The sequence below is a fragment of the Streptomyces sp. NBC_00234 genome (assembly GCF_036195325.1).
In the GTDB taxonomy this organism is placed as follows: domain Bacteria; phylum Actinomycetota; class Actinomycetes; order Streptomycetales; family Streptomycetaceae; genus Streptomyces.
The window spans coordinates 3,489,774-3,547,444 of the sequence record NZ_CP108101.1; the positions used below are offsets into that span (position 1 = coordinate 3,489,774).

General features: G+C 71.3%; 46 protein-coding genes and 1 pseudogene (2 of these 47 cut by a window edge). 23 read left to right on the forward strand and 24 right to left on the reverse strand.

Annotated features, from left to right (window positions below):
• The 6 genes and pseudogenes from OG230_RS15080 to OG230_RS15105 form a co-directional block, all read left to right on the forward strand.
• Positions 1-81, forward strand: the 3' portion of a protein-coding gene (locus tag OG230_RS15080; RefSeq protein ID WP_328910729.1) for a UDP-glucuronic acid decarboxylase family protein. 936 nt of this gene lie to the left of the window's left edge; the window shows 81 of its 1,017 coding nt (coding positions 937-1,017); its start codon lies off the left edge, out of view; it ends in the stop codon at positions 79-81.
• Positions 78-1,724 carry a right-handed parallel beta-helix repeat-containing protein gene (locus OG230_RS15085; protein ID WP_328910730.1) on the forward strand — a complete coding sequence of 549 codons (1,647 nt, stop codon included), beginning with the start codon at positions 78-80 and terminating at the stop codon, positions 1,722-1,724. Before OG230_RS15080 ends, OG230_RS15085 begins: the two co-directional genes overlap by 4 nt.
• 156 nt (positions 1,725-1,880) lie before the next feature.
• The gene (locus tag OG230_RS15090) at positions 1,881-2,216 is read left to right on the forward strand and encodes an effector-associated constant component EACC1 (RefSeq protein ID WP_328910731.1); all 336 of its coding nucleotides are present in this window, start codon (positions 1,881-1,883) and stop codon (positions 2,214-2,216) included.
• Positions 2,209-2,940, forward strand: a pseudogene (locus OG230_RS15095) (caspase family protein); the annotation flags it as partial. The gene OG230_RS15090 and the pseudogene OG230_RS15095, both read left to right, overlap by 8 nt.
• 159 nt (positions 2,941-3,099) lie before the next feature.
• Positions 3,100-4,383, forward strand: coding sequence for a M16 family metallopeptidase (locus tag OG230_RS15100; RefSeq protein ID WP_328911404.1), 1,284 nt, complete (start codon positions 3,100-3,102; stop codon positions 4,381-4,383).
• 29 nt (positions 4,384-4,412) lie between these two features.
• Positions 4,413-5,210 carry a helix-turn-helix domain-containing protein gene (locus OG230_RS15105; RefSeq protein WP_328910732.1) on the forward strand — a complete coding sequence of 266 codons (798 nt, stop codon included), beginning with the start codon at positions 4,413-4,415 and terminating at the stop codon, positions 5,208-5,210.
• Here the strand turns inward: OG230_RS15105 and OG230_RS15110 are convergent.
• Positions 5,200-5,613 (reverse strand): hypothetical protein, encoded by a 414-nt coding sequence (locus tag OG230_RS15110; RefSeq protein ID WP_328910733.1) that lies wholly within the window; start codon positions 5,611-5,613, stop codon positions 5,200-5,202. The genes OG230_RS15105 and OG230_RS15110 overlap by 11 nt on opposite strands.
• A gap of 335 nt (positions 5,614-5,948) precedes the next feature.
• On the opposite strand from OG230_RS15110, the gene OG230_RS15115 reads away from it, so the two are divergent.
• On the forward strand, positions 5,949-7,583 hold the full coding sequence (locus OG230_RS15115) for a chitobiase/beta-hexosaminidase C-terminal domain-containing protein (protein WP_328910734.1): 1,635 nt from the start codon (positions 5,949-5,951) through the stop codon (positions 7,581-7,583).
• Positions 7,584-7,589: 6 nt separating this feature from the next.
• Here the strand turns inward: OG230_RS15115 and OG230_RS15120 are convergent, their stop codons facing one another.
• The 3 genes from OG230_RS15120 to OG230_RS15130 all read right to left on the reverse strand — a co-directional run bounded on the left by OG230_RS15120 (position 7,590) and on the right by OG230_RS15130 (position 13,298).
• Positions 7,590-8,534: an adhesin gene (locus tag OG230_RS15120; RefSeq protein ID WP_328910735.1), complete on the reverse strand. Its 945-nt coding sequence runs from the start codon at positions 8,532-8,534 to the stop codon at positions 7,590-7,592.
• 137 nt (positions 8,535-8,671) lie between these two features.
• Entirely contained in the window at positions 8,672-10,525 is a 1,854-nt protein-coding gene (locus tag OG230_RS15125; RefSeq protein ID WP_443051555.1) for an MFS transporter, read from the reverse strand.
• A gap of 172 nt (positions 10,526-10,697) precedes the next feature.
• The gene (locus OG230_RS15130; RefSeq protein ID WP_328910736.1) at positions 10,698-13,298 is read right to left on the reverse strand and encodes a D-alanyl-D-alanine carboxypeptidase family protein; all 2,601 of its coding nucleotides are present in this window, start codon (positions 13,296-13,298) and stop codon (positions 10,698-10,700) included.
• Positions 13,299-13,492: 194 nt separating this feature from the next.
• Here OG230_RS15130 and OG230_RS15135 point away from each other — a divergent pair, with 194 nt between their 5' ends.
• From OG230_RS15135 to OG230_RS15145, 3 genes are all read left to right on the forward strand, one after another.
• Positions 13,493-14,212 (forward strand): GOLPH3/VPS74 family protein, encoded by a 720-nt coding sequence (locus OG230_RS15135; protein WP_328910737.1) that lies wholly within the window; start codon positions 13,493-13,495, stop codon positions 14,210-14,212.
• A gap of 208 nt (positions 14,213-14,420) precedes the next feature.
• Positions 14,421-15,278, forward strand: a complete 858-nt coding sequence (locus OG230_RS15140; protein WP_328910738.1) for a helix-turn-helix domain-containing protein — start codon at positions 14,421-14,423, stop codon at positions 15,276-15,278.
• Positions 15,279-15,502: 224 nt separating this feature from the next.
• Positions 15,503-15,709, forward strand: a complete 207-nt coding sequence (locus OG230_RS15145) for a DUF397 domain-containing protein (protein WP_328910739.1) — start codon at positions 15,503-15,505, stop codon at positions 15,707-15,709.
• A 130-nt stretch (positions 15,710-15,839) separates the two neighbouring features.
• Here the strand turns inward: OG230_RS15145 and OG230_RS15150 are convergent, their stop codons facing one another.
• Positions 15,840-16,679, reverse strand: coding sequence for a hypothetical protein (locus tag OG230_RS15150; RefSeq protein ID WP_328910740.1), 840 nt, complete (start codon positions 16,677-16,679; stop codon positions 15,840-15,842).
• Positions 16,680-16,758: 79 nt separating this feature from the next.
• Here OG230_RS15150 and OG230_RS15155 point away from each other — a divergent pair, with 79 nt between their 5' ends.
• Both OG230_RS15155 and OG230_RS15160 read left to right on the forward strand, forming a co-directional pair.
• Positions 16,759-17,541, forward strand: coding sequence for an SDR family oxidoreductase (locus tag OG230_RS15155; protein WP_328910741.1), 783 nt, complete (start codon positions 16,759-16,761; stop codon positions 17,539-17,541).
• A 351-nt stretch (positions 17,542-17,892) separates the two neighbouring features.
• Entirely contained in the window at positions 17,893-19,467 is a 1,575-nt protein-coding gene (locus OG230_RS15160; protein ID WP_328910742.1) for a sodium:solute symporter family protein, read from the forward strand.
• Positions 19,468-19,585: 118 nt separating this feature from the next.
• On the opposite strand, the gene OG230_RS15165 is transcribed toward OG230_RS15160, so the two are convergent.
• The 3 genes from OG230_RS15165 to OG230_RS15175 form a co-directional block, all read right to left on the reverse strand.
• On the reverse strand, positions 19,586-20,701 hold the full coding sequence (locus tag OG230_RS15165; protein WP_328910743.1) for an ADP-ribosylglycohydrolase family protein: 1,116 nt from the start codon (positions 20,699-20,701) through the stop codon (positions 19,586-19,588).
• A gap of 229 nt (positions 20,702-20,930) precedes the next feature.
• Positions 20,931-21,404, reverse strand: coding sequence for a carboxymuconolactone decarboxylase family protein (locus tag OG230_RS15170; RefSeq protein ID WP_328910744.1), 474 nt, complete (start codon positions 21,402-21,404; stop codon positions 20,931-20,933).
• A gap of 102 nt (positions 21,405-21,506) precedes the next feature.
• Positions 21,507-22,610 carry an alkene reductase gene (locus tag OG230_RS15175; RefSeq protein WP_328910745.1) on the reverse strand — a complete coding sequence of 368 codons (1,104 nt, stop codon included), beginning with the start codon at positions 22,608-22,610 and terminating at the stop codon, positions 21,507-21,509.
• Between the two features lie 69 nt (positions 22,611-22,679).
• Between OG230_RS15175 and OG230_RS15180 the strand changes: the two genes are divergently transcribed.
• Entirely contained in the window at positions 22,680-23,054 is a 375-nt protein-coding gene (locus OG230_RS15180) for a MerR family transcriptional regulator (RefSeq protein ID WP_328910746.1), read from the forward strand.
• Between the two features lie 54 nt (positions 23,055-23,108).
• Here OG230_RS15180 and OG230_RS15185 read toward each other — a convergent pair whose 3' ends face one another.
• Positions 23,109-25,691: a bifunctional FO biosynthesis protein CofGH gene (locus tag OG230_RS15185; protein WP_328910747.1), complete on the reverse strand. Its 2,583-nt coding sequence runs from the start codon at positions 25,689-25,691 to the stop codon at positions 23,109-23,111.
• A gap of 119 nt (positions 25,692-25,810) precedes the next feature.
• On the opposite strand from OG230_RS15185, the gene OG230_RS15190 reads away from it, so the two are divergent.
• Complete coding sequence (locus tag OG230_RS15190; protein ID WP_328911406.1) at positions 25,811-26,500, forward strand: HAD family hydrolase; 690 nt, start codon at positions 25,811-25,813, stop codon at positions 26,498-26,500.
• A 49-nt stretch (positions 26,501-26,549) separates the two neighbouring features.
• Here OG230_RS15190 and OG230_RS15195 read toward each other — a convergent pair whose 3' ends face one another.
• Positions 26,550-27,278 (reverse strand): class I SAM-dependent methyltransferase, encoded by a 729-nt coding sequence (locus tag OG230_RS15195; RefSeq protein ID WP_328910748.1) that lies wholly within the window; start codon positions 27,276-27,278, stop codon positions 26,550-26,552.
• Positions 27,279-27,569: 291 nt separating this feature from the next.
• Here OG230_RS15195 and OG230_RS15200 point away from each other — a divergent pair, with 291 nt between their 5' ends.
• A complete protein-coding gene (locus tag OG230_RS15200; RefSeq protein ID WP_328910749.1) occupies positions 27,570-28,418 on the forward strand; it encodes a GNAT family N-acetyltransferase in 849 nt (282 codons plus the stop codon).
• A 4-nt stretch (positions 28,419-28,422) separates the two neighbouring features.
• On the opposite strand, the gene OG230_RS15205 is transcribed toward OG230_RS15200, so the two are convergent.
• Positions 28,423-29,016: a TetR/AcrR family transcriptional regulator gene (locus tag OG230_RS15205; RefSeq protein ID WP_328910750.1), complete on the reverse strand. Its 594-nt coding sequence runs from the start codon at positions 29,014-29,016 to the stop codon at positions 28,423-28,425.
• Positions 29,017-29,079: 63 nt separating this feature from the next.
• Between OG230_RS15205 and OG230_RS15210 the strand changes: the two genes are divergently transcribed.
• Entirely contained in the window at positions 29,080-30,975 is a 1,896-nt protein-coding gene (locus tag OG230_RS15210; RefSeq protein ID WP_328910751.1) for a protein kinase domain-containing protein, read from the forward strand.
• A 145-nt stretch (positions 30,976-31,120) separates the two neighbouring features.
• Here OG230_RS15210 and OG230_RS15215 read toward each other — a convergent pair whose 3' ends face one another.
• Positions 31,121-32,605 carry a peptidoglycan D,D-transpeptidase FtsI family protein gene (locus OG230_RS15215; RefSeq protein WP_328910752.1) on the reverse strand — a complete coding sequence of 495 codons (1,485 nt, stop codon included), beginning with the start codon at positions 32,603-32,605 and terminating at the stop codon, positions 31,121-31,123.
• Positions 32,606-32,903: 298 nt separating this feature from the next.
• On the opposite strand from OG230_RS15215, the gene OG230_RS15220 reads away from it, so the two are divergent.
• Complete coding sequence (locus tag OG230_RS15220; protein WP_328911407.1) at positions 32,904-34,415, forward strand: M4 family metallopeptidase; 1,512 nt, start codon at positions 32,904-32,906, stop codon at positions 34,413-34,415.
• 89 nt (positions 34,416-34,504) lie between these two features.
• Here the strand turns inward: OG230_RS15220 and OG230_RS15225 are convergent, their stop codons facing one another.
• Positions 34,505-35,350: an LLM class F420-dependent oxidoreductase gene (locus tag OG230_RS15225; protein WP_328910753.1), complete on the reverse strand. Its 846-nt coding sequence runs from the start codon at positions 35,348-35,350 to the stop codon at positions 34,505-34,507.
• Between the two features lie 191 nt (positions 35,351-35,541).
• On the opposite strand from OG230_RS15225, the gene OG230_RS15230 reads away from it, so the two are divergent.
• Positions 35,542-37,053, forward strand: coding sequence for a CehA/McbA family metallohydrolase (locus tag OG230_RS15230; protein WP_328910754.1), 1,512 nt, complete (start codon positions 35,542-35,544; stop codon positions 37,051-37,053).
• A 96-nt stretch (positions 37,054-37,149) separates the two neighbouring features.
• A complete protein-coding gene (locus OG230_RS15235; RefSeq protein WP_328910755.1) occupies positions 37,150-38,097 on the forward strand; it encodes a DUF4344 domain-containing metallopeptidase in 948 nt (315 codons plus the stop codon).
• Here OG230_RS15235 and OG230_RS15240 read toward each other — a convergent pair.
• Positions 38,085-40,847 (reverse strand): GNAT family N-acetyltransferase, encoded by a 2,763-nt coding sequence (locus tag OG230_RS15240; RefSeq protein ID WP_443051556.1) that lies wholly within the window; start codon positions 40,845-40,847, stop codon positions 38,085-38,087. The genes OG230_RS15235 and OG230_RS15240 overlap by 13 nt on opposite strands.
• 113 nt (positions 40,848-40,960) lie before the next feature.
• Between OG230_RS15240 and OG230_RS15245 the strand changes: the two genes are divergently transcribed.
• Positions 40,961-41,692: a siderophore-interacting protein gene (locus tag OG230_RS15245; RefSeq protein WP_328910757.1), complete on the forward strand. Its 732-nt coding sequence runs from the start codon at positions 40,961-40,963 to the stop codon at positions 41,690-41,692.
• A 43-nt stretch (positions 41,693-41,735) separates the two neighbouring features.
• Here the strand turns inward: OG230_RS15245 and OG230_RS15250 are convergent, their stop codons facing one another.
• From OG230_RS15250 to OG230_RS15290, 9 genes are all read right to left on the reverse strand, one after another.
• Positions 41,736-43,301 carry an APC family permease gene (locus OG230_RS15250; RefSeq protein WP_328910758.1) on the reverse strand — a complete coding sequence of 522 codons (1,566 nt, stop codon included), beginning with the start codon at positions 43,299-43,301 and terminating at the stop codon, positions 41,736-41,738.
• Between the two features lie 259 nt (positions 43,302-43,560).
• Entirely contained in the window at positions 43,561-45,027 is a 1,467-nt protein-coding gene (locus OG230_RS15255) for an aldehyde dehydrogenase family protein (RefSeq protein ID WP_328910759.1), read from the reverse strand.
• The gene (locus OG230_RS15260; protein WP_328910760.1) at positions 45,024-46,763 is read right to left on the reverse strand and encodes an N-acyl-D-amino-acid deacylase family protein; all 1,740 of its coding nucleotides are present in this window, start codon (positions 46,761-46,763) and stop codon (positions 45,024-45,026) included. Before OG230_RS15260 ends, OG230_RS15255 begins: the two co-directional genes overlap by 4 nt.
• Before the next feature lie 200 nt (positions 46,764-46,963).
• Positions 46,964-48,091, reverse strand: a complete 1,128-nt coding sequence (locus tag OG230_RS15265) for an LLM class flavin-dependent oxidoreductase (RefSeq protein WP_328910761.1) — start codon at positions 48,089-48,091, stop codon at positions 46,964-46,966.
• Between the two features lie 98 nt (positions 48,092-48,189).
• The gene (locus OG230_RS15270) at positions 48,190-48,975 is read right to left on the reverse strand and encodes an SDR family NAD(P)-dependent oxidoreductase (RefSeq protein WP_328910762.1); all 786 of its coding nucleotides are present in this window, start codon (positions 48,973-48,975) and stop codon (positions 48,190-48,192) included.
• A gap of 11 nt (positions 48,976-48,986) precedes the next feature.
• Positions 48,987-49,895 carry an LLM class F420-dependent oxidoreductase gene (locus tag OG230_RS15275; protein ID WP_443051589.1) on the reverse strand — a complete coding sequence of 303 codons (909 nt, stop codon included), beginning with the start codon at positions 49,893-49,895 and terminating at the stop codon, positions 48,987-48,989.
• Positions 49,896-50,157: 262 nt separating this feature from the next.
• Positions 50,158-51,000: a M23 family metallopeptidase gene (locus OG230_RS15280; protein ID WP_328910764.1), complete on the reverse strand. Its 843-nt coding sequence runs from the start codon at positions 50,998-51,000 to the stop codon at positions 50,158-50,160.
• Between the two features lie 149 nt (positions 51,001-51,149).
• Positions 51,150-53,063, reverse strand: a complete 1,914-nt coding sequence (locus tag OG230_RS15285) for an AMP-dependent synthetase/ligase (RefSeq protein ID WP_328910765.1) — start codon at positions 53,061-53,063, stop codon at positions 51,150-51,152.
• A 159-nt stretch (positions 53,064-53,222) separates the two neighbouring features.
• Entirely contained in the window at positions 53,223-54,500 is a 1,278-nt protein-coding gene (locus OG230_RS15290; RefSeq protein WP_328911408.1) for an acetyl-CoA C-acetyltransferase, read from the reverse strand.
• A gap of 99 nt (positions 54,501-54,599) precedes the next feature.
• On the opposite strand from OG230_RS15290, the gene OG230_RS15295 reads away from it, so the two are divergent.
• Together OG230_RS15295 and OG230_RS15300 are read left to right on the forward strand one after the other, a co-directional pair.
• Positions 54,600-55,925, forward strand: a complete 1,326-nt coding sequence (locus OG230_RS15295) for a 3-oxoacyl-ACP reductase (RefSeq protein WP_328910766.1) — start codon at positions 54,600-54,602, stop codon at positions 55,923-55,925.
• Positions 55,926-55,930: 5 nt separating this feature from the next.
• Positions 55,931-56,782, forward strand: coding sequence for a MaoC/PaaZ C-terminal domain-containing protein (locus OG230_RS15300; protein ID WP_328910767.1), 852 nt, complete (start codon positions 55,931-55,933; stop codon positions 56,780-56,782).
• On the opposite strand, the gene OG230_RS15305 is transcribed toward OG230_RS15300, so the two are convergent.
• Positions 56,773-57,390 (reverse strand): TetR/AcrR family transcriptional regulator, encoded by a 618-nt coding sequence (locus OG230_RS15305; RefSeq protein ID WP_328911409.1) that lies wholly within the window; start codon positions 57,388-57,390, stop codon positions 56,773-56,775. The two genes, OG230_RS15300 and OG230_RS15305, sit on opposite strands and share 10 nt — an antisense overlap.
• A 245-nt stretch (positions 57,391-57,635) precedes the next feature.
• Here OG230_RS15305 and OG230_RS15310 point away from each other — a divergent pair, with 245 nt between their 5' ends.
• On the forward strand, positions 57,636-57,671 hold the beginning of the coding sequence (locus tag OG230_RS15310) for an alpha/beta hydrolase family protein (RefSeq protein ID WP_328910768.1). It continues 1,176 nt past the right edge of the window; the window shows 36 of its 1,212 coding nt (coding positions 1-36); it begins with the start codon at positions 57,636-57,638; its stop codon lies off the right edge, out of view.

Consider the following 57,671-nt stretch of genomic DNA (forward strand, 5'->3'; position numbering starts at 1 on the left):
CTGCCCGAGCCCGAGCCGCACCACGCGGTGCGGGACCCGCTCACCTCACCCCCGGATCCCGTGGAGGCCCGAACATCATGAGCCGGACAGCCGCGACGCCCGCTCTCGCCGTCGCGACCCTTCTCGTCCTCGCCGCCGGCGGCTGCTCCGCCACCCCTCACTACACACCGCCGTCCAGCACGTACTACGTCAGCCCCAGCGGCGACGACGACAATGCCGGCACCTCACCGGACGAGGCATGGCGCTCCCTCGCCCACGCGGAACGCACAGGGCTCGACGCGGGCGACAAACTGCTGCTGCGGGGCGGGGCCGTGTTCAGCGGCCCCATCACCGTGGGCGAGGGAGAAGCGGGAAGCGCGGACGAGCCCGTCGTCATCGGGTCGTACGGCGGGGGGCGGGCAACGGTCGCGGTGACGGGCGGCCCCGGTGTCTCCGTCCACAACACGGCCGGCGTCGAGATCCACGATCTCGACGTGACCGGGAAGGGCGGTTCCTATCTCCGCGACGGAGGCATCAACCTCTACAGCGACCTGTCGGACGGCAGGAAACTCGACCGTGTCACCGTCTCCGACGTCGACATCTCCGGATTCCGGGCGGGCATCGCGGTCGGCGGCGGGGACGGGAGCACCGGATTCAAGGACGTGCAGGTCAGCGGGGCCAAGCTGCACGACAACAAGGATGTCGGACTGCTGGTCTACGGCCCCGACTTCGACGCCGGCCGCCCCACCTACGCACACCAGAACCTCCGCATCAAGGGGGTCGAGTCCCACCACAACGTCGGAGACCCCAAGACGACGAAGACCCACTCCGGGAACGGCATCGTGCTCGGCAGCGTTCGCGACGCGACGGTCCGCGACTCCATCGCCCACGACAACGGAAACCGCTCCTCGCCCGAGGCCCCGGCCGGCCCCGTGGGCATCTGGGCGTACGACTCCACCCAGGTCCTGCTGGAGCACAACACGGCCTTCCGCAACCACACCGGCACCGACGTCGACGGCGCGGGCTTCGGCCTCGACTCGAACGTCTCGTCCTCGACGATCCAGTACAACCTGGCGTTCGACAACGACGGGCCGGGCTACTACGTCTACACGAACAAGAAGAACGGCGCGCACCGGAACAACACCATCCGCTACAACATCGCGACCGACAACGGACGCAAACTCCCCGTCAGCGGCGCGCTGGCCATCCACGGCAAGGACATCCGGAATCTGGCCATCTACCAGAACACCCTGGTCATGACGGACTCCCCGAACGGCCCGGGCCCTGCCGTTCGACTGCGGGACGGGCAGACGGGCGTCAGCCTGCGCAACAACATCCTCGTCACCGAAGGAGCCCCGGTGGTCACCTCGGAGGCGGCACTCGAACCCGCCGACATCGTGCTCCAGGGCAACAACTACTTCACGCCCACCGGATCCCTCACCATCGACTGGGCGAACCGCTCGTACCCGGACCTGGCCGCCTGGCGTACGGCGACGGACCAGGAGCGCGTCGACGGACGGACCACCGGCCTGAGCGTCGACCCCTGCTTCGCCGGCGGCGACCTGCCGGACATCCGTTCCGCCGCCGACGCACCCCTGGTCGTCCCCGACTGCACCGCCCTCGCGGGCAAGGGACTCGACCTGCAAGCCCTCTTCGGCACCGACCCCGGCACCGTCGACTACTTCGGCCGGACCACCGGCACACCGCCGCCGGTCGGAGCCGCCGTCCCCTCGCCGCCGGAATGAAGTCATTCCGCGCGAGCTGCCGAAGCCACGCCAACTGGCCTGCCACGGTTGATAATTACTCCTCGTGGTGATCGAATCGGACGCGCAGACCCCGATGGGTGACGATCACCGCTCCACCGGGGATCGACGGGGGAACCACCGGGACGTGGGGGCATCATGGGCAGTGAGGGCACGCGCGGCGTGGAGCTGGCTCCGTCGCAGCAGGGGGAGCTCGGCTCTCTGCGGAAATGGCTCACCCTGGCGGCTCCCGGCGTGGAAGTCCGCCAGGTCGCCGGTACGCCTGGCCCCGGGGAGCAGGGCGCGTTCGACGTGCTGAGTGTGGTGGCCGCCAGTACCGGGCTGGTTGCCGCGATCAAGGTTCTGCCGCAGTTCCTGCGGGCGAAGCGCAGCGATCTCTCCGTCACCGTCACGGTGCGCGGGAAGAAGCTGACCGTCGACGCCCGCAACGTCGAGGAGGTCATGCCGATCCTGGAGCGGCTGCTCGATGACTGACCGGTTGGCTCTTCCCGACTACACGCGGTCGCGCGCCGTACTGATCGGCACCTCGGAGTACCGCCACCTCACCCCGGTCGGCGCCGCACGGCACAGTCTGGCCCGCATGTACCGCCTGCTCACCGGACCGTGGTGCGGCTGGCCGGAGGACCGGGTGACCGTGCTCGAGGACGAACCCGGTCCCGGCGAGCTGCCCGACCGTCTGCTCGACCTGTTCGAGGAGACCGCGGACGTGGCGCTCTTCTACTACGTCGGGCACGGCCAGATCGACGACGAGGACCAGCTGTGTCTGGGACTGGTCGGCTCCCGCACCGAGCCGCACCGCCGGGCGACCACCAGCCTGCCGTTCGCGGCCGTACGCCGGGCGATGCTCCTGAGCCCGGCCGCCACCAAGGTGGTCATGCTGGACTGCTGCTTCTCGGGACTGGCCACCCACCGCGAGCACGCGCTGGCCGGGCCCGCCGGTGACGTACTGCTGGAGCGGGCCTCCCGGACCGGCGCGTACACCATGACCGCCAGCAGCGCCGACACCACCGCGTGGTTCGAGAACGACCCGGAACTGGCGCAACCGCAGACCTACTTCACCAAGTACCTCGCCGACTTGGTCGAGACCGGGATTCCCGGCCAGCCGGCCGGGCTGAAACTGCACCCGTTGTTCAACCGGCTGCACGACAACCTCGCCCAGGACCGACGGCCCATCCCCCAGGAACGCAGCGTCGACGCGGCACGCGAGTTCGTGTTCGCCCGCAACGCCGCCCCGCCCGCGACGATCAGGTCGCCCGACGACGACCTCGCCCGGCTCCGCCGGGAGCTGGAGGAACTCCGCACGGCGCAGCGCCGGTTCAACGAGTCCACCGGACGGTACGGGCCGACCGCCGCGGACCTGCGGGGCATCGACATCACCGAACACCGGCTCGCCAACGGGCTGCGGGTGGTGCTCTCCGAGGACCACAACACCCCGGTCTCCGCCGTCAACATCTGGTACGACGTCGGCTCCCGGCGCGAGGCCCGGGGCAGCACCGGCCTCGCCCACCTCTTCTGCAAGCTGATGTTCTTCGGCTCCGCCTCGGTGGCCGGAAACGGTCACTTCGAACTGGTCCAGAACGCGGGCGGCTCCCTCAACGCCACCACCAGCTTCGAGCGCTCCAACTTCTTCCAGACGGTGCCCGCCCACCAGACGGAGCTCGTGCTCTGGCTGGAGGCCGACCGGATGGGCTCCCTGCTCGTCGCGGTCGACGAGGAGGCGATGGACAACGCGCGCGACATCACGAAGAACGAACGCAGCCATCGCTACGACAACGCTCCCTACGGCACGGCCTTCGAGAAACTGACCGCCCTGTGCTATCCGGCGGGTCACCCCTACCACCACACCCCCATCGGCTCGAACGCCGACCGGGCCTCCGTCACGGTGGAGCAGGCCCGCGACTTCTTCCGTACCTACTACACCCCCGACAACGCCGTGCTCTCCGTGGTCGGCGACATCGATCCCGACCAGACCCTCGCCTGGATCGAGAAGTACTTCGGATCCATCCCGCCGAGCGGCGGCAGACAGCCCCTGCGGGACGGCTCGCTGCCCGACATCATCGGCCGGGAGCTGCGCGAGGTGATCGTGGAGGACGTGCCGGTGCGCGCCGTGATGGCCGCCTACCGGCTCCCGCGCGACGGCATGCGCGCGTGCGACGCGGCCGATCTGGCCCTGGCCATCCTCGGCGGCGGTGAGTCGTCACGGCTCTACAACCGCCTGGTCCGCCACGACCGCACCGCCGCCGCCGCCGGATTCGGCCTGTTGCGGCTCACCGGCGCGCCCTGCCTGGGATGGCTGGACGTCAAGGCTCTCGGCGACGCCTCCGCCGAGGCCATCGAGGCGGCCGTAGACGACGAGCTGGCGCGCTTCGCCGCCGAGGGCCCCACACCCGAGGAACTGGACCGCGCCCAGGCGCAGATCGAGCGCGAGTGGCTGGACCGGATCGCCACCGCGGCGGGACGGGCCGACGAACTCTGCCGCTTCGCCGTCCTCCACGGCGACGCCCAGCTCGTCAGGAGCGCCCTGGGCAACATGCTCGCCATCACGGCCGACGAGGTCCGCGCCGTCGCCAGACGGTTCCTGCGCCGGGAGAACCGCGCGGTGCTCGTCTACGAGCCGATCAGGGACCACTGGAGCCGCTGAGGGACCCCGGCCGGGGTTACCGTGAGCCCATGACCACAACTGTCGCAGCCGATACGGGAGTAGGGCCCCTGCTGCGCGGCTGGCGCGAGCGCCGCCGCATCAGCCAACTGGAGCTCGCCCTGCGCGCGGACTCCTCGGCCCGGCACATCAGCTTCGTCGAGACGGGTCGCTCGCGCCCCAGCCAGGACATGATCCTGCGGCTGGCCGAGCACCTCGACGTCCCCGTACGGGAGCGCAACTCGCTTCTCCTGGCCGCCGGTTACGCGCCCCTGTACCCGGAAACGCCGCTCGACGACCCGGCGCTGGAGACCCTGCGCACGGGTCTGCTGCAACTGCTCGCCGGATACGAGCCGTATCCCGCGTTCGTGGTCGACGCGACCTACAACGTGGTCGCCGCCAACAACGGCATGACGATGATCCTGGAGGGCGTACCGGAGCGACTGCTCGCTCCGCCGCTCAACGCGATGCGCCTGACCCTCCACCCGGAGGGCCTGGCGCCGAGGATTCGCAATCTGCGGGAGTGGCGGGGGCACCTCCTCGCCCAGATGGAGCGTCAGATCGCGCTGGTCCGCTCGGACGCGCTGCGCGAGCTGTACGAGGAGGTATCGGCGTATCCGGTGGGGGACGCGGGCGAGGAACCGCAGGAACCGGTCCCGTACTTCGCTCTGCCGCTCCGGATCGAGCACGACGGCCGGGTGCTGTCGTTCATCTCGTCGATCTCGACCTTCAACACGCCCATGGACGTGACGGTGGCGGAGCTGGCCATCGAGACACTGCTTCCGGCGGACCAGGAGACGGCCCTGTACCTCCGCTCGCTCAGCGGCTGAGCCGCAGCGCGCCGAACTGCAGGGCCGCGAAGCCGCCCACGGTGGCGGCCTGCATCAGCCCCCACACCGCCCCGGCGGTCGTCGGCGTGAGCCAGAGGGCCAGCCCGGCGACACTGGCCACCGCCCAGGCGAGGTTCGCCTCGATCACCACACGGGTGAGGAAGCCGGAGGGCTCGCGCCGGGAGGCGAGCCGGCCGACGGCCGCGGCGAACACCACGAGGAAGACGCCGAGCCCGAGGAGCAGGGCCGGGTCGACGCCCAGCAGCCGCCCGAGCGGCCCGGACGCGGCCACGTAGGCGAGGCCGTTGACTCCGGTGACCACCGCGTCGAGGGCGAGGAACCGGCGGAGCATGGTGAGCGGCTCGGTGGTGCGGGCGAGGCCGGAGAGAGTGGTCACGGACATCGGGAATCAGCCTCCATCGGGGACGTACACGCTGGTCAGGGGCCGAATCCCGAGGCGGGGCAAGCCGCCTCGGAACCCGGTGGAACCACCATGCCGGTCGCCGGGAACGGGGTCGATTACCCCGGAGGTAATGCACCGCCGGCCCGCGTCCCCCGCGCCGGCCTCCCCGGCGGCCCCTTCCTTCTCGTGCCCGGGCGGCGGCGCACCCGACATTCATGACCCCTTCACCGGGGCGTACACCGGACCGCACCGACGGCTCGCGCGGGCTGCCTAGCGTGTTGGTTCAGACCGGTTACCTCTTCGTTATGGTGACCGCATCAGAGAACAGGCACCCCGTGAGATTCACCCCGCTCGTGATCGCCGCGACCTCCGTCGCGCTCGTCTCGCCGATCGTCGCCCACGCCGACTCCAACTCCGCCGCCCCTGCCGCATCTGCCGCCCCTGCCGCCCCCGGCGTCAGCGTGCCCGGCGGCCGGTACGAGCACCCCGTCGCGCTGACGTTCCGGACCGAGCCCGGCACCACCGTCCGCTACACGCTCGACGGCACCACACCGACCCGCCACAGCCGCGTCCACTCCCCCGGCCGCCCGCTGCGGATCACCGAGGACACCAACGTCACGGCCGTCGCCTTCCACGGCGACAGGGCCAGCACCCCGGTGTCGTACGGCTACCTCGTCAGGACCCGCGAGAAGCCGGTCGCGCGCCTCGTCGTGATGTCCGACGTACACGTCGGCAGCCACGAGAGCAGCGACCGGAAGTACGAGAGCTTCTTCGACACCATCGGCTCCATCTTCCCCAGGCCGGACGCGATCCTGTCCAACGGCGACATGATCAACGACAACGGCGACGGCCGAGGCCCGGACCACCGCATCGTCTCGGAGATCTTCCGGGCCAACCTCGCCCGCAAGGGCATGACCGACACCCAGCTGCTGATCTCCAACGGCAACCACGACGCGAGCCTCACCGCGATCCGGGACGGCTACCCCGCGTCCTGGTTCCCCGACTCCGGCGGTGGCTACTACGAGTCCACCGTCAACGGCATCCACCTCCTCACGGTGAACACCGAGACGTACAACTCCAGCACCGCCCAGCGCACCTGGCTCAAGAACCGGCTGACCGAGCTCACCTCGGACCCCGCCCGTGCCCACACGCCCGTCCTCGTGCAGGGCCACCGCCCCACCACCGGGACCACCATGGACGGCCAGCAGGCGTCGAACCCCCGGCTCGCCGAGGACCTCGGGGCCTTCCCGCAGGCGATCCTGTTCTCGGGCCACTCCCATCTGAACCTCAACGACGACCGCTCGATCCACCAGCGCGACTTCACGTCCGTCAACGACGGTTCGATGTCGTACGTCGAGGTCGACCACGGCTACCAGGCGGTCACCGAGACCGGGCTCGCCAACCGCTTCGAGACACCGACCGCGCAGGCACTCTTCGTCGAGGTCTACAAGGACCGCACCGAGATCGCGCGCGTCAACATGGCAGCGGACAAGCACGACATCTACACCGACGGGAAGTGGTCGGCGAGCTGGCAGCCCCCGTACGCCAGCGCGGGCACGCTCAGCGGCGCGACCTGGACGGTACGGCTGAAGGGCTCGACCGACCAGGAGATCAAGGACAACTTCCGCTACACCGCGGCCCGTCGCAACACCGTGGCACCGCGGTTCACCTCCCGCACGCCCCTGACCGTGGTGCCGGGCGCCACCGAGGGCTCCACCGCCCTGCGGATCGCCCAGGCCGAGGACGACCAGATGGTGCACCACTACGACGTCGCCGTCACCGACGCGGCGACCGGCGCCGCGGTCGTGTCGTCCAAGGTCCTCGCGGACTACACGTTCATGCCCCGGCCGAACACGCTCGACATCCCGGTCCCGGACGCGGCCCCGGCCGGCCGGTACGCGGCACGGGTCGTCGCCGTCGACGCGTACGGCAACGCCTCCCCGGCCGTCACGCTGGCCTTCGACAAGTAGCACCGCTCAGCGGCAGGCGACCTTCAGCTGGGCCGCCGCATGATGGGCGCCGACCAGTTCCTCGTCGCCCCAGTCGCGGCCCCGGTCGATCAACTGCACCGCGAAGGTGTCCCCCTTGACCGGGAAGCTCCTCACCGCGACCGGGGTGCCGCGGTGCTCCGGCTGGCGCACCGCGAAGCCCGTGTAGGCGGAGTCCGCGTCGCCGGGATCGGAGAGCACCCGGTAGAACGTGGGATCGCCCGCCACATCACGCTCCCGGACACTTCTCGGGACGAAGACGGTGAGCGCGCACTCCCGGAAGCCCTTGCCGAGGCGCCAGGACCACACGGCGGTGTTGCCCCGGTCCTCGGTGGGGCTGCCGGACATCGGGACGGCGCTGAACCGCCCGTCGCACGCATCGCCCCCGAATCCTCCGGAGTCGACGGTGTACCAGCCCGCGTCACCGTTCTCGAAGCGCCCGTGCTCGCGGTACTCGCCCGTCGAACAGCCCGGACCCGCCCACGCCGCATAGCGGTAGCGGGGCTCTTCGGGTGGCGGCTCCGCCGTACGGGACGGCGTCGCCCGGCCCGGCTTCCCCGACGGGCTCGCAGACCCGCTCGGCGTCCGCGGGCCCTCGGTGCCGTCCGGGCCGATCAGGCTCGGGGCCCCGCCGACGGGGTCGGGCAGGGCATCGGCGCGGCCCGCCGTGTCCGGGCGGCCCCGGCCGGCCCCGCCGCCGTCCGCCGACGCGAGGAACGAGGCGACGGTCACCAGGCTGCCGGCCGCCACCACGACCCCCGCGGCCAGCAGCGCCTTGCGCCGCACCGGAAGGGTGGATATCCGGCCGGCCATCGTCTCCCGGGCGATCCACGAACCGTCCCCGCCCGCCGAACGGGCCACGGAGCCGCAGCCGGGGCAGACCATGCCCGGCAACGCGCCCCGCCGTTGACCGCCGCAGTGTTGGCACCTCATGGCAGCACACCTTGCCAGGGGCGCGCCCCCGGAGGGAGAGATCGTGCACGATTTACTTGCCCGATCCGCATCGCGCCGGCCCGGCAGCCGACCTCACCGCACCCGGGCGGCAGCCCTCGGCGCAGTCCCGGGCTCCCTCAGTGCAGTTCCTCGGGGCACGGGGTGCCCGGCTGGAACTGGTACGGGGCGGCGAGCCGGTACACACCCGGCCGGGGGGCGAGCAGTTCGGTCCACTCGTCGCCCTCCGGGTCCTCCTCCACCTTGATCAGGCAGCCGTGCAGGTTGTCGAAGGACTTCTCGGCGTCCCCGTCCGCCTCGGAACGGCGCTTGGACTCCTCGGTCTCCTGCGGGCGCTCCACGCTCCGGCCCTCCTCGTCGACGACGGCCAGCCACCGCGAGTAAGGAACCCGGATCAGCACCCGGCCCGCCTTCTCCACGCGGATCGTCAGCTCGTCGGCCTCCGCCCGCTCCACCGTCGCGGGCGGATCGGCCATCGGGGCCGGGTCGACAACCCGGTACAGCCTCCAGTTGGCGTCGCCCCAGATCTCCTTGAGATACGGCAGGCCCTTCCCGACCAGCGCCGCTTCCTGCACCGCTCCGCTGGAGTCGGGCGAGCCCTCGGGCAGCACGACGTAGTGCACGGCCCAGCGGTCCAGCCAGTTCCGGTAGTTCACGGCGTTCAGCGTGTCGTCGTAGAAGAGCGGATTGCGCTTCATGTCGGCCTGCCGGTTCCAGCCGCGGGCCAGATTGACGTACGACGGGAACGCGGACGCCTCCCGGTGACTGCTCGGGGGCACCACTTCCACCCGGCCGCGCTCGGCCCCGACCCGCTGGAGCTGATGGACCAGCGGGGCCAGCTCCCGGGTCCAGGAGGCGTCGGGGGCAGTACGGACGATGTCGTCGACGCCCTTGAAGCCGATCCAGAAGTTCATGCCGACGAAGGCCAGGACCAGGGCGTACCAGCGGCGGCTGCGCGGCGCCGTGTAGGGCAGCGCGGCAAGCAGCACCACTCCGGCGAAGAGCATCGCCATGCGCGAGACGTTCGAGCCGATCTGCGAGTCGACCACGTACGTCAGCAGGGTTCCCACGCCGTACACGGCGGCGGCGGTGCGGACCGTGCGCCAGTCCCAGGGCACCAGCACGAACACGAGGATCGCGAAGACGAAAGGCAGCGACAGCGTCCCGAGCGACATCGGCTGCGTGCCGGAGAACGGGAACAGCCACGAGGACAGCGCCACCACGGCGACCGGGGCGAGCCCCAGGGCGTACGCGCCGGGGCGCCGCTTGTTCAGGAACAGGGCCGCCGCCACCACCCCGAGGAACAGTCCGGCGACGGGGCTGCCCGCCGTCGCGAGTCCGGCCAGGGGCGCGGCGACGGCCGCCTTCGCCCAGCGCCGGTACCGCCACCGGTGCGGCCAGCAGAAGACGGCGGCGACCGCTCCCAGCGCGAACATCATGCCGAGACCGAACGTCACCCGCCCCGAGAGGGCGTTGCACAGATACGCGAAGACTCCGGCCATCGAGCACGCGAGAGGGTTACGGACCGCCCGCACCCGCACGAGGATCAGCGCGGTGAGCGCCGCCGACACCGTGCCGACGATCATCATCGTCGTACGGACGCCGAGTACGGACATCAGATAGGGCGACACCACGCTGTACGAGACCGGGTGCATGCCCCCGTACCAGGCGAGGTTGTACGCCGTTCCCGGATGCCGGCCGACGAACTCGGCCCAGGCGTCCTGCGCGGCGATGTCCCCGCCACTGTTCGCGAAGAAGAAGAACCACAGGATGTGGGTGACCGCCGCGGCGATCGTCGCCAGGGTCACGGGGTGGCCCAGGAGGCGCCGCCAGCGGTTCGGCGGGGTGGTCACGGGTTCCGGGGTGCGCGGGGACGGCAGCACTATGCGCGTACCCCCGCCGCTTCCACCGGCACCGTTCTTTCCGGCGCCTCGGTCCGTCGCACGGCCGGGTCTCGGCTCCGCGGTGGTCACTACGGCTCTCTCCCCGTCCTCCGCCGGCCCGTACTTCCTCAAGGACGCCGTCCCGGGGCCCCAAGTTGCCTGGGGACGCTAGCACGTGCCCCATCAGGAAGGAGGCGCCGACGAGGGCGCCTCCTCCGCCGGTCCCGGTGCTCCGTACCGGGACCGGACCGTCCGCTGTGGATCAGCCGATGCGCGTCAGCTTGTCGCCGAAGGCCGGCTCCGTCAGATCGCCCTGGAGCGCGACGGGGGCACTGACCTTCCCGCTGCCGGTGCCGACGGTCACCACTCCGACCTCCGTACCGGCGGGCGTGGTGTGGGAGATCTCCTTGCCGCTGTCCGTGACGGACAGCTCGACCTTGAGGCCCGACCAGCCGACGGCCTTCAGGTTCTTGGTGGCGACCACGGGCGTGCTGCGGCCGAAGCCGTCGTCCACGTACCCGACGACGTCGCCCTTCTTCACGACGGTGGCGGAGGTGACGGCCTCCTGGGAGTCCTGGATCAACTTGAGGCCGTTGGTCAGCGAGAGCGTGAGGCTGTCGTAGAGGCGGCCCGTACCGGCCTGCTGGCCCATGACCACGCCGTAGATCCGGTGCGTCTTGCCGTCCACGACCGTGTTCGCGGACCAGAGCAGGCACCCGCCGGCAGGGGTGGAGGAACCCGTCTTGATACCGCTCACGCCGGGCTCCAGAAGGAGCGTGTTGTTGTTGTAGATCTTGGTGTCGATGCCCTCGATGTCGATCTCGGGCATGTCCACGATCTGGCGGAACACCTCGTTCTGCATGACCGCCTGGGCCAGCTTCAGCTGGTCCGCAGCGGTGGAGACTGTGGTCTTCTCCAGTCCGCTCGGGTCCGTGTACGTCGTCCCGGTCATCCCGAGGTCCTTGGCCGCGTCGTTCATCTTGTCGACGAACTCCGCCTCGGTCGGGGAGTCCCAGCGGGCGAACAGCCGGGCGGCGTTGTTCCCGGACGGGATCATGAGGAGCTGGAGCAGGTCGCGCTGGCTGAGCTGCTGCCCCTTCGTCAGCGGGGCCGTCGACTCGTCGGGCCGCTTGGACTCGTCCTCGGCACGCTGGTCCACCGTGATCGTCTCGCCGGGCTCGTCACCCTTGAGCGGGTGCTCGCGCAGGACGACGTACGCCGTCATGACCTTGGCGACACTGGCGATCGGTGCGGGCTTCTGCGCCCCTTCGGAGCCCAGCGAACCCACGCCGTCCACGATCACGGCGGACTGGCCCTGACCGGGCCAGGCGAGGTCCAGCGGGTCGCCCTGGAAGGTGTACGTCGGCTCGGCCGTCAGCCTGAGCTCGGGCGCAGGCAGCGGACGCACCATCTGCGCGATCGCAAAGATGATCACCGCGAGCAGGAGCAGCGGGGTCCAGATCTTGACCCGGCGGACCGCCGTGCGGACCGGGGTCTCCTCCGGCGGAGGCGTGTTCGTGAGCTCGGCCAGCAGGTCGAGCGGCGGCTTGGGCGGCAACGGCTGCTGCCGGGTCCGCTCGGCCCCGCTGAGCGCGGGGGCGGGCGTGCCGGCGGACTCCGACGCCGCCCAGCTGGGAGCCGCGGAACGCCCGGCCCGGGTGTCCCGGTCCGGGGCGACGTCCGGGGTGACCGTGGGCCCGATCACGGGCGCGGCGGGCGGCCGTACGTCGTCGGAGCGCAGCGGCACGAACGTGCTGGTCCGCTCGACGGGCGTCTCGGGCTTGGACGCCTCGGGCTTGGACGTCGCAGGCTTGGACGCCTCCGGCTTCGTCTGCTTCGGCGTCGCCGGGGGGATCTTCAGCGCGGTCGTCGGCTGGTCGACCCGGGCGGGCTTGACGGTCTTGAAGACGGCGGTGGGCTGATCGATTCCGCCCTTGTCCGCCACGGGTCCGGCGGAGCTCTCGGCCGGCTCGGCCGTTGCGGCGACCCCGGCCGGCTCGGCCGACTCGCTCGACCGTGCCGGCTTGGGCAGCTCGGCCGACTCGGCGGGTTCGGCGGCCTCGGCGGCTTCGGGAGCCTCGGGAGCCTCGGCGTCCTGAGCGGACTCGGGCAGCTCGTCGGCGTCGGCCGGCTCGGCGGACTCCGCGGGCTCCGCGACGTCTGCGGGCTCGGCGGACTCCGCGGGCTCGGCGGCACCGGCCGGCTCGGCCGGCTCGGCGTCCTCCGCCGGCTCCGCGGGCTCGGGCTCCTCGGCGGACGTGGCCGACGGCGTCGGCTCCTCACGGGTCTTCGGGACCCGGGGCCCGCCCGCCGCATCGCCTTCGTCGGCGCCGGGGGTGTCGTCCCCCGGGGCCTCGTCGGCGTCCGCAGCCGGGTTCGCTCCGGCATCACCGGCCCCGGAAGCCGTGTCGGCACCATCCGCGTCGCCCGCGTCGTCGCCGCCGCTCGCGACCCACGCCGCGACCGCAGCACGCAGCCTCGCGTCGCCCGGCTCGACATCGTCGGCCGGTTCCGCATCGGCCGGTTCCGCATCCTCGGCCGGTTCCGCGTCCGCGCCCGGCTCCGCATCCGCATCAGCCGTCACGGCAGCCTCAGCGGCCCCGGAGGCGTCGGCGGGCTCCCCGGCCTCACCGGACGGCGTGGAGGCCGTCTCCGGGCCGTCCACGGCGTCTGCCGAAGGCGCGTCACCGTCCGCGGGGGCCTCGTCGGCCGCGCCGTCGGAGGCCGGAACGCGGAAGACCGCTGTCGCACTGTCCGTCGCAGCGGCCGGTTCTCGGAACACGGCGAGCCGCGGATCACGCTCCTCCGCAGCCGTCCCCGACGACTTCCGCTGCTCCGACTTGTCGGGGGACTCGCCCGCCACCGATGCCTCCTCCATGCGCTGCGGGGGCAACCCCGCGCTGTCCGAACCATCTACCAGTGTCCTGTGTGAACCCCTGCCCAGGCTGCTAGACGAGAACGACATACCTACTGGTTCCCATACAAAGCACCCAGGCGCTCTCGACAGACCAATGTGAGAGGGGTCACCCTGTCATTCATCCACGCGGGGAGGCATGGATGGGCAGGAGCCGCAGAACAATTCCGGAGGAGCTTCTGCTGCTCGCTCTGGACCCGACCACGGGTACCACAGCGCAGCCGCAGTCGCTCGACCTCGGCCTCGCCGGAGCACAGCTAGTGGAGCTGGCTCTGGCAGGACGGATAGCCCCTGACGGGGATCGTATCGCCGTGGTGATGCCACGGCCGACAGGAGATCCGACTCTGGACTCCGCACTGGAACTGCTGCGGCGACGCGGCAGCCCGGTCCGGGCCGTCCACTGGATTGGCGGGCCCCGGCTGGGGCTGCGCCAGATCTACCTCGCTCATCTGGAGCGGTGCGGCATGGTGCATGCCGTGGCGGGCCAGATGTGCGGAGTGCTGCCGACGACTCGCTACCAAGCGACGGACACGGCGATCAGCCGGGACATCCGAGCCCGGCTGGACAGTGCGATCCGCACCGGCGTACCGCCGGACCCGCGGACCGCGGCGCTCGCCGCACTGGCCCACGCGGTCGGACTCGGCAAGCACCTGTACCCCGGGAACGAGGGGCGCTCGTCGCGCTCCCGGCTCCGGGACCTGATCAGACACGACCCGATGGGCGGACTCGTGGCACATGCCGTGATGGACGTCCAGAACGGGGTGGCCGTACAGCCACGCCGTAATCAGCAGGCGGCAGGCGTGCCGTTGCAGCCCGGGGCGCAAGCGCGCCGCGGCAGCATGGCGCACACCTCCGTCCACTGACCGCGCAGACCACCGCGCGGAGAACCGAATACCGCCGCACCGACGTCCCCAAGACCCGGTTCGGGAGCCGCACCACGCGCGGGGCAGCCGGATCCACCGGCTGCCCCGCGCGCCTGCGTGTGGCCATTTCCCAGCGCGCCCATGGTCATGGGTGGCAATCTGCTGAGCAGTAGATACGCACAGCTACATAGCCGGAGGTGCCGTTTCCGTGCCGTCCAACGTCAATCCCACCGTCAGGCGACGCCGGTTGGGCCAGGAATTGCGCCGCCTGCGCGAGATCAAGGGCATGACGGCCGAGGAGGTGGCGGAGCGCCTGCTGGTCTCGCAGTCGAAGATCAGCCGCCTGGAGAACGGCCGCCGCTCCATCAGCCAGCGGGACGTCCGCGATCTCTGCGGGGTGTACGAGGTCGAGGACCACCGCGTCGTCGACTCGCTCATGCAGATGGCCAAGGACTCCCGCCAGCAGGGCTGGTGGCACGCCTTCGGCGACATCCCGTACAGCGTCTACATCGGCCTGGAGACCGATGCGGAGTCCTTGCGGGTGTACGAGCCCCAGGTCGTACCGGGGCTGCTGCAGACCCGGCAGTACGCCGAGTCGCTGATCAACGGCGCGCTTCCGGAATCCGCCCCCTCCGACATCGAGAAGCGGGTCAGCGTCCGGGCCCGCCGGCAGGACCGGATCAACGCGCCGGAGCATCCACTGCGCCTCTGGGCCGTCATCGACGAATCCGCGCTGCGCCGGATGGTCGGCGGCAAGCAGGTGATGACGGACCAGCTGGAGCACCTCATCGAGCAGTCGAATCTGCCCCATGTGACCATTCAGGTACTGCCGTTCGAAATGGGTGCACATCCCGGCATCAACGGGCAGTACGCCATTCTCGAATTCCCGGATGCCGCGGACTCCAGCGTGGTCTACATCGAGGGCGTCACCAGTGACCTGTACCTGGAGAAAGCCAATGATGTGCAGCGATACAGCGTCATGTACGAGCACTTGCGGGCACAGGCTCTGAATGTGGAACAGACCCGGGAGTTCATCAGCGACATCACCAAGGGTTACACCCGCTGATTCCAGTCACACCGCGAAGTCTGTTTTGCGAGAAATGCAGTGATGTCAGGTGAGGGGTGGCGGCAGAGTACACCGCCGCCACCTCGCGGCGGAAGACTCGCAGGGGATATCCCATCCGGTCGAGTGAATGGCCGCGTCACGCAGGGAAGTTGGCGAGTAGCGTCGATCACGCCAACAGGAACGCAGTCGGTTCCGCTCGCACAACTCTCTGAACCGGAGTGAAAATGCCTATTCTTCAGGGCGCTACGGACATGTGGACGAAGTCCTCGTACTCGGGCGGCAACGGCGCCTGCGTCGAAGTCAAGTCCCCTGTCACGCAGGCCATTGCCGTGCGCGACTCGAAGGCTCCCGAGGGCCCCTCGATCACCTTCGTGCCCGGTGCGTGGAATGCCTTCGTGCGGGATGTCGCAGCAGGCACTGTCGACGCCTGACCGGTGCCGTCCGCAGGACACCGAAGCACAAAAGACTGGAGCCCTCTCGACTGGCCCGCCGTCCTGGCCGAGGGGGCCCGGCTCCGAGGCGGGCGGCCTTCAGCACACCTGAAGGCCGACCCGACCGAAGTCAGCGCAACTGATCGACGTACCGGTCCGTTCCGGGCACGGTAGGAATGAACGGCGCCACCAGCTCGACCCGCCCCAGGCCCGATGCGGCGACCGCCTCGTCGAGCCCCGTGAAGTGCTTCGCCCAGCAGGCACGCGGGTCCTCCTGGAGAAACCACAGCAGCGTCAGCCGGGTGTCCACTCCCTCGACCTGCTTCACATACGTCATCCGGTCGCCGGGCAGCGGCGTGGGCCGGAAGACCGTGACCATCGCCGCCGGTGACCCGGCGAGCCGCTTCGGCAGATGCCGGGAGCGCAGCCACTCCAGCAGTTCCGCCCGCCGCTCCGGCCCGTCGGCGTCGATGACCTGGAGCACGAGTCCCGCGTACGGATGGTCGAGCGCGTGGAAGTCACGCGGACCGGCGGCCCCGTCGCGGTAGACGGTCGCCTCGTGGTCCTGGAAGGCCGTGAAGACGTGGGTCCGGTCCTGGTAGACCCGGCCGTCCCGGTTGAGCCGCTTGTTGATCCCGACGGTCCACTTCATATGGTCGTCGTAGCGCCCGTCCGTCACCCAGTACGTGGACAGATAGCACCCGGCCGCCACGGGCTGGGCGACCGCGGACTTCTCCGGGTAGCGCAGCTCCTGGAGCTCACGGGTGGCGACCCAGCGCCGGCCCGCGAACATCCAGGGCATCGCCATCGCGCCCGCGTAGTAGTGATCGTCTTCGTACCAGCGGTTGTACGCGTACTCATGGCCCGGATGCGGCTCGACCATGGTGATCAGCGCGTGCCCGGGGTGGACACCGTACGGTCCGACCGCCGCCAGTTCCGCGTACAGGTCGCTACGTGTCTCCTCGCTCATGCCGTTCCCCTTCCGTGCTTCGCCACGGCGTCCTACTCTGACGCTCCGTCAGAAGAACTGCCAGAGCCGGGAGGCACCGATGTTGCTCGCGGGGAAGACCGTCATCGTGTCGGGCGTCGGCGCCGGTCTCGGACATCAGGTCGCGGCGGCGGTCGTGCGGGACGGGGGCCACGCGGTCCTCGGTGCGCGTACCGCGGCGAACCTCGCCAGGACCGCCTCCGCAATCGATCCGGAGGGCCGGCACACAGCCTGCCTGGCGACCGACATCACCGACGAGACCCGGTGCGAGGCGCTCGCCGAGCTCGCGCTCGCGCGGTTCGGCCGGATCGACGCGGTGGTGCATGTGGCCGCCCTGGACACCCACTTCGGCGGCCTCGAGGATGCCGACTTCGACGCCTGGCAGTCGGTGCTCGACGTCAATCTGCTCGGGACGCTCCGGATGACGAGGGCCTGCCTGCCGGCCCTGAAGGAGCACGGCGGCTCGGTGGTCATCATCGGTACGCAGTCCTCGGTGGCCGCCCCGTCCCAGGTGCGCCAGGCGGCGTACGCGGCCTCGAAGGGCGCGCTCACCTCCGCGATGTACTCACTGGCGCAGGAACTGGGGCCGCACCGGATACGGGTGAACACGGTGTTGCCCGGCTGGATGTGGGGGCCGCCGGTGCAGGCGTACGTGAAGTTCGCCGCGCACACCGACGGCGTGCCCGAGGAGGAGGTGCTGGCCGGACTCACCTCGCGGATGGCGCTGCCGGAGCCGGCGACGGACGGGGACGTGGCGGAGGCCGCGGTGTTCCTGGCCTCCGACCGGGCCCGGTCGATCACCGGACAGTCGCTTCTGGTCAACGCCGGCGAGCTGATGCGCTGACGGCAGGGACAGGTCTCCTCCTCGCTCGGCCGCACGGGACCCGCATCCCGTGCGGTCTTGTCGTACCCACGTAGCCCAGGACGGGCTTCCGTTGTCTGCACAGCCTGACGAAGTGCCCGCCCATCGTGTGGCCGCTGTCACGTTCGCGACAACGCCCCACAGGGTCAAGAACAAGCAAAATCGTTCGACTTGCTGATTCGCGTTCACATTTCTGATCGCGGGAAACCTTGACCAGGAACCCGAACAGACGGTTCAATCCCCGAAGCCCCCGCTCCCGCACGGGGTCACCGCTGAGCGGCCGTACCGACGAAGTGCGTACCCGTTCACAAGGCGGACCCCTGGAGGGGGCACATGAACAGTCTCGACTGGGCCGTGCTCATCGGATACTTCGGTGTGATGGTCGCGATCGGACTCTGGTCGCACAAGCGCGTGGACGACGTCAGCGACTTCTTCACGGCCGGCGGCAAGATGCCGTGGTGGCTCTCGGGCATCTCGCACCACATGTCCGGCTACAGCGCGGTGATGTTCACCGGTTACGCCGGCATCGCCTATCAGTACGGCGTCACGTCCTTCGTGACCTGGTCACTGCCGATCGCCATCGGCATCGGCATCGGCGCCAAGCTCTTCGCGCCCCGGCTCAACCGGCTGCGCTCGCGGCTGCACGTCGCGTCGCCGCTCGAATACCTCAAGAACCGCTACAACATCCAGACCCAGCAGGCCCTGGCCTGGTCCGGACTGCTCCTGAAGATCGTGGACGTCGGTGCGAAGTGGGCGGCCATCGCGACGCTGCTCTCCGTCTTCACCGGGATCACCCTCACCCAGGGCATCTTCATCACCGGCGCCATCACGGCCGTCTACTGCACGGTCGGCGGCCTGTGGGCCGACGCGCTCACCGAGCTGGGCCAGTTCGTCATCCAGCTCTTCGCCGGACTCGCGATGCTGGTCATCGCCCTGCGCGAGCTGGGCGGCTTCAGCTCGCTGTGGACGGTCTGGGACAAGCTGCCCGAGGGCCACACGGACCCGACGGCGGGCCCGTACACGGTGACGTTCCTGCTGGCGTACCTGTTCATCAAGACCTTCGAGTACAACGGCGGCATGTGGAACCAGGCCCAGCGCTACATGGCCACGGACTCCCCGCGCTCGGCGACCCGTTCGGCCCGGCTCTCCGCGATCCTGTGGCTGGTCTGGCCGGTCGTCCTGTTCTTCCCGATGTGGGTCGCCCCGCTGCTCGTCGAGGCCAAGAAGCCGGACGCCTCGGACTCGTACGCCCTGATGACCGAACAGCTGCTGCCGCACGGTCTGCTGGGCCTGGTGGTCGTCGGGTTCTTCTCGCACACGATGGCCATGTGCTCCTCCGACGCCAACGCCATCTCGGCGGTCTTCACCCGCGACATCGCGCCGGTCTTCTCCAAGGCCGCGCGCACCTGGAGCAACCGCAGCGGCCTGCTGGCGGCCCGGCTCTCGACGCTCGCCTTCCTCGGCCTGTCGATGGCGCTGGCGACGCAGATCAACTCGCCCACGTTCAAGGACATCATCTCGGTCGTCATCAAGTGGGTGGCCGGCCTGATGGGCCCGATCGCGATCCCGTTCATGCTGGGTCTGCTGCGCAGGTTCCGGAAGTCGGGGCCGACGGCGGCGCTCACCAGCTGGGCGGCGGGGCTGCTCGCGTTCTTCTTCACCAACTACAACCTCGACGGTTCGGTCAAGACGGACGTGGCGCTCCAGTACCAGGTGGCGCTGCCGCTGGCGATCTCGCTGGTGCTCTACATCGTCATCGGCTTCATCAAGCCGGAGGACACCCCGGAGCGTGACGCGATCATCGAGCAGATCAACACGGACGGCGACGGGGGCGCGGCGGGCGGTGCGGGGATTCCCGCGCAGGCCGGTCCCGGGGGCCCGGTGGTCCGTGAGGGCGTGAAGGACTGACCTTCGTACGGCGGACGGGGGTGGCGGGCCAGGGGGTCTGCCACCCCCTTTCTCGACCCTGGGTTCTCAGCCTCGATTTCTGAACCCCGGGTTCAGCCCCGGGTTCAGCCCCGGGTTCTCAGCCCCGGGGGTAGCGGGCCAGCCAGCCGGGGGCGACGGCGGTCGGGCTGTGCAGGGCGGGGCCCTGGGTCATCTCCATCGCGAAGTCGTCGGCCAGTTCGAGGAGCGTGGACCGGCCCTCCAGTTCGGCGAGCCAGGCGGGCGGCAGGGCCGTCTCCCCGTGGAGCGTGCCGAGCAGGGCTCCGCAGACGGCCCCGGTGGCCGCGGACGGGCCTCCGTGGTTCACCGCGAGGCGCAGCCCGTGCCGGACGTCCTCGCCGACCAGGGCGCAGTACAGGGCGACGGCGAGGACCTCCTCGGCGGAGTCCGTGGCGCCGAGTGCCTCGATGAGGGCCGGTCCGGGGATGCCCTGGCGTACGGAGCCGAGGGCCTGCTTGAGGGCTTCGGCGACCGGTTCGTGGCCCGGACGTCCGGCGAGCTGTGCCAGGGCGTGCTGTACGGAGCCGTCCAGCGTCTCGCCGCGGGCGAGCCCGTGCACCATGACGGCGAGGGCTCCGGCGGCGAGCTGGGCGGTGGCGTGGCCGTGGGTCTGGGCGGCGCACTCGACGGCGAGCTGGAGGACGAGCTGCGGTTCCCAGCCGACCAGGAGGCCGAAGGGTGCGGAGCGGGTGAGGGCGGCCGAGTCCCGCGCGGCGGGGTTCTTCGGCTGGTCGAGGGTGCCCATCACGGTGTCGCCGAAGCCGGTGAGGCATTCCCGGGCGGGGGCGCGGCGGGTGTACAGCCACTCCTCGCGGGCGAGCCAGCCGTCGTCCGTACGGCGTTCGTCGGGGCCCCAGTCGCGCTGGGTCGCGGCCCAGCGGAGGTGGGCGCGGTGGACGTCGGTGGGCGGGTGCCAGGCGCCGGTGTCGCGGCGGACCTGGGCGCGGATGAGCCCGTCGACGGTGAACAGGGTGAGCTGGGTGACGGCGGTGACGGCGCCGCGCCTGCCGTGCGCGGGTACGAAGTCGGTGACCGCTTCGGCGCCGTGGGCCTCACGGATCTGTTCCAGCGTGAGTCCGGTGACGGCCGCGCCGAGCGCGTCTCCGATGGCGCCGCCGAGCAGCGCGCCACGTACCCGGCTGCGGAAGTCCTGCTGCTCGGCACGGCCCCAGACAGCTGTGGTCCCTGTGCTCACCGTGCCCCTTCCCTCCGCATACCGGCGTGCGACTGCGCAAGCACTGTAATCGAACGGGAAGGACCGGATCAGGGCTGGAACGGTATGTACGGAGTAGCTATTGAGAGCACTTTTGAACGGCATTCCTCACGGTTTTCCGGGGTGGGTTCCGGACCCGGCCGAAACGGCTGTGGTGGTCCCGGCCGGGCACTTCCCCGTTTTCCGGAGCGGCTGATTTCCGGACCGGCCGTTATCCGAACTGGCCGGGCTGGTAGTCGCCCGCGGGCTGCTGAATGATGACGTTCAGCCGGTTGTAGGCGTTGATGACGGCTATGAGGGACACCAGGGCGACGAGTTGGTCCTCGTCGTAGTACTTGGCGGCGTTCGCCCACACCTCGTCCGGGACACCACCGGCCGCGTCGGCGATGCGCGTGCCCTGTTCCGCGAGTTCCAGGGCGGCACGCTCGGCGTCGGTGAACACCGTGGCCTCCCGCCAGACCGCGATCAGGTGGAGGCGCGTCGTGGTCTCTCCCTGGTGCGCGGCGTCCTTGGTGTGCATGTCGGTGCAGAAACCGCAGCCATTGATCTGGCTGGCGCGAATCTTCACGAGTTCCTGTGTCGCGGCCGGTACCGACGAGTCCGTGAGCACCTTCCCCGCGGCGTTGAAGTGCTTCATGAGGGAGGTGGCGATCGGGCTGCCGAAGATGTTCAGACGAGCATTCACGGTGAACTCCTGTGTGCCGTAATCGGTGGTTGTACCTCTCCGACGGACCGGCTCGGCAGGATGTGACACCCTCGCGTACGGAACGGCGGAATGTGATGCGCGTCACTGGGTGGTGGGCAGGGCGGGGTAGTCCGTGTAGCCGGTCTCTCCGCCCACGTACATCAGATAGGCGTCCCGCACCTGGTTCACCGGGGCGCCGGTGCGGACGCGGTGGATCAGGTCGGGGTTGGCCAGGAAGGGGCGGCCGAGTGCGATCAGGTCGGCTCCCGCGGCCAGGAGCCGTTCGCCGTGGCCGATGCCGCCGTCGTCCGGGATGCGGTCGGCGGGCAGCACGGGGTTGGCGATGAGCGTGCCCCGCCAGTCCTTGCGGATCTGCTGGTAGACGGGGCTGTCCGGGTCCGCGTGCACCAGGTGGACGTAGGCGAGTCCGCTGTCGGCGAGGGCGGCGACGAGCGCCCGGTAGATCTCCTCGGTGTCGCCCTCCTCGATGCCGTTGACCGTGTTCCCGGGCGAGAGGCGCAGGCCGACCCGGTCGGGGCCGACGGCCTCGGAGACGGCCTCGACCACCTCGGTCACGAAGCGGATGCGGCCGGCCACGGAGCCGCCGTAGGCGTCGGTGCGCCGGTTGGTCCCCTGGGCCAGGAACTGGTGGAGGAGGTGGCCGTTGGCGCTGTGCACCTCGACCCCTTCGAAGCCCGCCTCGATGGCGTTGCGTGCGGCGGAGGCGAAGTCCGCCACGGTCTCCCCGATGTCCTCGACGGTCATTTCGCGGGGGACGACCGAGGGCACCCGCCCGGCCGGGGTGTGGATCGTCTCGGGGAGCGGGACGGGCGAGGGGGCGACGGGTGTGAGTCCGCTGGTGTCGGGGTGGCCGACGCGTCCGCCGTGCTGGATCTGGAGGAACATCCGGCCGCCCTCCGCCCGTACGGCGTCGGTGACCCGGCGCCAGCCGGCGACATGGGCCGGGCTGTGGATCGCGGTGATGTTCGGATAGGTCTGGCCCACGGCGTTGGGCGTCGACGCCTCGGCGATGATCAGTCCGGCGGAGGCGCGCTGGGCGTAGTACGTGGCCATGAGCGGGGTCGGGACGCCGTCGGCCGTGGCGCGGTTCCGGGTCAGCGGAGCCATCACGAGGCGGTGGGACAGGGTGAGGGGGCCGAGTTCGGCCGGTTCGAAGATCTTCGTGGAAGCGGCTGCGTTCGTCATGCCGTCACGGTAAGAATTGACACTGGTGTCAGGTTCAAGTGCGGCACGTACGAGAGGCGGGGAATTCCCATGCGGATCGGTGAGCTGGCCCGGCGTACGGGAGTGAGTGAGCGTTCCCTGCGCTACTACGAGACCCAGGGGCTGCTGGCGGCCGACCGCACGCCCGGCGGCCACCGGGACTATCCGGCCGGAGCGGTCGACCGCGTCATCCGTATCCAGGAGTTCTACGCGGCCGGGCTGTGCAGTTCGAAGATCGTCCAGCTGCTGCCCTGCGTACGGGACGTGGACGGCGGACCGTCCGAGATCGCCACCCCGAGGCTGGTCGACGACCTCACCGTGGAGCGCGAGCGCATCGACCGGATGATCGGTGAGCTGCTGCGCTCCCGGGAGGTGCTGGACGACGTGATCGCCACGGCGTCCGAAGAGGTCCCGGCCGAGCGCTGAACCGGCCGCGCACCCGCAGGGGGCGCCGTGCGGGCGCGCGGCCGGGCCCCGGCGTCAGCTCGGCAGGACCGGCAGCAGCTCCGGCAGGTGCCCGTCCGACGCGGCGGCTGCCGTGACGCGCTCCTCGGGCACTTCCCCGTACAGCGTCGTACGCGGCTTCGCCGGCCGGCCCGCGAGGTCGGCGATGGCGACGAGGTCCTGGACGGACCGGTACGAGCCGTAACCCGACCCGGCCATCCGGGAGATGGTCTCCTCCATGAGGGTGCCGCCGACGTCGTTGGCGCCCGAGCGCAGCATCTCCGCCGCGCCCTCCGCGCCCAGCTTCACCCAGCTGGTCTGGATGTTGGTGATGTGCGGGTGCAGGAGGAGCCGGGCCATCGCGGTGACCGCGCGGTTGTCGCGGTCCGTCGGACCGGGGCGGGCGATGCCCGCCAGGTAGACGGGCGCGTTGGTGTGGATGAACGGCAGCGTCACGAACTCGGTGAAGCCGCCCGTCTCCTGCTGGAGGCCGGCCAGGGTCCGCAGATGGCCGAGCCAGTGGCGGGGCTGGTCGACATGCCCGTACATCATGGTCGAGGAGGAGCGCAGACCCACCTCGTGGGCGGTTCTGACGACCTCCAGCCAGGTCGCCGTCGGCAGCTTGCCCTTGGTGAGGACCCAGCGGACCTCGTCGTCGAGGATCTCGGCCGCCGTGCCGGGGATCGAGTCGAGCCCGGCCTCCTTCGCCGCGGTCAGCCAGTCCCGGATGGACATGCCGGTGCGGGTGGCCCCGTTGACGACCTCCATCGGCGAGAAGGCGTGCACGTGCATGCCGGGGACGCGTTCCTTCACGGCCCGCGCGATGTCGAAGTAGGCCGTGCCCGGCAGGTCGGGGTGGATGCCGCCCTGCATGCAGACCTCGACCGCGCCGACGTCCCACGCCTGCGCGGCGCGGTCGGCGACCTGGTCCAGCGAGAGGGTGTACGCGTCGGCGTCCGTACGCCGCTGGGCGAAGGCGCAGAACCGGCAGCCGGTGTAGCAGACGTTGGTGAAGTTGATGTTCCGCGTGACGATGTACGTGATGTCGTCGCCGACCACGTCCCGGCGCAGCGCGTCCGCGATCCGGCACAGCTCGTCCAGCGCCTCGCCGTCCGCGTGCAGCAGGGTGAGCGCCTGGTCGTCGGTGAGTTTCGTCGGGTCGTCGGCGGCCTGGCTCAGGGCCTGGCGCACGTCGCCGTCGATACGGGACGGCACCATGCCGGGGGCCGCCGCCTCGCGGAGGGCTTCCCAGTCCCCGTAGACCTCGTCGAAGTCGTCGCGCCGGTCGCCGGTGCGGCCCTCGGTGTCGATCGTGCGGTGGAGGTCGGTGCGACCGGAGGCGCCGAAGCCCTCGTCGGGCTCCTGCCAGGGCAGACCGACCGGGATCGCCTCCTCCTTCGCGAGTCCCGTCTCCGGGTCGGCGAGGGCTCGCACGTGCGGGACGAGCCGGGGGTCGAGCCAGGGTTCGCCGCGCTGGATGAACTCCGGGTAGATGGTGAGCCGTTCGCGGAGAAGGAATCCCGACTCGGCGGTCTTCGCGGCCAGTTCGTCGATGTGCGGCCAGGGGCGCTCGGGGTTCACATGGTCGGGGGTGAGCGGCGAGACGCCGCCCCAGTCGTCGATCCCGGCGCCGATGAGGAGGGCGTACTCGGCGTCGACGAGGTTCGGCGGCGCCTGGATGCGGGCGGACGGGCCGAGGATGTGACGGGCGACGGCGATCGCCGCGGCCAGCTCCTCCAGCTCGGCGTCCGGCATACCGCGCATCGCCGTGTCCGGCTTCGCGCGGAAGTTCTGCACGATGACTTCCTGGATGCCGTGGTAGGCACGGGCCGTCCTGCGCAGCTCGAAGAGGGAGTCGGCGCGCTCCTCGTACGACTCGCCGATGCCGATCAGGATGCCGGTGGTGAAGGGCACGTTGGAACGGCCCGCGTCCTCCAGCACCCGCAGCCGCACCGCGGGCTCCTTGTCCGGGGAGCCGTGGTGCGGGCCGCCGGGCTCGGACCACAGGCGGGTCGCGGTCGTCTCCAGCATCATTCCCATGGACGGGGCGACGGGCTTGAGCCGCTGCAGATCGGTCCACGTCAGGACCCCGGGGTTGAGGTGCGGAAGGAGACCCGTCTCCTCCAGGACCCGGATCGCCATCGCCCGTACGTACGCGAGCGTGTCGTCGTACCCCTCGGCCTCCAGCCACTCCCGCGCCTCGGGCCAGCGGTCCTCGGGCCGGTCGCCGAGCGTGAACAGTGCTTCCTTGCAGCCCATTTCGGCGCCCTTGCGGGCGATGTCGAGGACCTCGTCGGGCGACAGGAACATCCCGTGGCCCTCGCGGCGCAGTTTCCCCGGCACGGTCACGAACGTGCAGTAGTGGCACGTGTCGCGGCACAGCCGCGTCAACGGGATGAAGACCTTGCGGGAGTACGTGATGACGCCCGGCCGGCCGGCCGCGTCGAGCCCGGCGTCCCGCACCCGGGCGGCGGACCCGGCGAGGTCCGTCAGGTCGTCGCCGCGCGCCTGGAGCAGCACGGCGGCCTCGGTCACATCGAGAGCGACGCCGTCCCGGGCTCGCTTGAGGGCGCGCCGCATGGCGTTGGTGGTCGGGCGTCCGCGCTGAGGATCGGTCATGAACCGAGCATACGAGCGAGGCCACCGCCGCCGACCAGCGCTCCGGGAGCTCGGACCTCCTCCGTACCCCTGGCGCCTGGACCGTTATGCCCCGCTTGCCCCGTAGGGTCGGCACGGTGATGAAAACGATCGTCCTCGGCATCGGCGAAACACTCATCCGCGACGACCGCTACTGGGCGTCCTGGGCCAACTGGCTGGGCATCCCGCCGCACACGCTCAGCGCGCTGGTCGGCGCCGCGGTCACCCAGGGCGGCGAGGGCGCCGACGCGCTGCGCCTGCTGCGCCCCGGCATGGACGTCGCCGAGGCCGCGCACGCCCGCGCGGCGGCCGGCCGGGGCGAGCACCTGGACGAGTCGGACCTCTACCCCGACGTCCGCCCCGCACTCGCCGAACTGCGCGCGCTGGGCCTCCGGGTCGTGATCGCGGGCAACCGGACCGCCCGCGCGGGCGAACTCCTGCGCGCCCTCGACCTGCCCGCGGACCTGGTCGTCACCTCGGAGGAGTGGGGCGTCGCCAAACCGGACCCGGACTTCTTCGCCCACGTACTGGACGCCGCGGAAGCCGACCCCCGGGCCACGCTGTACGTGGGCGACCACCCGGCCAACGACCTGTTCCCCGCGAAGTCCGCCGGCCTGCGCACGGCACACATCCGCCGCGGTCCCTACGGCCACTGGTGGGCGGAGCACCCGGACGTGACGGAGACGGCGGACTGGCACATCACGACGCTGACGGAACTCCCGGCACTCCTGGGCAGAACCGAAGCGGACCAGCCCCCGGCGGCTCCGGCACGGGCGCTCAGGTCGGTGTAGCGGGGCCTGCGGGCGTGCGCGCCGGGCCGGCGGTAGCGGGCCGCCGCCCCTATCCCCGCCGGAACAGGCCCGTCCACAGGAACGCCTCGCCGAACAGCGGGGACTCCGCTGGTTCGTCGTGCATGCGGCGCAGTTCGATCTCCGTCAGGCCGGAGAAGATCCCGCGCAATGCCTCCGGGGTGTACGCGAGTCCGCCCTGAAGGCCCGCCTCCCGGTAGAAGTCCGCGTCGGAGAGTTCCGAGCCCATGGCGCCCGCCGCGAAGCAGGTGAGGGCGAGGTGGCCGCCGGGGGCGAGGGCGCGGTCCAGGAGTGCGAGGTAGCTGATGCGGCGGTGCGGTGGCAGGTGGTGGAAGCAGCCGGAGTCGTAGATCAGGTCGTACGGTCCGGTGAGCTCGGCCGTCGTCGGCGCGAAGGCGTCGTCGCAGTGGAACCGGACGTCGGCGCCCGCCTCGTCCGCCCGCTCCTCGGCCCAGGCGATGGCCGTCGGGGACAGGTCGACGGCGTCCACGTCGAAGCCAAGGGAGGCCAGGTGGAGGGCGTTGCGGCCGGGGCCGCAGCCGAGGTCGAGGGCGCGGCCGGGGGTGATCAGGCCGCGGTCGACGTACGAGACCAGGTTCTCGTCCGGCTTCGCCACGAAGAAGGGGACCGCCTTCGAGCGGTCCGCGTAGAACCTGTCCCACCACGAGGCCCCGTCCGCCGTCCAGCGGTCGGACTCCGGCGCGAACAGGCCGTCCAGGAGTGTCAGTACGTCGTCCACCGTGCGTATGTTGCGGTCCATCAACTACCCCTTTCCTCTGGGGTAATTGTAGGTTCGGCAGCCACATGTTCCCAGCTCAGGAGGGGTTTGCGGGAGGCGTCCGCGGTTCGCTGAGCGCCTCGGCGGAGACCGGGGGCCGTGGGGTCCGTACGCGGGGCGGCGACGTCCGTCACGCACCGCCGAAGGTCGTTTCGGGGGCGTTCACGGGCCCGCGCGGGCATGTTTCGGAAGCAGTTCCGGTCAGCGCCGGTCCCGGTCGGGCCGGCCACCCCCGGGCACGGCCCGGTGCCGCGCCGTGATGGGATGCTTCGCATGATCGAGCCGTCGCTTCGCGCCCGCATAGCGCACTATTACGCCACCGTGCCGCTGGTGTTCGCCGAAGCCGAGGAGTTCGGTCCGTTGCGGCTGTTCGTACGGAGGGCGGCGGGCGCCCCGTACTACGGCGGCCCGAACCACGCCCAGCCCACCGCGGCGGGTGCGGCCGACGTCACCGGCGCCGACATCGCCCGCGTACGGGCCCGGCAGCGGGAGCTCGGTGTGCCGGGGGCGATCGAGTGGCTGGACGAGGTGGCACCCGCGATGCGCGGGCTGGTCGAGGCCGCGGGCCTGCCGGTGCTGGAGCGTCCGTTGATGGTCCTCGACCCGCACCTGCCCTTGGCGCCGCCGCCCCTGCCGGACGGTGTCACGCTCCGCGCCCTGGACGCCGACGACCCCGCCCTGCCCGCCGCACTCGCCCTCCCCCGCCTGGCCTTCGCCGACGTGGGCACGGCGGTGGGCCTTGCGGGGCGCACCGAACTGTCCGCGATCGCCGCAACGCTGACGGCGGACGGCACCCTGGAGACGGTCCGCCCGACCCTCCGCGCCGGCCACAAGGTGCTCGTGGCAGCCCTCGCCCCCGACGGCACCCCGCTCGCCGTGGGCCACTACCACCCGGCGGACGGCATCACCGAGATCGGCGGCATCGGGACCCTGCCCACGGCCCGTCGGCAGGGGCTGGGCGCGGCCGTCATGGCGGCCCTCGCCACCCATGCACGCGACCAGGGTGTGCACACCGTCTTCCTCGCCTACGCCGAGGAAGCCGTCGCCCGCATCTACGCCCGCCTGGGCTTCCGCCCGGCCGGCACCACCCTGCTGATCGCCGACCAGCCCGCCCGTTCCTGAGGGGTCACAGGGTCAGTGACCGCCAGATCCGGTCCGGGAGGATGCGGGCCGCCTCGTCCAGGTCGACGTCGTCGATGCCCGAGAGCCAGCGGCGGGCGACCGCGACGACCGGGCCGAGGACCAGGGACTCGATCAACGCGAGCGGCAGCGGGGCGAGTTCACCGGACTCGACGCGGGGTTTGAGCCATTCGGCGAAGGGCGAGAGCCGGGCCTCCTGGGCGTCGCGGAGCTCCTTGCCCTGGGCCATGCCCTGACGGTCGGCCATGGAGGAGTGCAGGAGCAGGGCGGCGGCCCGGTGCTCCCGGATGAACGCCAGATAGGCGCGTACGAGGCCCGCGATCGCGCCTCGGGTGGTGTCGGCGCCCTGCAGGCCCACCGCCAGCTCGCCCAGCAGCCGTCCCAGCCAGCGGTGCGTCAGCTCGGCGACGAGACCGTCGATGCTGCCGAAGTGGTGGTACAGGCTGCCGAGACTGACCCCGCTGGCCTCGGTGACCGCACCGACGGTGATGCCCCGCTCGCCCTCCTCGCCGTAGACGCGCAACGCGGCATCGAGAAGCAAATCGACGGTTACCGCACCGCGTTGCTGTTTGGGGCTCATGGAGATCCTTACCGGTTCTAGAGTAGGTTTCTAGAAACTGATTCCAATTCTAACGGGGTTGACGTGTTCGAGCTGGGGGGAAGCGGGGCCGAGCCCCTGGAGACGGGGGACCCGCTCCGGATCGGATCGATACCGCTGGCGGGGCGGCTCGGGGCCGGTGGCATGGGGCGGGTGTACCTCGGGGTCCACGAAGGACGGTACGTGGCCGTCAAGCAGCTGCTGTCCTCCGTCGTCGGCGAGGACGCCGACTTCCTGCGCCGGTTCGGGCACGAACTCGACAACCTGTCCCGGCTGCCGGCGGAGGCCACCGCTCCGCTGCTCGCCAGTGACCGCACCGCGATGCCTCCGTGGTTCGCCACCGCGTACGTCCCCGGGCTCACCCTGAGCCAGGCCGTCACGCTGCACGGCGGCCCGCTGCCCGCCGACGCGCTCTGGTCGCTGCTGCGGGGAGCGGCTGCCGCCCTGGCGTCCGTGCACGCGCTGGACATGGTGCACCGGGACATCAAGCCGTCCAACGTCATGCTGACCCTCGACGGGCTCACCCTCATCGACTTCGGCGTCGCCCGGGCCACCGAACAGAGCCAGTTGACCCGCACCGGCATGGTCGTGGGGACGCCCGCCTACATGGCGCCCGAACAGGCTTCGGGTTCACGCGGGCTGAGCGGCGCCACCGACGTGTTCGCACTGGCCTCGGCGCTCGGCTACGCCGCGTGCGGCCGGCCGCCCTTCGGCGACGACTCGGGCCACGGTGTGCTCTACCGCATCGTCCACGAGCAGCCCGACATGGCGCCGTTGCGGGAGCTGGACTCCGAGCTCGCCGAGCTCGTCGCGGCCTGCCTCGACAAGGACCCCGACGGCCGTCCCACCGCCGCCGAGCTCCTCGAAAGCGCCTCGCGGCGCGCACCGTCCACCGGGCCCCTGTGGCCCGCGGTCATCACGGAGCGGCTGACCGAGCGGGCCGCCTTCGCCGCGAGCACGCAGAAGATCGACACACCGACCGTCCCACTCACCGGCGGCAGCCCGGAGCCCGAGTCGAAGCCGGAGCCGAAGGCTGAGCCGCAGCCGAAGCCGGAGCCGAAGGCTGAGCCGCAGCCGAAGCCGACGTCCGGGGCCCGCCCCGAGCGGGCCGAACGCCGCCGTAAGCGCCTCTTCCTCGCCGTCGTTCCCGTCGTCGCCACCGTGGGCGGCACGACCCTCGCCATCCAGCTCCTGCCGTACATGTCCTCGCCGCAGGCCACGGAGAAACCCGGCCCCTCGGCCTCCGTCTCGGCGCCGGCCGACCCGGGGTCGACCGGTGGCACCGGCCCGTCGGGCACGGCCTCGCCGTCCGCGTCGCCCGGCAAGGACAAGGGCAAGGCCGGGGACAAGGACGCGTCCGGGGAGAAGGGCGCGGAGGACGACGAAGGCAAGGAACCGGACGGGGCGGGCGGCTCCGAGGCCGCCGCCGGCGGCGGCACCGGGACCGGCGCCGTCGACCCGGACGGGAGCGACGGCGCCGGCGACGCGGACACTCCCGGCGACTCGGGCGCCGACGGTTCCGGCGGGGCCGCCGCGTCCGGCGGGGGCGGTTCCGGCCCGTCCTCGGCCGCCCCTCCCCCCTCCTCCGGCACCTACCGCTACCGCAACGGCGACAACAGCCTCTGCATCACCCAGACGTACGGCGGCTCGGATCAGGGTTCCTGCTCGGACTCGACCGCCCGGTGGACCGTGCGGAGCCAGTCCGGCGGCTTCAAGCTCGTCAACCAACAGACCGGCCAGTGCCTGTACGCCAACATGCTCGGCCAGGCCGTCTTCGTGGGCGACTGCGCCCAGGAGGCCGGCCGGATCTGGCGTAACGGTTCGGGTGGCAGCCTCGTGAGCGCCTTCAACGGCGGCTGCCTCGACGTGGGCACGACCAGTTTCCTGGTGACGTCGACGTGCGCCGGGGAGTCGTCACAGCGCTGGACGAGGGAGAGCTAGTCGGAGGGCGGGCCTGGGGCCTGTCGTCGGGGTCAGGGCCGCCTGACCCGGACGAGAGGTCCCAGGGTGGTGCCGGCCGGGGAGACCTGGCCGGTGCCGGACGAGGGAGACCCTGGGCCCTCGCTGGGGAAGTAGGCCGGGGGGCCTACTTCCCCAGCACCGCCTTCATCACGTTCTTCGCGATCGGGGCACCCAGCCCGCCACCCGAGATGTCCTCACGGGAGATGTCCATGGCCGTCGGGTCGATGAAGACCGCGACCGCGACCGACTGACCGTCGGGCTTCTTGCCGTACGAGACGAACCAGCCGTACGGGACTTCCTTGCGGACGTCGACGCCCCGCTGCGCCGTACCGGTCTTGCCGCCGACCGTCACACCGTCGATCAGGGCGCGCTGGGCGCTGCCCGCCTTGGCGGTGAACTCCATCATCTCCTGGACCTTCTTCGCGGTGTCCTCGGAGACGGCCTGGCTCATGAGCTTCGGCTCGTTCTGCTCCAGGGTGGAGAGGTCGGGGCCGCGGAGCTGGTCGACGATGTACGGCTGCATCAGCTTGCCGTTGTTGGCCATGGCCGCCGTGACCATCGCCATCTGCATCGGGGTGCTGGTCAGCGAACCCTGTCCCATACCGGTCAGCGCGGTGCCCGGCTTGTCCAGTTCCTCCGGGTAGAGGCTCTTCGTGGCGAGCATGTCGCCGAAGTCCTCCGAGTACACGTCGGAGTTGAAGCCGAACTTCTCCGCCGTCTCGCGCATCTTGTCGTCGCCCAGCTTGGCCGCCGCGTCGAGGAAGACGTTGTTGCAGGAGTACTGCATGGCCGTCTTCAGGGACGCCTTGTTGCAGGCCGCGTCGCCCGCCTCGCTGCTGATCTTGTTCGAGGAGAGCGGGAGGGGGTACGGGGAGACCGCGTCGGTCCTGGCATCGACGTCCGTGACGACACCGTGCTCCAGGGCGGCGGCAGCCGTGAGGATCTTGAAGGTGGAGCCGGGCGGGAAGGTCTCGCGCAGCGGACGGTTGGCGAGCGGCTTGCTCTTCTCGTCCACGAGCGCCTGGAACTTGTCGCCCTCCTTGAAGGAGTTGCCGGCGAAGACCGAGGGGTCGTACGAGGGGGTGGAGGCGAGCGCGAGGACCTTGCCGGTGGCCGGGTCGAGGGCCACCACCGCACCTCGGGCGTCGATGTCGGTCAGGCCCTTGTACGCGGCCTCCTGGGCCTTCGGGTCGATCGTCGTGATCACGTCGCCGCCGCGCCGCGGCTGGCCGGTGATGATGTCCTTGGCGTGCCGGAAGGCGAAGCGCTCGTCCTGGCCGCTGAGCACCTCGTCGTACGTCTTCTCCAGGAGCGACATGCCCTGCGCCTGGGAGGCGTAACCGGTGACCGGCGCGTACATCGGCCCGTTCTTGAAGGTGCGCTGGTACTTGAAGTCGGTGCCGGACACGGCCTTCGACCCGGTCACCGCCTTGCCGCCGACGATGATGTCGCCGCGCGGGGTGGCGAACTGCGTGATCTTGACGCGCCGGTTGTGCTCGTTGTTCGCGAGTTCCTCGCGCTGGGCGAACTGCAGCCAGTTCGCGCGCAGCAGGAGGGCAAGCACCAACAGCCCGCAGAAGATGGCGATGTGCCGCAGCGGCCTGTTCATGGCTCCCCCAACTCCCTGACGGCCGCTCACCCATCGACGGTGGCAGTCCGCGCTTCGATCTCCAGTGTTGAAGGATGCCACTTCGGCTCGCGCGGTTGCAGCGGGAGGTCTTCCCCTGGTCAGGGATACCGGCCTTTGTCCGCCTATCGCCGGGCCACCAAGGTCAAATGTCTGTCAGGTCTCTGTCACGAACGTTCATTCGGTGCCATTCTCACCGGCGCACCCCCCACGAACCGAGTGAAGGAGAGACCGCGTGAGAACCACGCTGCGTGCCGCCGCACTTGTCGCCTCTGCTGCCATGGCCGTCGTCGCCGTACAGGGCGCACCGGCCAGCGCCGACTCCACCGCCGCCGACCGGGAGTCCGGCGCCACCGCGCTTCCGCTCAGCGCGTCGGCCCGGGCGACCGCCATCAAGGACGCGCAGGCCGGAGCCGTCGCCGCGGCGCGGCAGATCGGACTCGGTGCACAGGAGAAGCTGATCGTCCGCGATGTCGTCAAGGACGCCGACGGCACCGTCCACACCCGGTACGAGCGGACCTACGACGGCCTCCCGGTACTCGGCGGCGACCTGGTGACCCACGCCCGCAAGGACGGCTCGGTCAAGGGCATATCCCGCGCGCACTCCGAGCAGATATCGCTCCCGACGACGTCCGCGTCCGTCGCGGCGGCCCCGGGCGCGCGCAAGGTGGTCTGGGCGGCCGACGGCAAGCCGGTCCTCGCGTACGAGACCGTCGTCACCGGTACGCAGGCCGACGGCACACCGCGCGAGCTGCACGTCATCACGGACGCCACGAGCGGCAAGAAGCTCTACTCGTACGAGGGCATCCACACCGGGACGGGCACGAGCCAGTACAGCGGCACCGTCGCGCTGGGCACCACCCTCAGCGGCTCCTCCTACAGCCTCACCGACGGAGGCCGCGGCGGACACAAGACGTACGACCTCAACGGCGGCACGTCCGGCACCGGCACGCTCTTCACCGACGCCGACGACGTCTGGGGCAGCGGCACCACCGCCAACCGTCAGACGGCCGGCGTCGACGCCGCCTACGGCGCCGGTGTGACCTGGGACTTCTACAAGACGGAGTTCGGCCGCAACGGCATCGCGGGCGACGGCAAGGCCGCCTACTCGCGCGTCCACTACGGCAACGCGTACGTCAACGCTTTCTGGTCCGACAGCTGCTTCTGCATGACGTACGGCGACGGGGCCAACAACCTCAAGCCGCTCACCTCGCTGGACGTCGCCGCGCACGAGATGAGCCACGGGCTCACGGCGTCCACCGCAGGGCTGAAGTACAGCCGGGAGTCGGGCGGCCTCAACGAGGCCACCAGCGACATCCTCGGCACCTCGGTGGAGTTCTACGCCAACAACTCCGCCGACGCCGGTGACTACCTCATCGGCGAGAAGATCGACATCCGCGGCAACGGCACCCCGCTGCGCTACATGGACCGGCCCAGCCGGGACGGCTCGTCGGCGGACTACTGGTCCAGGAACGTCGGCAGGCTGGACGTGCACTACTCGTCCGGTCCGGCCAACCACTTCTTCTACCTGCTGTCCGAGGGCAGCGGGGCCAAGACGGTCAACGGCGTCTCGTACGACTCCCCGACCGCCGACGGCTCCACCGTCACGGGCATCGGCCGGGACAAGGCGTACAAGATCTGGTACAAGGCCCTCTCCACGTACATGACCTCGTCGACCGACTACGCGGGAGCCCGCGCGGCGACCCTGCAGGCCGCGGGCGACCTGTACGGGGCGGGAAGCGCCGAGCAGCAGGGCGTGACCGCGGCCTGGAACGCGATCAACGTGAAGTAGCGGCACCGAGGAACGGGAGGGGCCGGACCGCACTGCGCGGTCCGGCCCCTCCCCCGTGTTCCAGCCCGGCATGATCCAAACGGGAGGCCCTAGAGGTGCGCCGCGTACGCGTCCAGGACCCGCAGCACCTCGGGCGCCGGCTCCGGAGGCAGTTGGAGGACGACCTCCTCGATGCCCAGATCCGCGTAGTACGCCAGCTTCCCCGGGTTCGGGAGGACCGCGTACGGCACCACCTGGAGGTGCTGGGGGTCCCGGCCCGCCGCCTCCCAGACCCTCCGCAGCTCCGGCACGGACTCCGACAGGCCGCGCCCGCCGATCGGCAGCCAGCCGTCCGCGTACTCCGCGATCTGCGCGAACAGCTTCGGACCCGCGGCCCCGCCGATCAGCGTGCGCGGTCCGGTCACGGGGCCGCGCGGCTTCTGGACCGGCTTCGGGTACGCGAAGCTCGCCCGAACCGAGCCGAACTCGCCCTCGTACGCCGTCGGTTCCTCCGACCAGAGCGCCCGCATCAGAGCCATCCGGTCCCGCCCGAGGGCCCGCCGCTTCGACCAGACGACGCCGTGGTCCGCGGCCTCCTCCACATTCCAGCCGAAGCCGACGCCGAGCGTGAAACGGCCCCCGGAGAGGTGGTCGAGCGTGGCGATCTGCTTCGCCAGGTCGATCGGGTCGTGCTGGGCGACCAGTGTGATGCCCGTGCCGAGCGCGAGGCGCTCCGTCACGGCCGCCGCCTGCCCGAGTGCGACGAAGGGGTCCAGGGTGCGGCCGTACTCGGGAGGCAGTTCGCCGCCCGCCGGATAGGGCGTCTCCCGGCTCACCGGAATGTGGGTGTGCTCGGGCAGATAGAGCCCGGCGAAACCCCGTTGTTCCAGCTCACGCGCGAGCGCGACCGGCGTGATCGTCTGATCGGTGAGGAAGATCGTTGTGGCGATCCGCATGCGAGGACACCTCCGTCGTCGACCGGTGGGGCTCAAACGTATGCCGTCGGGGCCGTGAATCCGAGCCCCGGGCCGTTCCGCGACTCCGCGCCCTTTTCCGCAGCTTGGCCGCAACACCCCTTACGTTTCCGCTGCGTTCAGGGGCCAATACCAGGGTTCGCGTACACGACGACACCCTGGGAGCCACTCGTATGACCGGTTCGCACACCGCTCACGACCGCCCGATCGCCAGGCGCGGCCTGCTCGTCGGTACGGCCGCCACCGCTCTAACGTTGGGCACTGTGAGCTTCGCCGACGCCTCGCCCGACACGGACGAGACCCGCACCGTACGGGGCACACTGCCCACCGGGTCCCCCGACTTCGTCCACCTGCCCGTCGAAGTACCGCACGGTGTACGGGAGATCGAGGTCTCGTACACGTACGAGAAGACCCCCGTCCCGGCCGGAACCCAGGGCAACGCCCTCGACATCGGCCTCTTCGACGAGCGCGGCACCGCGCTGGGCGGGGCCGGTTTCCGCGGCTGGTCCGGCGGGGCCCGCAGCAGCTTCTTCGTCCGCGCCGACGCGGCGACCCCCGGCTACCTCGCGGGCCCCGTACGGGCGGGGACCTGGCACATCGCGCTGGGGCCGTACACCGTGGCCCCCGAGGGGCTCCCCTACGAGGTGACGATCACCCTCCGCTTCGGGCCCTCCGGCTCCACGCCGAAGCCCGTGTATCCGCCGGAGCGCGCCAAGGGACGGGGCCGCGCCTGGTACCGGGGCGACTGTCATCTGCACTCCGTCCACTCGGACGGGCGGCGCACCCCGGCCGAGATCGCCGCCGCCGCGCGGGCCGCCGGGCTCGACTTCATCAACAGCAGCGAGCACAACACCCACTCCGCGCACAGCGCGTGGGAGGGGCTGTGGGGCGAGGACCTGCTGATCCTTACGGGCGAGGAGGTCACCACCCGCAACGGTCACGTGCTCGCCCTCGCCACCGACCCGGGCACCTTCGTCGACTGGCGCTACCGGGCCCGCGACAACCGGTTCGGCCACTTCGCGAAGGCCGTGCGGCGGGCCGGCGGGCTGGTCGTGCCCGCCCATCCGCACGCCACCTGCATCGGCTGCCACTGGAAGTTCGGCTTCGGCGAGGCGGACGCGGTGGAGGTGTGGAACGGGCCCTACACCCCCGACGACGAGATCTCCCTCGCCGAGTGGGACAACGCCCTCGTGGCGTCCGCACGCTCCGGCAGGCCGTGGATCCCCGCCATGGGGAACAGCGACGCCCACCGCGAGCCGGACCGGGTGGGTCTGCCGCAGACCGTCGTCCTCGCCGACGAGCTGTCCCGCGAGGCGATCACGGACGGCATCCGGGCCGGACGTTCGTACATCGCCGAGTCGTCCGGCGTCACGCTCGCCTTCGGCGCCACCGGCGGCCGTGGTCTGCACGCCGGGATCGGCGGACGGCTGCCCGCCGACGCCGACGCCCCTGTCACGGTGCGGCTGGAGGTCGGAGGGGCGCCGGGCTGCACGGCGCACTTCGTGACCGATCAGGGCACGCTGTTCACCGCCCCGCTGCCCGCCTCGGGGACCGGCACGGTGGAGTGGCGCACGACGCCGCAGTACGCCGCCTACGTCCGCGCCGAGGTCCGGCATCCGCCCCAGGTGCCGGGCCTTCCCGGGCCGCTCGCCGCCCTCACCAACCCGGTCTTCCTGGGGCGCTGAGACTCACCCGAACGGCCCGCGAACGGTGGCCCTCCGCGGCGGTGTCCCGGACCGTCGTGGAGGGACCGATCGCCGACGGTGAGGGGCTGAGTTTCGATGCGAACCCGGGCACGGACCTGGAACGGCACGTGGAGCGGGGCGACGGCCCGAGCGCGGGCGGTGCGGCGGGCGGCCGGCGCAGCCGTGCTGGCCGCCGCGCTGGGGCTGGCATCGGCGGGCTGCTCGTCCGGCGGACCGGAGGGCACAGGAAGCGGCGCGGAGCCCTCCGCGGCCGTCGCGGCGGCCCGGGCCACCTCGCCCGCCGCGTCCCCGGCGGGCAAGGGCGAGCTGGTCGTGTCGTACACCGAGGGCCTGACGGCCGCGGACCGGGAGACGGAGGCGTTCCTCCGGAAGAACAAGACCCTGGAGGGCTTCGCCGACTACGCGAACAGCCGGGTCGCGCTCCCCTACGACGTGCCCGTCGAGGCGAAGAGCTGCGGCACGACCGACGCGTACTGGGACCCGACGGCCCGGACGATCACCTACTGCTACGAGTTCCTCGGGCGCATGGCACCGGTGTACGAGAAGTCCGCCGCCCCGAGCGCCACCCCCGGCGCCACACGGGAGACGCAGGACGCCGTCGCCGCCGGCCTCATCGGCCTGACCCACGGCGTCCTCGTGCACGAGCTGGGGCACGGGCTGATCGCGATGTACGGCCTGCCGGTCGACGGGGACGAGGAGACGGCCGTGAACCAGCTCTCCGCCGTCCTCCTCACCACGGACGACGACGACAAGGACTTCGTCGTCGGCATCATCGACGCCTGGGGGGAGATGGCGGGCCAGGGCGTGCGGAGCACCGCCCGGACCGCCTTCGCCGAGGACCACGCCGTGGGCACGGCGCAGTTCTACGCGCTGGCCTGCTGGGTGTACGGCTCCGATCCCGACGGGTACCAGGACCTCGTCGGCCCGGACCTCCTTCCCGAGAAGCGGACCAAGGGCTGCGAGAAGGCCTACACGAAGGTGGCGAACACCTGGGGCAAGGCCCTCCAGCCCTATCTGAAGTGAGCCGGACGCTCCAGGAAGGCCAGCCTCGCGCGCTTCTCCGGCTTGTCGATCTCCGGGCCGAGTTCGAAGCCGGCCCTGACCATCCGGGCGATCGCCCGCTCGTTGCGGGCGTCGGGCTCGACGACGACCCGCAGATGGGCCGGGTCGCTGAAGGCATGGGCGACGAACACCGCGAGCAGCACGCCGGTGAAGCCGGGCTCGGCCTTGTCGCTGGGGCCCATCAGCAGGTGCACGCCGAAGTCGCCGGGCCGCACCTCGTAGCAGTCGGCGAGCGGGTCCTCGGCCGGGTCGTACGTCTGGTAGATCGCGACCGGGACGTCGTCCCGCAGGACCAGGTAACCGTGGTGCGTCGTGAGCGAGTCCAGGAAGGTGTACGCCTCCAGGACCTCCTCGCGGCTCGACTCGGTCATGCCCCAGAAGCGGGCCCGCTCCTCGCCGACCCAGCTGTGGATCAGGTCGAGGTCGGCGAGGGGGTCCACGGAGACCAGGCGCACGGTTCCGAAGCCGTCGACGTCCTGCTCGTACACGGTCTCGCGCCGTTCGGGGGCGGCGGGTCGGGCTGCGGTCACTTCGGTTCTCTCCTCGGGTCGGTCGCGGTGCAGCAGTTTCCAGTCGGTGACCACGGGGGCGAGCCCGCCCTTCGTCCACAGCGGGAGCTGGTCACGGTGGTGGGCGTCGCCGGGTATCCCTGAGGCGCCGAAGGGGACCACCCACAGGCTGTCCTCGCGGCGCGCCAGGTCCCATACGTAGCGGGCGGCCGGGCCGCGGGCGCCGTGGTCGGTGATGCCGGGGACGCTGGACGTGGACAGCACGCAGTCGTGGTCGCCCGCCAGACCGGGCCGGCTCGCCTCCGGGTCGGGGTCGGTGTCCGGCCACGCCTGCCAGGGCGCGAGGCGGTGCACCTCGCCCCAGGGGAGGGGCGGGTTCTCCTCGTCGTACCGGGCCGCGACCGCCTCGACGGCTGCGGTGACCGCCGCCAACCGGTCCTCGTACGGGAAGAGTTCGTGGCCGATCAGCGTCTCCAGGGCGTACCCGACCCTCGGCACCGCGGCGAGCCAGGGGCGGAACAGCTCCGGGTGGGCGGTGCTGCGGACGGGGTCGGCGGCGCCCGTCAGGACGGACAGGGCGGGGTGGGCGGCCAGGCGGTGGACGACCTCGGCGCGCAGGGCCGAGTACAGCGTGGGGTCCGTGGCGGCGGCCTCCATGTGCCGGTCCCAGCGCAGCAGCCTGTCGCGCAGTTCCGCCGCCCCCGGGCTCAGCTCCGCGGTGTCGGCGAGCAGCGCCAGCAGGGGCCGGGCCGAGGCGAGACGGGTGTCCATGTGGATGGCGGCCATGTCCTCGGCGGACCGGCGTCCGCCCGTGCCGAGCAGTTCGCGGATGCGCTCGGCGCGGTGCGCGGGGGCGAACTCGACGCCGAGCGGGGCGGCGAGGCCGCGTTCGTTGGCCATCACCGCCGTACCGGTCGCGTCGGCCCCCGAGGCGGTGCGCGGCATGGGCGCGTGCCGGCCGTGCCAGGCGTACGCGGGGTCGTGGGCGGGGACGACGCGCAACTGGTTCTCGCGCGGGCGCACGGGTACGTAGCCGGCGACGCGGTGCAGGGTCGCGCCGGTGGTGTCGGCGGCGAGCACGACGTTGACGGGTTCGACCCAGCCGTCGAGTGCCGTGTCGACGTCGCCGACGGTACGGGCCCGGAGGAGGGCGGGCAGCACCTCGAAGCCGAGCAGACCGGTGACGCGGGGCGGGTAACGGAGGCTGAGGGCCGGGGCGTCGGCTGCCGGTGACCCGGCTTCGGCCTCGGCTCCGGTGTCCGGGCCTCCGACGATCACCGGGCCGCGCGCGGTCTCGACGACCTCGATCCCGACCGGCTCACCGCCCGACACCGCGATGCTCTCCGTGTGCACGTGGGCCGTCTCCCAGCCCTCGGGGCCGAGCGCCTCGACGCCGCCGTCCGCCGTACGCCGCAACTGCTCCCGGTACAGGTCCTGGTAGTCGGCCATCGCGTTGGTGATGGCCCAGGCGACGCCGCCCGTGTGGCCGAAGTGGGCGAGGCCCGGGACCCCGGGGACGGCGAGGCCCACCACGTCGAACTCGGGGCAGGCCAGCCGGATCTGCTGGTAGACCCCGGGGTCCTCGATGAAGCGGTGCGGGTCGCCCGCGATGACGGGGGCGCCGCTGACGGTGCGTTCCCCCGTGAGGAGCCAGCCGTTGCTGCCGGAGGTGCCCGGGCCGTCGGTGGCGAAGAGGGTGATCGCGTCGTCGCCGAGCCGGCGGGCGACCTCTTCACGCCAGAGTTTGGTGGGGAAGCCCGCGAACAGGATGTGGGTGGAGAGCCAGACCCCGAGCGGGGTCCACGGCTGCCAGCGGCCCGGAGCGAGCCCGGCGGCTGCGAACTCCGGGGATCTTCGGGCCCCTTCGGCGAGTCCGGCGTTGACCCCGTCGACGTAGGCCGTCACCCAGGCCGCGGTCCCCGGGTCGAGCCGGTCGAAGCAGCGGCGTGCGGTGTCGTCGAGCCGGGCCTGGCGGGCGAACCGGTCCCAGCCGAGCGCCGCTTCACCGAGGAACGCGGCCGTGGTGCCCTGCAGCCGGTGGCGTTCGGTCTCGACCTGCCAGGCGCGGTCCGTCGCGGCGTTGTGGCCCTGCGCGCGGGCGAGCGCGAGAGCACTCTCCGCCCGCAGATGGGGTATCCCCCAGTCGTCCCGGAAGACTTCGAAGCCGGCCTCCGACGTCGTTGATCCGCCCACGGTCCCCATCCCCACTCCCGAACGCCGCTTCCGGCGCTTTTCAGCCACTCCCCAGCCCCCACAATTTAGGTTAGCCTAACCTAAAGCAATTTTCGGGGCTGGGGACAGGGAAGGGATCAGTCGTGGGTCATGGCTGGGAGGGCGTCGTCCTCAAGTTGATGCGGGGGCGCGATTTCACGTTCACCGTGACGGGATCCGAGCAGGTCACCGAGGACTTCCGCCGGGTGCACGTGAAGGACGGCGGGATGCTGACCGCGACCGGCGGCGCACACCCCACGATGTGGGTGCGCATCTGGTTCGAGCAGGCGGGCAAACCCCACCAGCGCGCCTACACCCTCGTCGACCCGGACCCGGCCGCCGGAACGTTCAGCCTGGAGTTCGCGCTCCACGACGGCGCCGCGAGCGACTGGGCCCGCACCGCGCAGGCGGGCGACACCATCGACGCGACCCTCCAGGGCACGGGCTTCACGCTGCCCGAGCCCGCCCCCGCCCGGCTCTTCGTCGTCGGCGACACCGCGTCCCTCCCCGCGATCAACTCCCTGCTGGACGCGGTCCCGCAGACCCCGGCGACGATCTGGTTCGAGACGACGCACGACTCCGACGAGAAACTGCCGTTCCGGCTGGACCCGGCCCACCACACCCTGCACAAGGTCCCGCGCCGCGAGGCGGGCGCGCACCTGGTGGCCGAGGTGAAGGCGGCCCTGCCGGAGCTGCTCGGCGACGACCCGTCCGACGCGTACGTCTGGATCGCCTGCGACACGACGACGACCAGGTCCCTGGCCGCGTTCGCACGCAAGGACCTGGCCGTTCCCAAGGACCGTGTGAACGCCCTGGGTTACTGGCGCGCGGGCTGAGCCCCCGCCGGGCCGGCGCCCGCCGGCCCGGCGCGACGGTCGCTCAGTCCGCGACCACCAGCGCCGGGGTCTCCCGCGTCAGCACCTCGCCGCGGAAGAACGCCGGGCTGCGGCGCTGCATCACGAGCATCAGCACCCCGCCGAGGAGCAGCAGCCCGACGGCGATCACGAAGACCGAGCCGACGCCGAACACCGAGGAGCCGGAGCCGTACGCCGGGTCCCACATGTCGTACAGGGTCTTGCCGAAGACCGCGGTGAGCAGGGTGCCGCCGAGGATCGGGCAGAGCCCCTTGTAGACGAAGTCCCGGGCCGAGCGGAACAGCTCGCGACGGAAGTACCAGGCGCACGCGAACGCCGTGATCGAGTAGTAGAAGCAGATCATCAGGCCGAGCGCGTAGATCGTGTCGACGAGGACGTTCTCGCTGACCAGGGTCATGACCGTGTAGAACGTGCCGGTCGCGACGCCCGCCGTGACCGTCGCGCGGCCCGGGGTCTTGAACCGCGTGTGGACCTTGGCGTACGAGGCGGGCAGGGCCTCGTACGAGGCCATCGCCAGCACCGTGCGCGCCACCGGGATGAAGGTGGTCTGCAGGCTCGCCGCGGCCGACGCGAGGACCGCGACGAAGAGCAGGATGCCGAGGCCGGGACCCATGACCGGGCCCGCGAGCGCGGCGAAGACGTTGTCGGAGGTCTCCGGGTTGGCGAGGCCGAGGCCCTCGTCGCCGGAGCCGACCATCATCTGGGCGGCGATGCCGGTGGCCAGGTACGAGCCGACGAGGACGACCATCGCGATGAGGGCGGCCCGGCCGGGCGTCCTGGCGCTGCCGACGGTCTCCTCGTTCGTGGTCATGCAGGCGTCCCAGCCCCAGTACATGAAGATCGAGAGCGACAGGCCGGCCGTGAAGGCGGCGAAGGACTGGACCGCGAACGGGTTCATCCAGGACCAGGAGAAGTCCAGGCCCGTGTCGAACGTGCCGCTGCCGGCCTTCTGGAAGGCCATCGCCACGAAGATCGCGAGGACCACGAGCTGGAGGCCGACCAGTGCGTACTGGATGCCCTTGGTGGCCGTCATCCCGCGGTAGCTGATGGCCGTGGCGACGGCGATCAGGACGAGGCAGGTGAGGATGTGGACCGGTTTGCTGTCGTCCAGGGCCGCGATCGATCCGCTGCCGGTGATCTCGCCCGCCAGGAGCCAGAAGTACGAGGTGGCGACGCCCGCCAGGTTCGACAGGACGATGATCGTCGCGATGACCAGGCCCCAGCCGCACATCCAGCCGACGCGCGGGCCGAACGCCTTCACCGTCCAGGTGAAGGAGGTGCCGCAGTCGGGCATGACCCGGTTGAGCTCGCGGTACGCAAAGGCGACCAGCAGCATCGGCAGGAAGCCCGCCAGGAAGACGGCCGGCATCTGCACGCCGACCTCTCCGGCCGTGGAGCCGAGTGTGGAGGTCAGGCAGTACACGGGGGCGACGGTGGAGACGCCGATGACGGCGCTGCCCATCAGGCCCACGGAGTTGCCGCCGAGGCCCTTGCCGCGTACACCGCCGTCGGCAGGGGCCGATCCCCGTACCGCGTCTCCGGCCTGTGGCCGCGTGTCCAGCTGAGTCATGAAGGTGACGTTATTCGCTGCGATATCCATATCCGGAGGGTGAGACTCCGCCGTCTCACCCTTTGATTGAGTATGAATACTGGACTACGAGTTGATGAATTGAAGGCGCGAAGAGCACTGCGCCTCTCGATGGGAGATCCAGGAGCGGACACGGCAGCGTACGAGAACCGCAGCACTGTCCATTTCGTCCTGGTTCAAAAGTTTCCCGTGCCTGTCCGCATTGCGAACAGGCACGGCCCCTGCCCCCGTCCCGCGCCGCTCAGCCCGGCCAGACGATCGCCTGCGTCTCGCTGTACGCGTGCAGGGCGTACGACCCCACGTCCCGGCCCACACCGCTCCGCTTGAAGCCGCCGAACGGCGCCTCCATGTTCCGGCCGATGGTGTTGACGCCGACCCCGCCCGCGCGCAGCCGTCCGGCGATCCGGAAGGCCCGGGCGACGTCCCCCGACCAGACGTAGTCGAGCAGCCCGTAGTCGCTGTCGTTGGCCAGGGCGATCCCCTCCTCCTCCTCGTCGAAGGGGACGACCACGACGACCGGTCCGAAGATCTCCTCCCGCACGACGCGCATGTCGTTCGTGCAGTCGGCGAGCAGGGTGGGGGCCACGTAGAAGCCCCGGTCGAGACCGGCCGGGCGGGCGCCGCCCGCGGCGAGCCGCGCCCCTTCCTTCCGCCCGAGCTCGACGTACGACTCGACGCGGTCGCGGTGCGCGGCGGAGATGACCGGGCCGACGACCGTGCCGCGGGCGGTCGGGTCCCCGACCTTCAGGTAGCCCGCGTACGCGGCCAGCTTCCCGACCAGCTCGTCGTACACACCGCGCTGCGCCAGCACCCGGGTCGGGGCCGTGCAGATCTGGCCGCTGTAGAAGGAGAACGTCGTGCCGATGCCCGCCACCGCGGAGTCCAGGTCGGCGTCGTCGAGGACGAGCGCCGCCCCCTTGCCCCCCAGTTCCATCAGCTGCCGTTTCATCGAGCGCCCGCACACCTCGGCGATGCGCTGCCCCACGCCGGTCGAGCCGGTGAAGCTGACCATGTCGACGTCGGGCGAGTCGACGGCGGCCTCCCCCGCCCCGGGGCCCGAACCGGTCACGACGTTGACGACGCCCGGCGGGATGCCCGCCTCTTCGAGGGCGGCGGCCATCGCGTAGACGGAGAGCGGGTCCTGCGGGGCCGGTTTCACGAGGACCGTGTTGCCCATGGCGAGCGCGGGGGCGATCTTGCCCGCCGCGTTGGCCCACGGGTTGTTGTACGAGGTGATGCAGGTGACGACCCCGACCGGGCGGCGGACGGCCAGCGCGCCGAAGACACCGGCCCGCCCCATCGGGCCCGCCTCGTTGATCTGCGGCGGCACGGCCTGCTCGACGGGTTCCAGCGCGCCCTTCGCGTACCGCCGGAAGCGGGCCGCGCCGACGGCCACCTGCATGCCGCCGGCCGTTCCCGTGGTCGCACCGCTCTCCGCCGAGGCCAGCACGGTGTGGGCGGCGGCGTCCCGCTGGATGATCCCGGCGGCCCGGTCCAGGATCGCGGCCCGCTCCTCCGGGCGGGTGCGCGACCAGGTGGCGAAGGCTTCGCGGGCCGCGGCGGCAGCCGCGTACACCTGCGCGCGGCTCGCCTCGGGCGCCCGTCCGACGACCTCCTCGGTGGCCGGGTTGATCACGTCGTAGTGACCGCCGTCCGGCTCCGTCCACTCCCCGCCGATGAACAGCGGCTGCTCCGTCGTCCCGCTCATGCGGTGCTCACCGTCCGGGTGTCGCGGCCGGAGCGGAGCACCGTGCCGGGGACCGCGCCGGTCACCTTGTCCTCGCGCAGCGTCTCGACGCCGTTGACGCGGACGGACACGATCCCGAGGGCCTTGGAGTCCAGGCGCGGGCTGTCGCCCGGCAGGTCGTGCACGAGGGTGGCGGGACCCGCGTCGATGCGTTCGGGATCGAAGAGGACGAGGTCGGCGTGGAAGCCTTCCTGGATGCGCCCCCGCTCGCGCAGGCCGAAGAGCTGCGCCGGGTCGTCGGTGAGCATCTTGACGGCCTGGGTCAGCGGGAGGAGTTTCCGGCCGCGCAGACAGTCGCCGAGAAAGCGTGTGGTGTACGGGGCTCCGCACATCCGGTCCAGGTGGGCGCCCGCGTCGGACCCCCCGAGCAGGACGTCCTCGTGTTCCCAGGTCTGGCGGCGCAGGTCCCAGGAGGCCGGGTCGTTGTCGGAGGGCATGGGCCACAGGACCGTACGCAGCTCGTCGACGGCACAGATCTCGACGAGGCACTGGAAGGGGTCCTGCCCGCGTTCGGCGGCGATGTCCCTGACGACGCGCCCCGTGAGTCCTTCGTTCGCCGGACTGTAGGTGTCCCCGATGACGTAGCGGCCGAAGTCGGCGAGGCGGCGGAAGACGCCTGCCTCCTTGCTGTTGGCGCGGCGGAGCATCTCGGCACGGGTGCCGGCGTCGCGCAGCCGCTCGATGCGCTCGGGAACGGGGAGGGCGAGGATGTCGCCCCAGCCGGGGATGAGGTTGAGGGCGCAGAAGGTGCCGAGCGACATGTTCATCGGCGTGAGGATCGGCATGGTGAGGGCGACGATCCGGCCGCCCGCGCGACGGGCCCGTTCGCTGGGTATCAGCTGGCGGGGTACGCGCTCGGGGACGGCGGCGTCGATGGTGAGGACGTTCCAGTTGAGGGGCCGTCCGGCGGCTGCGCTCATGTCGACGAGCAGGTCGATCTCCTCGTCGGAGAACTGGTCGAGGCAGCCCGCGACGATCGCTTCGAGCTGGGTGCCCTCGTGCTCCCCGACGGCCCGGGACAGGGCGAGGAGCTCCTCGGGCCGTGCGTGCCGGGAGGCGACCGGCTGTCCGTCGCCGTCGGAGTGGGTGGAGGACTGCGTGGTGGAGAGCCCCCAGGCCCCGGCGTCCATCGCGTCGTGGAGCAGCGCGGTCATGGCGGCCGTCTGCCGCTCCGTGGGCTGTCCGCCGACCGCGTCGGGGCCCATGACGTGGCGGCGCAGGGCGCAGTGCCCGACCATGAACCCGGCGTTGACGGCGATGCGTCCTTCGAGGGCGTCGAGATACTCCCCGAAGCCGGACCAGGTCCACTCGACGCCCTCTTCGAGCGCCGCGAGGGCCATGCCCTCCACCCGCGACATCATCCGCCGGGTGTAGTCGGCGTCCTCGGGCCGGTCCGGGTGGAGCGGGGCGAGGGTGAATCCGCAGTTGCCCCCGGCGACGGTGGTGACGCCGTGGTTCATGGAGGGCGTGGCGTACGGGTCCCAGAACAGCTGCGCGTCGTAGTGGGTGTGCGGGTCGACGAAGCCGGGTGCGAGCACCAGCCCGGTGGCGTCCTCGGTGGTGACGGCGTCCTCGGTGAGGACGCCCGGCTCGGCGATGACGGCGATGCGGCCGTCGCGGATGCCGAGATCGGCGGTGTACGCGGGAGCGCCGGTGCCGTCCACGACGGTCGCTCCGCGGATGAGGTGGTCGAGCATGACGGTTCCCTTCGTGTGGTGGTGTGCCGCCGGGGTGCGTACGGGCTGGCCGCGGTACGCATCCCGGCGGCCGGGGCGACGGTCCGGGAAGACGCCGCCCGGTCGATGGCCGGGAGCTCCGCCCCCGGCCCCCCCGCTGCTCGGCCGCCGGACGGGCTCGGCGGAGCCGAGCCCGTGCCGTTCGGCCCCGCGCGTGCCGCCTACGAACCGGCCGCCGCCCGGAACCGGCTCGTCCGGTGCACCGGATCCGTGTCGATCTTCGGAATCACGTGCTCCCCGATCAGCTTGATCGAGTTCAGCGTGTCCTCGGGCGAGATCCCGATCGGCAGCCCGAAGCTCAGCTGGTCCGCCCCCGCCTGCTCCCAGCGCCGGCACTGCTTCAGCACCTCGTCGGGATCACCGCAGATCATCAGCTCCTCCGCGATCAGCAGCTCGATGATCTCCTCGGAGTACTCCGGCAGCAGCTCGGGCCACTCCGGGACGCCGTCGGGCCGGGGGAACGTGTCGTGGTAGCGGAAGAGCAGCGACTGGAGGTAGTTCAGCCCGCCGCCGACCGCGATCTCCACGGCCTTCGCGTGCGTCTCCGCGCAGATCGCCGTGGACGTCACCATCACGTTGTCGTTGACGAAGTCCCCGACCGGCCGGGCCTCCTTGACCGCCGTCTTGTACGACTCGACGACCCACTCCATGTCGGCGACCTTCTGCACGCTGAAGCCCAGCACGCCGAGGCCCTTCTTCCCCGCCATGGCGTACGAGGAAGGCGAGCCGGCCGCGTACCACATGGCCGGGTGCGACGTCCCGTACGGCTTCGGCAGGATCTTCCGCGGCGGCAACGACCAGTGCTTGCCCTGGAAGCCGACGTACTCGTCCTGGAGCCACATCTTGGGGAACTCCGCGATGGTCTCCTCCCAGAGTTCCTTGGTGTGGTTCATGTCGGTGATGCCCGGCATGAATCCCAGGATCTCGTGGCTGCCGGCCCCGCGCCCCGTGCCGAACTCGAAGCGCCCTTCCGACAGGTGGTCGAGCATGGCGACCTTCTCGGCCACCTTCACCGGGTGGTTGACCGGGGCGAGCGGGTTGAAGATGCCGGACCCCAGGTGAATCCGGTCGGTGGCGTGCGCGAGGTAGCCCAGGTACACATCGTTGGCGGAGAGGTGCGAGTACTCCTCCAGGAAGTGGTGCTCGGAGGCCCAGGCGTACTTGAAGCCGGACTTGTCCGCCTGGATGACGTACTCGGTCTCCTCGATCAGTGCCTTGTGCTCTGCCTCGGGATCGACCTTGGCGCGCGCGGCAGGCACGTACCCCTGCACAAAGAGCCCGAATTCCACGGAGGTTCACCGTCCTCAATCATTTCTGACACACCGTCAGTTCACGATGCGACCGACTGTTCCACCGGTGGTCCGACCCGTCAATAGCTGACGCATCGTCAGAACAGGCTGACGCCCGCCAGCCAGCCGCCGTCGATCACGAACGGCTGCCCGGTGACGTACGAGGAGTCCTCGGAGCTCAGGAACAGCGCCAGCGCCGCCACCTCCTCCGGCCGCCCGATGCGCCCGAGCGGCACGAGCTTGCGGTAGAGCTCCGCCACCGCGGCCCCGGTCTCCTCGGGGTCCGCCGCCGGGTCCAGCGCCGCCGGATTGGTCATCGCGGTGTCCACCGCCCCGGGGCACACGGCATTGACCCGGATCCCCTTGCCCGCCAGCTCCAGCGCCGCCACCTTCGTCAGGGCGACGACAGCGTGCTTCGTGGCGGCGTAGGCGCCCACGAAGGCCATGCCGGTGAGACCGGTGTATGAGGCGGTGTTGACGATCGTCCCGCCGCCCGCGGCCTCGATCTCCGGGGCGACGGTCTTGATCCCCAGAAAGGCCCCGACCTGGTTGACCTGCACGATCTGCTGGAACTCCGCCAGCGGCGTGCTCACCAGCTCGTTGAAGCGCAGGATCCCCGCGTTGTTGACCAGCCCGTCGATCTTCCCGAAGGCGGCCTTCGCCTCCTCGACGGCGGCCTGCCACTCCTCCTCCCGGCTCACGTCCAGATGCACGAACCGGGCCGCTTCGTCCCCGAGCTCCTTGGCGAGCGCCTCCCCCTGCTCGTCGAGCACGTCGGCGATCACCACCCGCGCCCCTTCGGCGGCGAAGAGCCGCGCCTCCTGCTCGCCCTGCCCGCGCGCCGCACCGCTGATCAGCACGACACGTCCGTCCAGCTTTCCCATGCCCGGTCTCCCTACCTGTCGAGATGAGGTGCGACCTCGGCGGCGAACGCCGCCATCTGGTCGGTCAGTTCGGCACGGCTCCGGCTGCGGAACCGCACCTGGATCTGGTGGACGCCCATCGCCGCGTACTCGCGCAGCGACTCGGCGATGACCTCCGGCTTCCCGGTGAGAGCGCGCCTGCCCACGGCCCAGTCGGGCTCGCCCACGTACAGCGGCTCGGTGATCGCCCCGACGACGATGGGCTCCTCGACCCCGGCCTCCTCGCGCAGGGCCAGCAAGCGGGCGATCTGCGCGGGCAGCCTGCTCCTGGGGTCCCCCTGCGGCAGCCACCCGTCGCCGCGCACGGCGGCCCGCCGGACGGCGGCGGGCGAGGAACCGCCCACCCAGACGGGCACCCGCCCCTGCGCGGGACGCGGCAGCTGCCCCAGCCCGCCGAAAGTGAACCGCTCCCCCGCGAACTCCGGGTACTCGGCCGGCCCGAGTGCGGCCTTCAGCGCGTCGATGCTCTCGTCGAGCAGCCCTCCGCGCCCGTCGAAGTCCACCCCGAGCGCCTCGAACTCCTCCCGCACGTGCCCGGCCCCGACCCCGAGGATCAGCCGGCCGCCGCTGAGGTGGTCCAGCGTGGCGTACTGCTTGGCGGTGACGAGCGGGTGCCGCAGTCCGACGACGGCGACATGGCTCATCAGCAGGACCCGCTCGGTGACCCCCGCGAGGAACGACAAGGTGGCCACGGGGTCGTACCAGACCGTACTCATGGCCTCGGCGAGCCGCTCCGGCACGCCGACGTGATCACAACAGGCCAGGTACCCGAACCCGGCCCGGTCGGCGGTGCGGGCGATCTCGGCGAGGTCGTCGGGGGTGGCCCCGGCCTCCCACCTCTCCGCGTAGATGGTGCTCTGCGACTGGATCGGCAGCTGCATCCCGTACGACAGCGGCCCGGCGGACAGTATCGGCACCGACCGGCCTCCTTCCCCTGGGTGACCCCGCCCGACCCCGGCTCATGGATCTGACGTCCCGTCACATGACGGGCGGGGACATCGTCGTACCTGACGGTCCATCAGGCAAGGGAAGTTACGGAGCGCGGGCGCGACGCCTCAGGGTCCGCGGTCGCCGGCCTCGGCGGCCGGGATGCCGAGGCCGTACGGCAGGGACCGGATCCGGCCGTACGGCCTCGGCGCCGGCTCAGCAGTCCGGGATCACCGTGCCGTTGTTGTCACGGGCCTCGTCATTGCCCCAGCGGGAGAGGTAGTACGCCGAGACATAGGCCCCGTAGCCGTTCTTGCCCGCGTACACCGTGTCCAGGTCGGTCTTCAGCCACCAGTGGTTGTAGCTGCTGCCCGAGCCGATCTGCTGGCCCCAGACCTTGCAGTAGACGTAGTTCGTGCCCGCGTTCAGCACGCCCTGCGCGTCGTTCGTGTTCGCCGCGGCGTATCCGGTGGCGTTGGCGAAGGTGTCGACCCAGTACTTTCCGCCACCGCCGCCACAACCGTTGTCGCTGGTCAGGTACTTGCTGTAGTACGAGCCGGGGTACGGGGCGAGCGACTGGCCGTTGATCACGATGCTCTGGCCGACGCCGTTGTACAGCTGCTCGTAGTGGATGTGGGCACCCGAGCTGTTGCCGGTGGAGCCGGTGACGCCGATCTGCTGGCCCTGGGAGACCTGGGCGCCGTTGGCCACGGAGTACGAGGCCAGGTGGAAGTAGTACGTCTTCCAGCCACCGCCGTGGTCGATGGCGATGTAGTTCCCCGCGCCGGTGGGCTGCGAGTAGCGGTAGGCGGTGCCGCCCGCGGAGGCCAGTACGGCCGACCCGGCCGTGGCGCCGCCGTCCGTGCGGACGAAGTCGAGGGCCTGTCTGACCTCGGCCGAGTGGTGGCTGTAGGTCCATTGCTGGCCGCAGCCGAAGGGGGCCTTGAAGTTCGGTGCAGCGGCGGCGGGGGTCGCGGTGGCCGTGACGGCGAGGAGGCCGCCGAGGAGGGAGAGCAGGGCCAGCAGGGAGATACGTATCGATCGCGTGCGCGTGCGCATTCATCCTCCGGTACGAAGAAGTCGAAGCGTGGGCATCAATCCGCGTTGAACGGACGTGGAGCGTCCAGAGTGCCGGAACTTCGACGTCCCCAGTAGACCCGGAAGGCGGGCCCAACCGGGCCCGCCCGTAAGGAAGTCGGGACTTCTCCCTACTTGCGGTACAGCTCCTCGATCTCCGCCCGGAAGTCCTCCTCGATCGCGGCCCGCTTCAGCTTGAGCGAGGGGGTCAGATGGCCGCTCTCCTCGGTGAAGTCCGTCGGCAGGACGGTGAACTTGCGGATCGACTCCGCGCGCGACACCAGCCGGTTGGCCTCGTCCACCGCGCGTTGCAGCGCCGCACGCAGGTCCTCGTCGTTCACGAGGTCCCGCATGGGGATGTCCTGCTTCTTGCGCATCTGGCGCCAGTGCGCGAGACCGTCCGGTTCCAGGGTGATCAGCGCGGTGATGAACGAGCGGTTGTCGCCGACCACCATGCACTGGCCGACCAGCGGGTGGGCGCGCAGCCAGTCCTCCAGCGGGGCCGGAGTGACGTTCTTGCCACCGGTCGTGATGATGATGTCCTTCTTGCGGCCGGTGATCGAGAGGTAGCCGTCCTCGTCGAGCGCGCCCAGGTCGCCGGTGGCGAACCAGCCCTCGTCCAGATGCGGCACCGCCGTCCCGCGCTCGGCGTCCCAGTAGCCCTGGAACACCTGACCTCCCCGCAACAGGACCTCCCCGTCGTCGGCGATCCGCACGGCGGTGCCCGGCAGGGGCCAGCCGACGGTGCCGAGGCGGGGCTTGAGGGGCGGGGTCACCGTGTGGGCCGCGGTGGTCTCCGTCAGGCCGTACCCCTCGAAGATCTCGATGCCCGCGCCCGCGTAGAACGCGGCGAGCCGGTGCCCCAGCGGGGAGCCGCCGCAGATCGCGTACCGCACGTGCCCGCCGAGCGCGGCCCGGATACGCCGGTAGACCAGGGGGTCGTAGAGGGCCCTGGCCATGCGCAGGCCGAGTCCGGGGCCGGGGCCCGTCCCGTGTTCGGCGGCCTCGACCGCCTCGCCGTAGCGCCGGGCGATCCGGGCGGCCCGGTCGAAGGACGAGGCGCGGCCCATCTTCTCGGCCGTCGCCCGGCCGGTGTTGAACACCTTCTCCAGCACGTACGGGATGGCCAGCAGGAACGAGGGCTTGAAGCCCGCGAGGTCGGCGAGCAGGTCCTCGGTCCGGATGGAGGGCGCGTGGCCCAGGCGGACCCGCGCCCGTAGACAGCCGATGGCGACCATCCGGCCGAACACATGGGAGAGCGGGAGGAAGAGGAGCGTGGACGCCGGGTACTTGGACACGGACTTGAAGACCGGGTGGAGCAGTTCGATCGCGTTGTCGACCTCGGCGAAGAAGTTGCCGTGGGTCAGGACGCAGCCCTTGGGGCGGCCCGTGGTGCCCGAGGTGTAGATGAGGGTGGCCGGGGTGTCGGGTTCGAGGCCGGCTCTGCGGGCGGTGACGACCTCGTCGGGCACGTCCCTGCCGAGGGTCTTGAGCCGGCCGAGGGACCCGGTGTCGAACTGCCAGAGGTGTTCCAGGTCGCCGAGCTGCTTGCGCTCCTGGCTGATCAGCCGGGCCTGTTCGGTCGTCTCCACGGCGCAGGCGACGACGCCCGCGTCCTGGAGGATCCAGCGCGCCTGGAAGGCCGACGAGGTGGGGTAGATGGGCACGGTGACCAGACCGGCGGCCCAGGACGCGAAGTCGAGCAGGGTCCACTCGTAGGTCGTCCGGGCCATGATCGCGACCCGGTCGCCGGCCTGGAGCCCTTCGGCGATCAGCCCCTTGGCGACGGCCGTGACCTCGGCGGCGAACTCGGCGGCCGTCACCTCCTGCCAGCTCTCGTCGGGCTGCTTGCGGCTGAGCACCGCCTCGGCCGGGGCCTCGCGGGCGTTGTCGAAGGGGATCTCGGCGAGTGAGCCGCGTCGAACGGACGGGGCGAAGGCGGGTACGGAGACTTCTCGTACGGTTCCGTCCGCCGCCCTGACCTTGGTCGGCTCGACGAGGACGGGGCGGGAGGGGGTGACGGGTGCGGAGGCTGGCGTGGACACGTGCGGCTCCTCAACAGGGGGGCGGGCGGTCGCCGGGTCCGTCCGGCGGCCGTTTCGTCCTCGATCACCGGACGGGCTCGGAGTTGTCCTGGAGCGCCGGGCCGGCTCGGTCGTGGCGGACCGGCCTGCGTGCACCGGCCGACCGGGTCGGGGCGGCTGTCAGGGGCGCTCCAGGATCGCGGTGACTCCCTGGCCGCCCGCGGCGCAGATCGAGATCAGGCCGCGGCCGGGCGCGTCCCGTTCCGCGAGGAGTGCGGCGAGGGTGGCGACGATCCGGGCCCCCGTCGCGGCGAACGGGTGCCCGGTCGCGAGCGAGGAGCCCGCCACGTTGAGCTTCTCCCGGTCGACGGGTGCCAGGCCCTGCTTCTCCCAGGCCGCGAGCGTGGCGAGCACCTGGGAGGCGAACGCCTCGTGGACCTCGAACAGGTCGAAGTCCTCGATGGTGAGACCCGCGCGTTCCAGCAGACGGGGCACGGCGTACGCGGGCGCCATCAGCAGCCCGTCCTCGCCGTTCACGTAGTCGACGGCCGCCGTCTCGTAGAGGGAGAGGTAGGCCAGTGGTTCGAGGCCGCGCCGCTCCGCCCACTCCTCGCTCGCCAGCAGGACCGTGGCGGCCCCGTCGGTGAGGGGCGTCGAGTTGCCGGCCGTCATCGTCGCGCCGGGCTGACCGGTGCCGAACACCGGCTTCAGCGTGGCGAGTTTCTCCACCGTGGAACCGGGGCGCAGGTTCTCGTCGCGGGCCAGGCCGCGATGGGGGACGACGAGGTCGTCCAGGAATCCCCGTTCGTACGCGGCGGCGAGCCGCTGGTGGCTGGTGGCCGCCAGGAGGTCCTGCTCCTCGCGGCCGACGTCCCATTGCCGGGCGGTGACCGCCGCGTGCTCGCCCATCGAGAGACCGGTGCGCGGTTCGGCGTTGCGCGGGATGTCCGGGACGAGGTGGCGGGGGCGCACCCCCGCAAGTGCCGCGATCCTGGCGCGCGTCGACTTCGCGCGGCGGGCCGCGAGCAGGAGTCCGCGCAGCTCGTCGTTGACGCCGAGGGGCGCGTCGCTCGTGGTGTCGGAGCCGCCCGCGATCGCCGAGTCGACGGCACCCAGCGCGATCTTGTTGGCGGCGGCGACGACCGCCTGGAGGCCGGTGCCGCACGCCTGCTGGATGTCGTAGGCGGGGGTACGCGGATCGAGGGCCGAGCCCAGGACGGTCTCCCGGGCCAGGTTGAAGTCCCGGCTGTGCTTGAGGACGGCGCCCGCGACGAACTCGCCGACCTGCTGCCCCTCCAGGCCGAACCGCTCGACCAGTCCGCCGAGCGCGGCGGTGAGCATCGTCTGGTTGGACTCCTGCGCGTACGGGCCGTCGGAGCGGGCAAAGGGAATGCGGCTGCCGCCGATGACCGCCACCCTGCGCGGCTGCGGGAGGGCGAGGGGGATCACGGCGACCAGCTCGTCTCGATCGATCTCGGGCAGCTCATCTCGACCTACTCCTGACTCCTGAGTAACCTTACTTGAGAGTAAATCTACGACTGAGCAGGAGTCTGGACAATGGCCGACCGCTATCTGCACCTCACCGGCACAGCACCCGGCCGTTTCCTGACCCGCAGGCTCGGCCTGCCGCAGCCCGCGCCCCTGCGCCGGTGGTCCCTGGAGACCCCTTCCCTCGACGGCCCGGTCCTGCACCTCACCGCGGGTCCGTCGACGGTCACGGACGCGCTCGGCACCGTCCTCGCCGGAACCGGCCTGAAGGTGACCGGCAGCGCCGAACGCCCCGTCGGCATCGTCGTGGACGCGACGTCCGTCACCACCGCCGCCGGGCTCGGCGAGGTGCACGCGGCGCTCCACCCCGTCATACGCTCCCTCGCCCAGGGCGGCCGGGTCGTCGTCCTCGGCACCCGGCCCTCCGCCGACGACCACCACCAGGCGGCGGCCCAGCAGGGACTGGAAGGGTTCGTGCGCTCCCTGGCCAAGGAAACCGGCAGGGGCGCCACCGTCCAACTGCTCCGGATCGCTCCCGGGGCCGAGGGCGTCGCCTCGGCCGAGTCCACCCTCCGCTTCCTCCTCTCCCCCAAGTCCGCGTACGTCAGCGGCCAGGTCGTCGAACTCACCGCCGCCACCCCCGACCCGGTCCCCGACTGGGCCGCGCCCCTCACCGGCCGCACCGCCCTGGTCACCGGAGCCGCACGCGGCATCGGCGCCTCGGTCGCCTCCGTACTGGCCCGCGACGGCGCCCAGGTGATCTGCCTGGACATCCCGCAGTCGAGGGACGAACTCGTGCGCACCGCGGACCGGTTGGGCGCCACCGCACTGCCCCTGGACATCACCGCGCCCGACGCCGCCGACCGCATCGCGGCAGCCGCCCCGGACGGTCTGGACATCCTGGTCCACAACGCGGGCATCACCCGCGACCGGCGGCTCGCCAACATGCCCGCCGAGCGCTGGGCCTCCGTCGTCGAGGTCAACCTCGACAGCGTGCTGCGCACCACCGACGCCCTGCTCAAGGCGGGCACGGTCAACCGCGGCGGCCGGATCGTCGCCACCGCGTCCATCGCCGGGATCGCGGGCAACAACGGCCAGACCAACTACGCCACGAGCAAGGCGGGCATCATCGGCCTGGTCCGCTCGCTGGCCCCGCGCGCCGCCGCCGACCACGGCGTCACGGTCAACGCGGTCGCCCCCGGATTCATCGAGACGAAGATGACCGCCGCCGTGCCCTTCCTCATCCGGGAGGCCGGCCGCCGTATGAACTCCCTCTCCCAGGGCGGACTCCCGGTCGACGTGGCCGAGGCGACGGCCTGGTTCGCACAGCCCGCGTCCAGCGCCGTCAACGGCCAGGTCCTGCGGGTCTGCGGCCAGAGCCTGCTGGGGGCGTGACGCGGATGCCGAGCCCGATCGCTTCCCTGGTACGCGGGGCCGTCACCTCCCCCTTCAAGCGGGCCGGACGCCCCGGCGCCGAACTGCCCGCCGCCCGGATCACCCTCCCGCCCGCACCCGTGGCGCCCGGTCACCTCGCCGCGTACAGCAGGATCTGCGGCTTCTCCGAGTCGGGCGCGCTGCCCCTCACGTACCCCCACGTCCTGGGCTTCGGCCCGGCCATGCGGCTGATGACGGGCCGGAGCTTCCCGCTGCCCGTCGTCGGACTCGTCCACACCTGGATCGAGATCACCCGCCACCGGGCCCCGCTCCCGGCCGACGCACTCGAACTCACGGTGTACGCACAGGGGCTGGCCCCCCACCGCCGGGGCACCGAGGTCACGATGGTGACGGAAGCGCGGCTCGCGGGCGAGCTGGTGTGGGAGTCGCGGAGCGGCTATCTGTCCCGCCACGCGACGGCGCACCGTACGGAGACCCCCGCGTCCGCGCCCGCCGCCCCGCCCGCACTGCCCGCCGTGGCCGAGTGGCAGCTGCCTGCGGACCTCGGGCGGCGGTACGGCGCCGTGTCGGGCGACCGCAATCCGATCCACCTGTACCCGTTCACCGCCCGGCTGTTCGGGTTCCCGCGGGCCATCGCGCACGGCATGTGGACCGTCGCCCGCTGCCTTGCCGAGGCCGAGGAACCGGGCCGGATCCAGCACGTACGGGCGGACTTCAGGGCCCCCGTCCTGCTGCCGTCGACCGTGACGTACGCGGCGGACCGCACGCGTACCGGCACCGCCTTCGAGCTGCGCGGGTCCACCGGCCGCGTCCACCTCACCGGGACGACGGCCCAGGACGCCCAACGCTACGGCTGAGGCTGCCAGGGACGGCCGTGCATCAGGTTCTCCAGGCCCGCCCAGGAGAAGTTCATCAGGGTGGCCGCGGCCTCCTTCGCCGAGACCCCCGGGGTGTCGTTCGCCCACCCGGCCAGCGCCTCCGCGGCCCCCACGAGCGCCTGCGCGAGCCCCGCCACATCCCGGTCGGGCAGCGCGGGATCGTGGTGCGCCTCGCGCGCCGCGGCCCCGATCAGACCCGTCACGAACGCAACGATCTCGTCCCGCATCACGACGACCTCGGTGGCGAACGGTTCCCCGTGCGTCCGCGCCTGGCGGTGCAGGACCGCCCAGCCGTCCGGGTTCTCGGCGGTGTGCGTGAAGAACGCCCGCAGCCCGGCCCACAGTTGGCGGTCGGCGGGCAGCCCCGGCTCCACCGCGGCCTGCACCGCCTCCACCAGCGCCTTTGCCTCACGGCGGATACAGGCGGTGAAGAGTTCCTCCTTGGAGTTCAGGTACAGATAGACCAGCGGCTTGGACACACCGGCCAGCTCCGCGATCCCGTCCATCGACGCGGCCCGGTATCCGAGCTGCCCGAAGGTCTGCACCGCGGCATCCATCATCTGCTGCTCGCGCACGGCACGCGGCATCCGTTTGCTCTTCACCACACCCACGACATAATCCTCCCACCCCCGGCTGAGCCACTCCTCGGCAAGAGTATGTCGCGGGCCCCGCACCCGCCGTACGCACAGTCCCGCCCCCCTGGCCGAAAGCGGCCCCCGGCACCACGGGCGAACCCTAGGGGGAACCGGCCACAGCACTCCGCCCACGGGCTGACACACGCTCCGCCCGGTGACTGATGTGGTGCCACGGCCGCCCTCCTAGCGTTGAACGCATGATCAGTCACCGCAGCCGAGCAGCAGTCACGGCG

Coding starts and splice junctions, on each gene's coding strand:
- OG230_RS15085 (WP_328910730.1), top strand. CDS start 78: ATGAGCCGGACAGCCGCGACGCCCGCTCTCGCCGTCGCGACCCTTCTC.
- OG230_RS15090 (WP_328910731.1), top strand. CDS start 1,881: ATGGGCAGTGAGGGCACGCGCGGCGTGGAGCTGGCTCCGTCGCAGCAG.
- OG230_RS15105 (WP_328910732.1), top strand. CDS start 4,413: ATGACCACAACTGTCGCAGCCGATACGGGAGTAGGGCCCCTGCTGCGC.
- OG230_RS15110 (WP_328910733.1), bottom strand. CDS start 5,613: ATGTCCGTGACCACTCTCTCCGGCCTCGCCCGCACCACCGAGCCGCTC.
- OG230_RS15120 (WP_328910735.1), bottom strand. CDS start 8,534: ATGAGGTGCCAACACTGCGGCGGTCAACGGCGGGGCGCGTTGCCGGGC.
- OG230_RS15135 (WP_328910737.1), top strand. CDS start 13,493: ATGGGCAGGAGCCGCAGAACAATTCCGGAGGAGCTTCTGCTGCTCGCT.
- OG230_RS15145 (WP_328910739.1), top strand. CDS start 15,503: ATGCCTATTCTTCAGGGCGCTACGGACATGTGGACGAAGTCCTCGTAC.
- OG230_RS15150 (WP_328910740.1), bottom strand. CDS start 16,679: ATGAGCGAGGAGACACGTAGCGACCTGTACGCGGAACTGGCGGCGGTC.
- OG230_RS15155 (WP_328910741.1), top strand. CDS start 16,759: ATGTTGCTCGCGGGGAAGACCGTCATCGTGTCGGGCGTCGGCGCCGGT.
- OG230_RS15160 (WP_328910742.1), top strand. CDS start 17,893: ATGAACAGTCTCGACTGGGCCGTGCTCATCGGATACTTCGGTGTGATG.
- OG230_RS15175 (WP_328910745.1), bottom strand. CDS start 22,610: ATGACGAACGCAGCCGCTTCCACGAAGATCTTCGAACCGGCCGAACTC.
- OG230_RS15180 (WP_328910746.1), top strand. CDS start 22,680: ATGCGGATCGGTGAGCTGGCCCGGCGTACGGGAGTGAGTGAGCGTTCC.
- OG230_RS15185 (WP_328910747.1), bottom strand. CDS start 25,691: ATGACCGATCCTCAGCGCGGACGCCCGACCACCAACGCCATGCGGCGC.
- OG230_RS15190 (WP_328911406.1), top strand. CDS start 25,811: ATGAAAACGATCGTCCTCGGCATCGGCGAAACACTCATCCGCGACGAC.
- OG230_RS15195 (WP_328910748.1), bottom strand. CDS start 27,278: ATGGACCGCAACATACGCACGGTGGACGACGTACTGACACTCCTGGAC.
- OG230_RS15200 (WP_328910749.1), top strand. CDS start 27,570: ATGATCGAGCCGTCGCTTCGCGCCCGCATAGCGCACTATTACGCCACC.
- OG230_RS15205 (WP_328910750.1), bottom strand. CDS start 29,016: ATGAGCCCCAAACAGCAACGCGGTGCGGTAACCGTCGATTTGCTTCTC.
- OG230_RS15215 (WP_328910752.1), bottom strand. CDS start 32,605: ATGAACAGGCCGCTGCGGCACATCGCCATCTTCTGCGGGCTGTTGGTG.
- OG230_RS15220 (WP_328911407.1), top strand. CDS start 32,904: ATGGCCGTCGTCGCCGTACAGGGCGCACCGGCCAGCGCCGACTCCACC.
- OG230_RS15225 (WP_328910753.1), bottom strand. CDS start 35,350: ATGCGGATCGCCACAACGATCTTCCTCACCGATCAGACGATCACGCCG.
- OG230_RS15230 (WP_328910754.1), top strand. CDS start 35,542: ATGACCGGTTCGCACACCGCTCACGACCGCCCGATCGCCAGGCGCGGC.
- OG230_RS15235 (WP_328910755.1), top strand. CDS start 37,150: ATGCGAACCCGGGCACGGACCTGGAACGGCACGTGGAGCGGGGCGACG.
- OG230_RS15240 (WP_443051556.1), bottom strand. CDS start 40,847: ATGGGGACCGTGGGCGGATCAACGACGTCGGAGGCCGGCTTCGAAGTC.
- OG230_RS15250 (WP_328910758.1), bottom strand. CDS start 43,301: ATGACTCAGCTGGACACGCGGCCACAGGCCGGAGACGCGGTACGGGGA.
- OG230_RS15255 (WP_328910759.1), bottom strand. CDS start 45,027: ATGAGCGGGACGACGGAGCAGCCGCTGTTCATCGGCGGGGAGTGGACG.
- OG230_RS15260 (WP_328910760.1), bottom strand. CDS start 46,763: ATGCTCGACCACCTCATCCGCGGAGCGACCGTCGTGGACGGCACCGGC.
- OG230_RS15270 (WP_328910762.1), bottom strand. CDS start 48,975: ATGGGAAAGCTGGACGGACGTGTCGTGCTGATCAGCGGTGCGGCGCGC.
- OG230_RS15275 (WP_443051589.1), bottom strand. CDS start 49,895: ATGCAGCTGCCGATCCAGTCGCAGAGCACCATCTACGCGGAGAGGTGG.
- OG230_RS15280 (WP_328910764.1), bottom strand. CDS start 51,000: ATGCGCACGCGCACGCGATCGATACGTATCTCCCTGCTGGCCCTGCTC.
- OG230_RS15295 (WP_328910766.1), top strand. CDS start 54,600: ATGGCCGACCGCTATCTGCACCTCACCGGCACAGCACCCGGCCGTTTC.
- OG230_RS15300 (WP_328910767.1), top strand. CDS start 55,931: ATGCCGAGCCCGATCGCTTCCCTGGTACGCGGGGCCGTCACCTCCCCC.
- OG230_RS15305 (WP_328911409.1), bottom strand. CDS start 57,390: ATGCCGCGTGCCGTGCGCGAGCAGCAGATGATGGATGCCGCGGTGCAG.